General features: G+C 65.7%; 47 protein-coding genes (2 of these 47 cut by a window edge). 27 read left to right on the top strand and 20 right to left on the bottom strand.

Translation table 11 applies throughout. The annotated features are described in order from the left end of the window. On the top strand, nt 1-1,273 hold the 3' portion of the coding sequence (locus tag U5A67_RS02335) for a sensor domain-containing diguanylate cyclase (RefSeq protein WP_205981134.1). The gene continues 407 nt to the left of window position 1, outside the view; only the last 1,273 of its 1,680 coding nucleotides appear in the window; its start codon lies beyond the left edge, outside the window; the stop codon is at nt 1,271-1,273. Nucleotides 1,274-1,472: 199 nt separating this feature from the next. After that, nucleotides 1,473-1,739, top strand: a complete 267-nt coding sequence (locus U5A67_RS02330) for a hypothetical protein (RefSeq protein ID WP_027816578.1) — start codon at nt 1,473-1,475, stop codon at nt 1,737-1,739. Between the two features lie 150 nt (nt 1,740-1,889). Here U5A67_RS02330 and U5A67_RS02325 read toward each other — a convergent pair whose 3' ends face one another. Together U5A67_RS02325 and U5A67_RS02320 are read right to left on the bottom strand one after the other, a co-directional pair. Then, nucleotides 1,890-3,203, bottom strand: coding sequence for an ATP-binding protein (locus tag U5A67_RS02325; protein WP_205981135.1), 1,314 nt, complete (start codon nt 3,201-3,203; stop codon nt 1,890-1,892). Continuing rightward, on the bottom strand, nt 3,187-3,918 hold the full coding sequence (locus U5A67_RS02320) for a response regulator (protein WP_027816580.1): 732 nt from the start codon (nt 3,916-3,918) through the stop codon (nt 3,187-3,189). The genes U5A67_RS02325 and U5A67_RS02320 overlap by 17 nt, the downstream gene beginning before the upstream one ends. Before the next feature lie 236 nt (nt 3,919-4,154). Here U5A67_RS02320 and U5A67_RS02315 point away from each other — a divergent pair, with 236 nt between their 5' ends. Then, nucleotides 4,155-4,718 carry a periplasmic heavy metal sensor gene (locus tag U5A67_RS02315; protein ID WP_321814359.1) on the top strand — a complete coding sequence of 188 codons (564 nt, stop codon included), beginning with the start codon at nt 4,155-4,157 and terminating at the stop codon, nt 4,716-4,718. Between the two features lie 116 nt (nt 4,719-4,834). Here U5A67_RS02315 and U5A67_RS02310 read toward each other — a convergent pair whose 3' ends face one another. Beyond that, nucleotides 4,835-5,533, bottom strand: a complete 699-nt coding sequence (locus U5A67_RS02310) for a pirin family protein (RefSeq protein WP_321814358.1) — start codon at nt 5,531-5,533, stop codon at nt 4,835-4,837. 527 nt (nt 5,534-6,060) lie between these two features. Here U5A67_RS02310 and U5A67_RS02305 point away from each other — a divergent pair. From U5A67_RS02305 to U5A67_RS02285, 5 genes are all read left to right on the top strand, one after another. Further along, a complete protein-coding gene (locus U5A67_RS02305) occupies nt 6,061-6,837 on the top strand; it encodes an ABC transporter substrate-binding protein (RefSeq protein WP_205981138.1) in 777 nt (258 codons plus the stop codon). Nucleotides 6,838-7,099: 262 nt separating this feature from the next. Then, nucleotides 7,100-7,789: an ABC transporter permease gene (locus tag U5A67_RS02300; protein ID WP_205981139.1), complete on the top strand. Its 690-nt coding sequence runs from the start codon at nt 7,100-7,102 to the stop codon at nt 7,787-7,789. 41 nt (nt 7,790-7,830) lie between these two features. Then, nucleotides 7,831-8,544: an ABC transporter permease gene (locus tag U5A67_RS02295; protein WP_205981474.1), complete on the top strand. Its 714-nt coding sequence runs from the start codon at nt 7,831-7,833 to the stop codon at nt 8,542-8,544. Nucleotides 8,545-8,560: 16 nt separating this feature from the next. Continuing rightward, the gene (locus tag U5A67_RS02290; protein ID WP_321814357.1) at nt 8,561-9,343 is read left to right on the top strand and encodes an ABC transporter ATP-binding protein; all 783 of its coding nucleotides are present in this window, start codon (nt 8,561-8,563) and stop codon (nt 9,341-9,343) included. A gap of 613 nt (nt 9,344-9,956) precedes the next feature. Next, a complete protein-coding gene (locus tag U5A67_RS02285; RefSeq protein WP_321814356.1) occupies nt 9,957-11,111 on the top strand; it encodes a porin in 1,155 nt (384 codons plus the stop codon). A gap of 214 nt (nt 11,112-11,325) precedes the next feature. Here the strand turns inward: U5A67_RS02285 and glnK are convergent, their stop codons facing one another. Both glnK and U5A67_RS02275 read right to left on the bottom strand, forming a co-directional pair. Next, complete coding sequence (glnK, locus tag U5A67_RS02280; RefSeq protein ID WP_205981142.1) at nt 11,326-11,664, bottom strand: P-II family nitrogen regulator; 339 nt, start codon at nt 11,662-11,664, stop codon at nt 11,326-11,328. A 104-nt stretch (nt 11,665-11,768) separates the two neighbouring features. After that, nucleotides 11,769-13,850 (bottom strand): NAD(+) synthase, encoded by a 2,082-nt coding sequence (locus U5A67_RS02275; RefSeq protein WP_321814442.1) that lies wholly within the window; start codon nt 13,848-13,850, stop codon nt 11,769-11,771. 227 nt (nt 13,851-14,077) lie between these two features. Here U5A67_RS02275 and U5A67_RS02270 point away from each other — a divergent pair, with 227 nt between their 5' ends. Beyond that, nucleotides 14,078-15,250 carry a GNAT family N-acetyltransferase gene (locus U5A67_RS02270; RefSeq protein WP_321814355.1) on the top strand — a complete coding sequence of 391 codons (1,173 nt, stop codon included), beginning with the start codon at nt 14,078-14,080 and terminating at the stop codon, nt 15,248-15,250. 69 nt (nt 15,251-15,319) lie between these two features. Further along, nucleotides 15,320-15,664 (top strand): GIY-YIG nuclease family protein, encoded by a 345-nt coding sequence (locus U5A67_RS02265; RefSeq protein ID WP_321814354.1) that lies wholly within the window; start codon nt 15,320-15,322, stop codon nt 15,662-15,664. A 71-nt stretch (nt 15,665-15,735) separates the two neighbouring features. Here U5A67_RS02265 and ppa read toward each other — a convergent pair whose 3' ends face one another. Then, nucleotides 15,736-16,266, bottom strand: a complete 531-nt coding sequence (gene ppa / locus U5A67_RS02260) for an inorganic diphosphatase (RefSeq protein WP_205981145.1) — start codon at nt 16,264-16,266, stop codon at nt 15,736-15,738. Between the two features lie 296 nt (nt 16,267-16,562). Here ppa and U5A67_RS02255 point away from each other — a divergent pair, with 296 nt between their 5' ends. The 3 genes from U5A67_RS02255 (at nt 16,563) to U5A67_RS02245 (ending at nt 20,303) form a co-directional block, all read left to right on the top strand. Next, on the top strand, nt 16,563-18,017 hold the full coding sequence (locus U5A67_RS02255; RefSeq protein ID WP_321814353.1) for an aldehyde dehydrogenase family protein: 1,455 nt from the start codon (nt 16,563-16,565) through the stop codon (nt 18,015-18,017). A gap of 37 nt (nt 18,018-18,054) precedes the next feature. Beyond that, complete coding sequence (locus U5A67_RS02250) at nt 18,055-18,813, top strand: SDR family oxidoreductase (protein WP_205981147.1); 759 nt, start codon at nt 18,055-18,057, stop codon at nt 18,811-18,813. Nucleotides 18,814-18,983: 170 nt separating this feature from the next. Further along, nucleotides 18,984-20,303, top strand: coding sequence for an MFS transporter (locus U5A67_RS02245; protein ID WP_321814352.1), 1,320 nt, complete (start codon nt 18,984-18,986; stop codon nt 20,301-20,303). 105 nt (nt 20,304-20,408) lie between these two features. Here U5A67_RS02245 and U5A67_RS02240 read toward each other — a convergent pair whose 3' ends face one another. Genes U5A67_RS02240 through hemC form a run of 3 tightly spaced genes read right to left on the bottom strand, consistent with a single transcriptional unit; the run spans nt 20,409 to nt 24,883 of the window. After that, entirely contained in the window at nt 20,409-21,608 is a 1,200-nt protein-coding gene (locus tag U5A67_RS02240; RefSeq protein WP_205981149.1) for a heme biosynthesis protein HemY, read from the bottom strand. 3 nt (nt 21,609-21,611) lie between these two features. Continuing rightward, nucleotides 21,612-23,843 (bottom strand): fused uroporphyrinogen-III synthase HemD/membrane protein HemX, encoded by a 2,232-nt coding sequence (gene hemDX, locus U5A67_RS02235; protein ID WP_321814351.1) that lies wholly within the window; start codon nt 23,841-23,843, stop codon nt 21,612-21,614. Next, nucleotides 23,840-24,883 carry a hydroxymethylbilane synthase gene (hemC, locus tag U5A67_RS02230; protein ID WP_205981151.1) on the bottom strand — a complete coding sequence of 348 codons (1,044 nt, stop codon included), beginning with the start codon at nt 24,881-24,883 and terminating at the stop codon, nt 23,840-23,842. Before hemC ends, hemDX begins: the two co-directional genes overlap by 4 nt. A 572-nt stretch (nt 24,884-25,455) precedes the next feature. Here hemC and ppc point away from each other — a divergent pair. After that, on the top strand, nt 25,456-28,506 hold the full coding sequence (ppc, locus tag U5A67_RS02225; RefSeq protein ID WP_415767687.1) for a phosphoenolpyruvate carboxylase: 3,051 nt from the start codon (nt 25,456-25,458) through the stop codon (nt 28,504-28,506). Between the two features lie 133 nt (nt 28,507-28,639). Here the strand turns inward: ppc and U5A67_RS02220 are convergent, their stop codons facing one another. Next, nucleotides 28,640-29,404: a class I SAM-dependent methyltransferase gene (locus tag U5A67_RS02220; protein ID WP_321814349.1), complete on the bottom strand. Its 765-nt coding sequence runs from the start codon at nt 29,402-29,404 to the stop codon at nt 28,640-28,642. Nucleotides 29,405-29,520: 116 nt separating this feature from the next. Here U5A67_RS02220 and U5A67_RS02215 point away from each other — a divergent pair, with 116 nt between their 5' ends. Continuing rightward, nucleotides 29,521-30,351, top strand: coding sequence for a helix-turn-helix transcriptional regulator (locus U5A67_RS02215; RefSeq protein WP_205981154.1), 831 nt, complete (start codon nt 29,521-29,523; stop codon nt 30,349-30,351). A gap of 7 nt (nt 30,352-30,358) precedes the next feature. On the opposite strand, the gene U5A67_RS02210 is transcribed toward U5A67_RS02215, so the two are convergent. Next, complete coding sequence (locus U5A67_RS02210; protein ID WP_321814454.1) at nt 30,359-30,607, bottom strand: hypothetical protein; 249 nt, start codon at nt 30,605-30,607, stop codon at nt 30,359-30,361. Between U5A67_RS02210 and argH the strand changes: the two genes are divergently transcribed. Both argH and U5A67_RS02200 read left to right on the top strand, forming a co-directional pair. Next, the gene (argH, locus tag U5A67_RS02205; protein ID WP_205981155.1) at nt 30,534-31,940 is read left to right on the top strand and encodes an argininosuccinate lyase; all 1,407 of its coding nucleotides are present in this window, start codon (nt 30,534-30,536) and stop codon (nt 31,938-31,940) included. The genes U5A67_RS02210 and argH overlap by 74 nt on opposite strands. Before the next feature lie 220 nt (nt 31,941-32,160). Next, the gene (locus tag U5A67_RS02200) at nt 32,161-33,081 is read left to right on the top strand and encodes a bestrophin family protein (protein ID WP_205981156.1); all 921 of its coding nucleotides are present in this window, start codon (nt 32,161-32,163) and stop codon (nt 33,079-33,081) included. 100 nt (nt 33,082-33,181) lie between these two features. Here U5A67_RS02200 and U5A67_RS02195 read toward each other — a convergent pair whose 3' ends face one another. From U5A67_RS02195 to apbC, 5 genes are all read right to left on the bottom strand, one after another. Further along, complete coding sequence (locus tag U5A67_RS02195) at nt 33,182-33,907, bottom strand: lysozyme inhibitor LprI family protein (protein WP_321814348.1); 726 nt, start codon at nt 33,905-33,907, stop codon at nt 33,182-33,184. A gap of 15 nt (nt 33,908-33,922) precedes the next feature. Beyond that, on the bottom strand, nt 33,923-36,202 hold the full coding sequence (locus tag U5A67_RS02190; RefSeq protein ID WP_205981158.1) for an arginine/lysine/ornithine decarboxylase: 2,280 nt from the start codon (nt 36,200-36,202) through the stop codon (nt 33,923-33,925). A gap of 88 nt (nt 36,203-36,290) precedes the next feature. Continuing rightward, the gene (dcd, locus tag U5A67_RS02185) at nt 36,291-36,860 is read right to left on the bottom strand and encodes a dCTP deaminase (protein WP_103701669.1); all 570 of its coding nucleotides are present in this window, start codon (nt 36,858-36,860) and stop codon (nt 36,291-36,293) included. Between the two features lie 271 nt (nt 36,861-37,131). After that, complete coding sequence (locus U5A67_RS02180) at nt 37,132-37,668, bottom strand: superoxide dismutase family protein (RefSeq protein WP_205981159.1); 537 nt, start codon at nt 37,666-37,668, stop codon at nt 37,132-37,134. Between the two features lie 228 nt (nt 37,669-37,896). Beyond that, the gene (gene apbC / locus U5A67_RS02175) at nt 37,897-38,985 is read right to left on the bottom strand and encodes an iron-sulfur cluster carrier protein ApbC (RefSeq protein WP_321814347.1); all 1,089 of its coding nucleotides are present in this window, start codon (nt 38,983-38,985) and stop codon (nt 37,897-37,899) included. Between the two features lie 326 nt (nt 38,986-39,311). Here apbC and U5A67_RS02170 point away from each other — a divergent pair, with 326 nt between their 5' ends. After that, nucleotides 39,312-39,962: an OmpA family protein gene (locus tag U5A67_RS02170; RefSeq protein ID WP_205981161.1), complete on the top strand. Its 651-nt coding sequence runs from the start codon at nt 39,312-39,314 to the stop codon at nt 39,960-39,962. A 532-nt stretch (nt 39,963-40,494) separates the two neighbouring features. Further along, nucleotides 40,495-42,639: a methionine--tRNA ligase gene (gene metG / locus U5A67_RS02165; RefSeq protein ID WP_321814346.1), complete on the top strand. Its 2,145-nt coding sequence runs from the start codon at nt 40,495-40,497 to the stop codon at nt 42,637-42,639. A 75-nt stretch (nt 42,640-42,714) separates the two neighbouring features. Here metG and U5A67_RS02160 read toward each other — a convergent pair whose 3' ends face one another. Together U5A67_RS02160 and U5A67_RS02155 are read right to left on the bottom strand one after the other, a co-directional pair. Next, a complete protein-coding gene (locus U5A67_RS02160; RefSeq protein ID WP_415767612.1) occupies nt 42,715-47,232 on the bottom strand; it encodes a translocation/assembly module TamB domain-containing protein in 4,518 nt (1,505 codons plus the stop codon). Between the two features lie 58 nt (nt 47,233-47,290). Further along, nucleotides 47,291-49,096, bottom strand: coding sequence for an autotransporter assembly complex protein TamA (locus tag U5A67_RS02155; RefSeq protein ID WP_415767685.1), 1,806 nt, complete (start codon nt 49,094-49,096; stop codon nt 47,291-47,293). A gap of 469 nt (nt 49,097-49,565) precedes the next feature. Here U5A67_RS02155 and U5A67_RS02150 point away from each other — a divergent pair, with 469 nt between their 5' ends. The 4 genes from U5A67_RS02150 (at nt 49,566) to panD (ending at nt 52,284) form a co-directional block, all read left to right on the top strand. Continuing rightward, a complete protein-coding gene (locus U5A67_RS02150; RefSeq protein WP_167062554.1) occupies nt 49,566-49,751 on the top strand; it encodes a DUF3460 family protein in 186 nt (61 codons plus the stop codon). Nucleotides 49,752-49,783: 32 nt separating this feature from the next. Further along, nucleotides 49,784-50,662 carry a segregation and condensation protein A gene (locus U5A67_RS02145; RefSeq protein WP_415767684.1) on the top strand — a complete coding sequence of 293 codons (879 nt, stop codon included), beginning with the start codon at nt 49,784-49,786 and terminating at the stop codon, nt 50,660-50,662. Between the two features lie 301 nt (nt 50,663-50,963). Continuing rightward, nucleotides 50,964-51,806, top strand: coding sequence for a pantoate--beta-alanine ligase (gene panC, locus U5A67_RS02140; RefSeq protein ID WP_321814345.1), 843 nt, complete (start codon nt 50,964-50,966; stop codon nt 51,804-51,806). Nucleotides 51,807-51,897: 91 nt separating this feature from the next. Continuing rightward, nucleotides 51,898-52,284: an aspartate 1-decarboxylase gene (gene panD / locus U5A67_RS02135; RefSeq protein ID WP_103701684.1), complete on the top strand. Its 387-nt coding sequence runs from the start codon at nt 51,898-51,900 to the stop codon at nt 52,282-52,284. 61 nt (nt 52,285-52,345) lie between these two features. Here panD and U5A67_RS02130 read toward each other — a convergent pair whose 3' ends face one another. Then, nucleotides 52,346-52,972, bottom strand: a complete 627-nt coding sequence (locus U5A67_RS02130) for a ParA family protein (protein ID WP_205981164.1) — start codon at nt 52,970-52,972, stop codon at nt 52,346-52,348. A 319-nt stretch (nt 52,973-53,291) separates the two neighbouring features. Between U5A67_RS02130 and U5A67_RS02125 the strand changes: the two genes are divergently transcribed. Next, nucleotides 53,292-53,711 carry a PaaI family thioesterase gene (locus U5A67_RS02125; protein ID WP_205981165.1) on the top strand — a complete coding sequence of 140 codons (420 nt, stop codon included), beginning with the start codon at nt 53,292-53,294 and terminating at the stop codon, nt 53,709-53,711. 18 nt (nt 53,712-53,729) lie between these two features. On the opposite strand, the gene U5A67_RS02120 is transcribed toward U5A67_RS02125, so the two are convergent. Further along, a complete protein-coding gene (locus U5A67_RS02120) occupies nt 53,730-55,250 on the bottom strand; it encodes a cobyric acid synthase (protein ID WP_321814344.1) in 1,521 nt (506 codons plus the stop codon). A gap of 139 nt (nt 55,251-55,389) precedes the next feature. Here U5A67_RS02120 and cobU point away from each other — a divergent pair, with 139 nt between their 5' ends. The 3 genes in view from cobU to cobD are tightly spaced (each overlapping or abutting the next) and all read left to right on the top strand, a layout consistent with a single transcriptional unit that may run on beyond the window. Next, nucleotides 55,390-55,965, top strand: coding sequence for a bifunctional adenosylcobinamide kinase/adenosylcobinamide-phosphate guanylyltransferase (cobU, locus tag U5A67_RS02115; protein WP_205981479.1), 576 nt, complete (start codon nt 55,390-55,392; stop codon nt 55,963-55,965). Beyond that, entirely contained in the window at nt 55,959-56,894 is a 936-nt protein-coding gene (cbiB, locus tag U5A67_RS02110; RefSeq protein ID WP_321814343.1) for an adenosylcobinamide-phosphate synthase CbiB, read from the top strand. The genes cobU and cbiB overlap by 7 nt, the downstream gene beginning before the upstream one ends. Further along, nucleotides 56,887-57,671 carry the 5' portion of a threonine-phosphate decarboxylase CobD gene (gene cobD, locus U5A67_RS02105; protein WP_321814342.1) on the top strand. 241 nt of this gene lie beyond the right edge of the window, so the window shows 785 of its 1,026 coding nt (coding positions 1-785); it begins with the start codon at nt 56,887-56,889; the stop codon falls past the right edge of the window. Before cbiB ends, cobD begins: the two co-directional genes overlap by 8 nt.

Genomic DNA, 57,671 nt, shown 5'->3' with positions numbered 1-57,671 from the left:
TGGCATCTGCATCGCGTCGAGCAACGCGATGGAAAAAATCTCCTACGTGGGCGTGGATATGCGCCCGCGCGCGTATCTGAGCGACACGCTGCTGGGCGCGTTCTCCGAAACCTACGGCGTGGGCACCTCGAGCGGCGAACCGGGCATTTTCGTGGCCGCGCCCGCCTATAGCGACGGCTTGCTGGTGGGCGCCGTGGTCGCCAAGGTCAGCATCGCGCGGCTGCGGCACTGGGTCACGCATCCCGGCACCTTCGTCTCCGACAGCAACGGCGTGATCGTGATGGCGCACGACAGCTCGCTCGAAGGCCTGGCGATGCCGGGCTCGCACGTCGAGGAAATGAACGCCGTCGATCGCGTGAACACCTATCTGCGCGAGCGCTTCAGCGAGATTTCCCTGCAAAGCGCGGCGCGGGCCGCCAGTTCCCAGGCGCCGTGGATGCCCGAGGCCGACGCGCACGCGCTCGTCGATCTGCCCGGCCAGCACGCGCCTGCGCTCTATGAAGTGCGCGGCGGGCTCAATTCGGGGCTGTCGGCGCATCTGGTCGATCCGCTCAACGCGTGGAGCGAACTGCTCGCCAATCATCGGCGCGACCGGCTGCTGATTTTTCTGACGCTGGCAGGTTCGGCGGCGCTGGCGGCGGTGATTTCGATTTCGTGGGTGCGCGAGCGGCGCCTGCACCGCGCGAGCCGCGATCTCGCCGGGCAATTGCAAGCCGCCAATGCGCTGCTGGCCGCCGAGGCGCGCCACGACGCGCTCACGGGCGCGCTCTCGCGGCGCTATTTCCTCGACCTGCTGCGTCGCGAAATCGACGCCGCTTACGCGAACGGCCAGCCGCTGTGCATGGCGATCGCCGATCTCGACCACTTCAAGCAGATCAACGACCGCTTCGGCCATCCGGCCGGCGACCGCGCCTTGCAGCATTTCGTCGAAACCTGCCGCGCCGAGCTACGTTCGGACGATGCGGTCGGGCGGCTTGGCGGCGAAGAATTCGGCATCCTGCTGCCCGCCACCGCCTTGCAAACCGGTCATGACGTGATCGAGCGCCTGCGCCGCGAAGTGAAATCGAGCCATTGCGCGGGACTGCCGGACGAAGCCAACCTGAGCGTGAGTATCGGCATCACGGAACTTGCGCCGTCCCAGGATCAGCCCGAGCGCCTGATGAGCCGCGCCGATCTGGCGCTCTACATGGCCAAGGCGGGCGGGCGCGATCGCTGCGAAGCCATGACCGCCGACGGCGCCGTGCCGCCGCGCACGGCCGCCGAAACCTGGTAAAAAACGGCCGCCAATCCAGGCGTTTTCCGTAACAGACGGAAAGCCGCAACCATGGTGCACTGCAAGACTCGACCGGGGCCTGGCGGCTCAACGCGGTATCATCGGTTAATTCAGTCTTTCGGGGTGCGTGAATGCGCGCTGCGCCCGACATGGCGCAGGTCGCTACGCACCGTAGTCACCGCACATTGAGGAGGCATGCATGAAGGGAAATCTGGTCATCGTCTGTCGCGATCAGGATGCTCTCGCGTTCGACCAGTTGATGGTCGAATACGGAGCGTTTCAAACGCGCCTGTCATCGACCGCGTGGTACCTGAAGCTCGAAGCCGCGCCCGAGCTGGTACAGGAAGAGATTCTTGCCCGCCTGGGCAAGTACACGACGCACTACATCTTCGAAGCGGGCAGCGTGACTTACAACACGGTCGACAATGAGGCTGCCGCCGCACTCGACACGCTGTTTTCGGTTTGATTGAAGTTTGACCGACGCTCGATCCAGAGCGTCATACGCGCCTTGCAGGCGCAGAGCGGGCGACGTTAGAACCGCTACGCGCCCACATCCGCTCACCACCACCCTGCTTCCACGCCGAAGCACACCTTCCAGCACAGCGCCGCAAGGCGCTCACCAGATCTGCGCTGCCTCGGCGACGGTACGCTCGACCACCTCGTACGGGAACGTCATACGCACCGCGAGGCCGCCACTTTCCCCATTGCCGATGGCGATCTCGCCACCCGCACGCCGTACCAGACGCTCGACGATCGCGAGTCCCAGGCCGCTATGGCCGTTGCCGCCGCGCGCCGGATCGAGCCGCACGAACGGCCGGCTGGCCTGCGTGAGATCCTGATCGGCGATGCCCTTGCCGTGATCGCGCACGCACAGCGTAAAGCCTTCGGCGTCGCGCGACGTTTCGATCACCACGGGCGGCGCGCCATAAGCGTGCGCGTTATCGAGCAGATTCGACACCAGACGCTCGAGCGTCGCCGCAGGCAGACGGAAATCCGGCCCGGCCTTGAAGCGGCGCTCGATCAGGATCGATTCGCCGCCCACCGTGCGGTAATTGCGCGCGATGCGCTCGCACTGGTCGTCCACCACGAGCGGTTCGCTGCGGTCCGCGCCGTCGTGCGCGAACACCAGAAACTGATCGATGATGTGCGCCATCGAATCCACGTCGCGCACCACGCCGTCACGCACCTTCTGCTCGTCCATCATTTCGGCGCGCAGACGCAGACGCGCCAGCGGCGTCTTCAGATCGTGCGCGACGCCCGCGAGCATCACGGCGCGGTCTTTATCCGTTTGCTCGACTTCCTTGACCATCTGGTTGAAGCCGCGCGTGAGCTGACGCAACTCGCGCGGCCCGCGTTCGGGCAGCGGCGGCACCGGCTGGCCGCGGCCAAAACGCGCCACGGCATGCGCGAGCGCGCGCAACGGCTTTTGCACCATCCACGCCGCCACCAGCGCGGCCACCAGCGCCGCCGAGAAAATGATGATGAACCACGGCGCGCGGTCGATCGGCCGCATCACGCGCAGCGGCTGACCCGGCACGACAATCCATTTACTGTCCGTGGGCGCCTTCACCCATAGCGTAGGCGGACGGCCCGGCGTGCCCGCGCGCACCTCGGTGCCCGGCGGCATGCGCTCGCGCATATCGTCGATAAAGCGGCGCAGCGGCTCGGGATAGTCGTTGCGCACGGACGGCACGTCCGGGCTGTCGGGCGCGACGACCTGCACGCGCGACGGCAGCGGCTGGTCGGGCTCGCGCTCGACGTGCTGACGCACGGCATCGACGAGGAACATGGCCTCTTCGACTGCGTAGCGCGTCTGCATCTGGTCGCGCTCGAGACGCATGAGCGCAAACCACGCGACGTGCGAAAGAAGCAGAACGCCGATAAAGAGCAGCGCAAGCCGCCCGAACAGCGAATCAACCGGCTGGCGCATGACTGCCCTGTTCACCGTCCGGCACGAACACATAGCCGCGGCCGCGCACGGTCTGAATGAAACGCGGCGTGGACGGATCGGATTCGAGAATGCGGCGCAGACGCCACACCTGCACGTCGATACCGCGGTCGGTGCCGTCGTATTCGGGACCGTGCAGCAGTTCGAGCAGGCGCTCGCGCGTGAGCGTGCGCATGGGGTGGTTGACGAAAATCTTCAGGAGCGCGAATTCACTGCCCGACAGCATGATGGGCTTGCCTTCCTGCTGCAGCGTGCGCGACTGGAAATCGAGCGTGAAGCGGCCGAACGAGAACGGCTCGCGCTGTTCGGGCGCGGCCGCCGACGGCACCGTGCGACGGCGGCGCAGCACCGCCTGCACGCGCGCCAGCAGCTCGCGCGGGTTGAAGGGCTTGCCGAGGTAGTCGTCCGCGCCGAGTTCGAGACCGACGATGCGGTCCACGTCGTCCGCGCGCGCGGTCAGCATGATCACGGGGATGTCGTCGCCCGACGCGCGCAGCTTGCGCAGCGCCGTCAGGCCGTCGACGCCCGGCATCATCAGATCGAGCACGATCAGATCGGGACGCTCGCGCTCGAGGCGGCGCTCGAGCGAGCCCGCGTCGTGCAGCACCGACACTTCCATGCCTTGCCGAGCCAGATAGTCGCGCAGCAGATCGCGCAGTTCGACGTCGTCATCGACGACCAGAATTTGAGTAGCCATGGGACGAAGTTTAACGCGCGTAAGTGGCCCGTTTGCTTACACGGACCGGGTTTGGGTTACGAGAAGTTACCGCGAAAGGGCGCCGTAATGTCGCGTAATTTCCGCAGCCGGGACCGTAACACGGGGGGCGCAACCGCTCTATACGCTAGGGACACCGGTTGCGAACGCCCGCACCTTTTTGCGAAGCGACGTGCCATACCGGACCAAACCTTCAAGGATTTGTCAGGAGCTTCACCATGTACAAGACCCCTTCGCGCCTTCTCGCGATCGCCGCTGCCTCGCTCGCTCTCACGATCGGCGCTACCGCCGCTCACGCACAAACGCCGCCGCCGCCCCCGGGCGGCCCCGGCATGATGCACGGCCACCACGGCGGCCCGGGCATGCACGGCGATTTCATGATGGCCGCCAAAAAGCTGCACGACAAGCTGAACCTGAACGCTGCGCAGGAAAAGCAGTGGCAAACCGCCGTCGACACGATGAAGCAGAACGGCGAAGCGATGCACAAGAACCACGAGCAGCTCAAGCAGCAGTTCGACGCGCAGAAGAACCAGCCGATCCTCGATCTGAACGCGATGCACAGCACGCATCAGCAGATCGACCAGCAGGACTCGCAACTGCGCGAGCAGACCGCGCAAGCCTGGCTGGCGTTCTACAACGGCCTGAACGATCAGCAGAAGACCACCGTGAGCTCGGCGCTCAAGGAACGCTTCGCGAAGATGGAACAGCGCCACGAGAAGATGCGCGAGCACTGGGAGCATCGCAAGGGCGCGGCTTCGGCTTCGGCTCCGGCTGGGCAATAAGCGTCTGGGCGGCGGGCAGCGTCGGTACCTGACTGGTACCGATCTGCCCACCGGTATGCAAAACGCCGCGGGATTCGCATCCCGCGGCGTTTTTTCGTTCAGGCGTCTGGACGGAGTTACGCCACGTCGAACAACAGCACTTCCGCCTGCTCGCCGTGCGCGAGCGTGACTACCGCTTCGGCGTCGATCATCGCGGCGTCACCGGCGTCCAGCCGCTGGCCGTTGACCTCCACCGCGCCGCGCGCCACGTGCACGTAGGCGCGCCGGCCGGCCGCCAGCGTGTAATCCGCGCGTTCGTCGCCGTCGATCAGCGCCGCGTGGATCGAGGCGTCGCTTTGCACGCTCACCGATCCGTCGCGCCCATCGGGCGAGGCGATCACGCGCAGACGGCCGCGCTTGTCGGCGTCGTCGAAACGCTTTTCTTCGTAGCCGGGCGCCCCGCCGCGCAGGCTCGGCAGCAGCCAGATCTGCAGCAGATGCGCTTCCTCGTCGGGCGAGCCGTTGAACTCGCTGTGCATCACGCCCGTGCCCGCGCTCATGCGCTGCACGTCGCCAGGGCGGATGGTCGAGCCGTTGCCCATGCTGTCGCGGTGCGCGAGCGCGCCCGACAGCACATAGGTGACGATCTCCATATCGCGGTGGCCATGCGCGCCGAAACCCTTGCCGCCGGCGATGCGGTCGTCGTTGAGCACGCGCAGCGCGCCGTAGTGAACGTGTGCTTCGTCGAAATAGTCCGCGAACGAGAAGCTGTGATACGAGTCGAGCCAGCCGTGGTTGGCGTGGCCGCGTTCGTCGGCGCGTCGGATGGCGAGCATCGGAATCTCCTGTTGGTCGTGACGATCATGTCGATGTCCCAAGGTAAGGGCGAAAGCCCGCCAGGACAATCCGCAGCGGCGCACCGGATCGTTTCGCCAGCAACATCAATGCGTCGATGGCGGGCTTGTATTTGCTTCGCCTGTCAGACCAATGCGACAGGCATGAGTCAACAAACCGCGCGGGCGTGCGCTTCGGGTAAAATACCGCCCTTTTGCGACCGGCGGCGGTCGTGGGCGCCCTTGCGCGCCCGCTTTGCGGCCGGTTCCAGCAGGCGACAGCGGGAAATGCACTCGATGCGCGAATTCGATGCGCTGAAGCATCGCGTCCGACCCGTATTTTTGATCGCCTAAAATGGCGGCGCCCGGTCAAGAGCCGGCCCGAAACCAGCGCGCGCCGGCCGGACGTTTCCAGAACGCCGGCAAACCGGTCCGTTCGCGGCACCCTCGCGAACAACCGCGCCAGTATCAGCAATGCAAAGAACTGGGATGCGTGCTTACCGCACGTGCTCCGGCTCGACAGGAGAATGATGAAGAAGTTCGCAGTGTGCGTCGCACTCGCCCTCGTTGCCAGCGGCGTTGCAGCCAAGGATTGGAAAACCGTGCGCATCGGCGTCGATGCGAGTTATCCGCCGTTCGAGTCGAAGGCGGCCAACGGCCAGATCACCGGTTTCGACGTCGATCTGACCAAAGCGCTGTGCGCGCGCATGAACGTGAAGTGCGTCTGGGTCGAAAACGACCTCGACGGCATCATCCCCGCGCTCAAGGCCCGCAAGTTCGACGCGATCATTTCGTCGCTGACGATCACGCCGCAGCGCGCCCAGCAGATCGATTACTCCGACAAGATGTTCGACGCGCCCGCGCGCATGATCGCGCGCACCGGCTCGCCGCTGCTGCCGACGCCGGAGTCGCTCAAGGGCAAGAACGTCGGCGTCGAGCAGGGCTCGACCCAGGAAGCGTACGCCAAGGTTCACTGGTCGCCCAAGGGCGTGAACGTGATCTCGTACGCGAACCAGGACCAGGTTTATCAGGATCTGATGTCGGGTCGCCTTGACGCCACGCTGCAGGACGAAGTGCAAGCCGACTACGGCTTCCTGAAGACGCCGCGCGGCAAGGGTTTCGGCTGGGCCGGCCCGGAAGTGGAAGATCTGGCGACGATCGGTGACGGCACGGCCATCGGCCTGCGCAAGGACGATGCGGACCTGAAGGCGAAGTTCAACGCCGCGCTGGCTTCGATGCACAAGGACGGCACGTTCGACAAGATCGCGAAGCAATATTTCGACTTCGATATCTACAAAGGCAAGTAAGCTGCAGGGCCGCGCGGCCGGGGGCCCGCCCCGATAGACCGCGCGAGGCCTTCGTATACAGTGGCCACCACGCAGTTGCAACCGCGCAGGTTTCGAGGGTAGCAGCCCGGAACCGGCGCAGAACAACGAACCATCGCACCAACGGGAACGCGGCCAGCCACGCCGGCCGCGCATGAACGGCAATTGAACCGCGGCAGCGACTGCCGCGTCTTTCGCGGGACGCACTCCACGTTTTCGGGGTCGCCCCGTCAGGGACTCACCTATGTTTCTTCAAGGCTACGGCCCGCTGATCCTCGCCGGCACCTGGCAGACCGTCAAGCTCGCCGTGCTCTCGCTCGTGCTGTCGTTCGTGCTCGGCCTGCTGGGCGCGGCGGCGAAGCTGTCGAAAAACCGCGTCGTCAACGGCGCGGGCACGGCCTACACCACGATCATTCGCGGCGTACCCGATCTCGTGCTGATGCTGCTGCTGTTCTATAGCATCCAGATCTGGCTGAACATGGTCACCGATCACTTCGGCATGGATCAGATCGACATCGATCCGTTCCTCGCTGGCGTGATCGTGCTGGGCTTCATCTACGGCGCGTATTTCACCGAGACGTTCCGCGGCGCGTTTCTTTCGGTGCCGCGCGGCCAGCTCGAAGCGGGCCACGCCTACGGCATGACCAACTGGCAGGTGTTCACGCGCGTGATGTTCCCGCAGATGATGCGCTTCGCCCTGCCCGGCATCGGCAATAACTGGCAGGTGCTGGTGAAGTCCACCGCGCTGGTGTCGATCATCGGTCTCGCCGATGTCGTGAAGGCGAGCCAGGACGCCGGCAAGGGCACGCTGCGCTTCTTCTTCTTCACGCTGCTGGCGGGCGCGATCTATCTCGTCATCACGACCGTCTCGAACTTCGTGCTCATGTATCTCGACAAGCGCTACTCCACCGGCGTGCGCAAAGCGGATCTCTGAAGCGACTCAGGCACAGGACAAGGCCAACGACAATGCAAGACCTGATCGAGCTGATCCAGCAATACTGGCGCAATTACCTCTATACCGACGGCTATCACTTCACCGGCGTCGCCATTACGGCGTGGCTGCTGGTGGTGTCGATCGGCCTCGGCTTCTGTCTGTCGGTGCCGCTCGCCGTGGCGCGCGTCTCGAAGAAGAAGTGGCTGTCGGGCCTCGTGTGGCTCTACACGTATATCTTCCGCGGCACGCCGCTCTATGTGCAGCTGCTGCTGTGCTACACGGGCCTCTATAGCCTCGACATCATCCGCAATCACGAGCTGACGAGCGCGTTCTTCCGCAGCGGCATGAACTGCACGCTGCTCGCCTTCACGCTCAACACCTGCGCGTACACCACCGAGATCTTCGCGGGCGCCATCAAGGCCACGCCCTACGGCGAGATCGAGGCCGCGCGCGCCTATGGCATGTCGCCGTTCACGCTGTATCGGCGCGTGATCCTGCCGTCGGCGCTGCGCCGCGCGCTGCCCTACTACAGCAACGAAGTCATCCTGATGCTGCACGCAACGACCGTGGCATTCACGGCCACCGTGCCGGACATCCTGAAGATCGCCCGCGACGTCAATTCGGCCACCTATCAGTCGTTTGGCGCCTTCGGCATCGCCGCCATGCTCTACCTGATCATTTCTTTCACGCTCGTGTGGCTGTTCCGCCAGGCCGAGCGCCGCTGGCTCGCATACCTGCGACCGCAAGGCAAGTGAGCCATCGAGGTCATAGATGAATTCCCAGAAGCAGAAACTTTTCGTCGATTCCATCCACAAGCAATACGGCGACAACGAAGTCCTCAAGGGCGTCTCGCTCAAGGCGAACGCCGGCGACGTGATCAGCGTGATCGGCTCGTCCGGTTCGGGCAAGAGCACGATGCTGCGCTGTATCAACTTCCTCGAGCAGCCGAACTCGGGCCGCATCTTCGTCGATGGCGAAGAAGTGCGGACCAAGGCCGACAAGCGCACGGGCGCGCTCCAGTCCGCCGACGTCAAACAGCTCCAGCGCGTGCGCACCAAGCTGGCGATGGTGTTCCAGCACTTCAACCTGTGGTCGCACATGTCGGTGCTGGAGAACGTGATCGAAGCGCCGGTGCACGTGCTCGGTCTCTCGCGCAAGGAAGCCGAGGATCGCGCGCGCGTCTATCTGGAGAAAGTCGGCCTCGCGCCGCGCGTGGAGAAGCAGTATCCGTCGCATCTTTCGGGCGGCCAGCAGCAGCGCGTGGCGATCGCCCGCGCGCTGACCATGAACCCCGATGTGATGCTGTTCGACGAGCCGACTTCGGCGCTCGACCCGGAACTGGTGGGCGAAGTGCTCAAGGTGATGCAAAAGCTCGCCGAAGAAGGCCGCACCATGATCGTCGTGACGCACGAAATGGGTTTCGCGCGCAACGTCTCGAATCACGTGATGTTCCTGCATCAGGGCCGCGTGGAAGAGGAAGGCGTGCCGTCCGAGGTGTTCGCCAACCCCAGAAGCGACCGTCTGCGCCAGTTCCTTTCGGGCAGCCTCAAGTAATAGCCCGGATGGCCCGCTGAGCGGCTACGCCATGTAGTCCACGCCATCCGGCAATTTGCGATGTAGTAAAAGTAGTATTTCAAGGCGCCTTCAGCGCCTTTTCTTTTTGCTTTCCCGCCATGCGTCGGAAGCCGTCTTTTCGCGGAAAAATCGCCTTTTTCGCATTACTCCTGCCTGTTTCGCCCGTCAATAGTGGCAATCCTGAAGCTACCCCATGCTGATCCGTGTGTGCCTTGTCCTACAAGGATTTAGGCATACTTTTCAGATTGCCCTGACCACCATCCAGGAAGTGCATATGGCAATTTGACGACACCCCGCCCCCGAGGCGCGATTTCGTTCGCCAGCGCCAACCTTTTTTGCTAAATTAGTAACCAGAGTAGCAAAACAAAGAACATTAAAAGTAGTTTCACTTCAAATAAGAACGGGAGATGCCAGTCAACCAAGGGATCTGCATGACGACTCGAACAGGTTGTCCTGCTCGCATCGTTCCGTAACGCCGATCCCTCGGGTCACACTCCCTTTACGCGACTATTTCTGTCCGCAGCACCCCGAAGGCGCGCGGACGTCTTTCGCAGTACTAAGGTTGACTCTTTGACAGGGTATGGAGGAGAAGATGAAGAAAGCATTGCTCGCCGCGGCACTGATGTCCGCTGGCGTCCTCGCGCATGCGCAAAGCAGCGTGACGCTCTATGGCCGTCTTGACGCAGGTGTCGCGTACATGAGCGGCGTCGGCGTAGGTTCGGGTGCGAACGGTCAAGCTACCGGCAGCAAAAGCCAGGTCCAGCTCGAAAGCGGCTACTGGGGCACCAGCCTCTGGGGCATGAAGGGTGTTGAAGACCTCGGCGGCGGCAACAAGGCACTCTTCCAGTTGGAAGGCAGCTTCAGCACGACGACGGGTCAAGGCCCGGGCAACGGCGGTCTCTTCAATCGCTGGGCAACCGTCGGTATGTCGAACGACCAGTTCGGTACCCTGCTGCTGGGCCGCGAACTGTTCATCTCCAACGGCATTTGGGACTTCGACCCGTTCGGTCAATCGAACTGGTCGTCGGCGTCGCTGGTGCGTGGCCGCAACTGGCCGCAATCGAGCAACAACATTTCGTACCAGTCGCCGAAGTTCTACGGCTTCGACGTGTACGGCCAGTACTCGTTCTCGAACTCGACGAGCTGGAACGGCAACGGTACGACGGCGCAAGGTCGTGAAGACGGTATCCAACTGACTTACACGAACTCGCTGTTCCAGATCCGCGGCCTGTACGACGAAATCCGCAACCCGAACACCGGTACGCTCGGCGGCGCTTACGATCCGACCGGCGTGAACTCGGACAACGCGGGACAAGGCGTGTTCGCCTACTCGCGTGACTACATGGCGATGGTCAACGTGTTCCTCGGACCGTTCAAGGTCCAGGGCGGCTACGAAGCAATCCGTTCGTCGGGCATGACGGGTCTGGCAATCGGCCAGCCGAGCACGCTCGATCACGAATGGGGCGGTGTGACGTGGCAAATTACGCCGGCTGCTGCCCTGATCGGCGCGGTCTACCACGTCAACGCGAACAACGGCGGCGGCAACGCCACGTTGTACTCGATCGGTGGCTCGTACAACCTGTCCAAGCGCACGCTGCTCGACATCCAGGCAGCCACGGTGCAGAACAGCAAGTCGGCTAACTTCGGCCTGAACGCCAACAACTACGGCACGTCGGCAGCCACGGGCAACCCGCTCATCGGCCACAGCCAGAGCGGCGTGTACGCAGGCATCCAGCACTCGTTCTAAGCGTCTGGGCTAGCGCCTTCGCGGGCTAGCCCAAACCCTTCAAGACGAGTGCAGACAGAATAGCTACATCGACGTTTTCACGCTGCTGCGAGAGGCGCGTATCGGTGCGGTGTCCGAAAGGGTATCGCACCGTTTTTTATTGCGGGACGGGCCGGGTCTTGATGACTCGCGGCGCCGTCCCTTTTCTTTTTCTGGCTGGAGAATCCGGCGCGGCTTAGACCGCGGCTTCGTTCTCTTCGCCGGTGCGGATACGGATCACGCGCTCGACTTCGGTGACGAAAATCTTGCCGTCGCCGATCTTGCCCGTGCGCGCCGCGCCGATGATCGCGTCGATCACCTGATCGCACTGGTCGTTCGCGACCACGACTTCAATCTTCACCTTGGGCAGGAAGTCGACCACGTATTCGGCGCCACGGTACAGCTCCGTGTGGCCCTTCTGGCGGCCGAAGCCTTTGACTTCCGTGACGGTCAGGCCGGTGAGGCCCACTTCGGCGAGCGCCTCGCGCACTTCGTCGAGCTTGAACGGTTTGATGACGGCGGTAATGCGTTTCATGGCGAGCCTCGTCTGGTATCGGTTATCTGCGGGTTATGCGAATGAATCGGTGAATCTGCTTGTGCTTTGCGTCGATCTGGCAATTCTACGCTCTGCGCCCAGGCTCAAGCCGTCGGCTCCTGGTTCGGCACGCGATCGAGATCGGCGAGCCACACGGCGCTTTCCGAATCGCTCGGCGCGCGCCAGTCGCCGCGCGGCGACAGCGAGCCGCCCGAGCCCACCTTCGGCGCATTCGGAATACAGGTGCGCTTGAACTGGCTGGTGCGGAAAAAGCGGTCGAGGAAGATGCGCAGATTGCGCTTGATCGCCGCCAGGTCGTACGCGTTGCGCACGACCTTGGCGTTGTCGGGCCACGCGCCTGCTTCGCGATCGCCCCACGCATGCCGCGCGAGGAACGCCACCTTGGTGGGCGCAAAGCCGAAGCGCAGCGTGTAGTAGAGGTTGAAGTCCTGCAGCTCGTATGGGCCGATGGTGCTTTCGGTCTTCTGCTCGGGCGCGCCGTCGGTCTTGCCGGGGATCAGTTCCGGGCTGATATCGGTGGCGAGAATTGCTTCGAGCACGTCCGCGCCGCTTTCGCCGTTCTGGCCGATCTGCCCGGTTTCCGCGACCCAGCGCACCAGATGCGTGATGAGCGTCTTGGGCACGCTGGCGTTCACGTTGTAGTGCGACATGTGATCGCCCACGCCGTAAGTACACCAGCCCAGCGCCAGCTCGGAAAGATCGCCGGTGCCGATCACGATCGCGTGATTGAAATTGGCGAGGCGGAACAGGTGATTCGTGCGCTCGCCGGCCTGCACGTTCTCGAAGGTGATGTCGTAGGCTTCCTTGCCTTCCGAATACGGATGGCCGAGGTCTTCGAGCATCTGCATGCAGCTCTGGCGGATGTCGATTTCGCGCGCCGTGCAGCCGACCAGATTCATCAGCTCGCGCGCCTGGCGCAGCGTGCGTTCGCTGGTCGCGAAGCCCGGCATGGTGTACGCCAGAATATTCGCGCGCGGCAGGCCGAGACGGTCCATCGCCTTCGCGCAGACCAGCAGCGCGTGCGTCGAATCCAGCCCGCCCGACACGCCGATCACCACCTTCTTGATGCCCGCCTGTTGCAGACGCTGCACGAGCGCCTGCACCTGAATGCTGTAGACCTCGTTGCAGCGCTCGTCGCGGCGCTTCGGGTCGGCCGGCACATACGGGAAACGCTCGACGCGGCGCTCGAGCGCGAGCGTCTCGCGCGTCCATGCGCCCTGACCCGCCAGCTCGCAGCGAATCACGCGGAATTTCGCGACTTCGTCGGCGTAACGGCGGATCGAATCGCCGAAGGTGGTCTGGCGGATGCGTTCCTGCTGCAATCGCTCAAGATCGACATCGGCGAAGATCAGATGCGAATCGGCGAGAAAACGTTCGGACTGCGCGAGCACTTCGCCGTTTTCGCAGACCAGCGCCTGGCCGTCCCAGGCCATGTCGGTGGTCGATTCGCCCTGACCCGCCGAGGTATAGAGATAGGCCGCCAGGCACCGCGCCGATTGCTGCGACACCAGTTGCTGACGATAACCGGCCTTGCCCACCACCACGTTCGACGCCGACAGATTCACCAGCACCGATGCGCCCGCGAGCGCCGCGAACGACGACGGCGGAATCGGCACCCAGACGTCTTCGCAGATCTCGACGTGAAAACGCAGCCCGCGAATCTGCGCCGCTTCGAACAGCAGCCCGGCGCCGAACGGCACGTCCGCGCCCGCGATGCGCACGGTGTCCGTGCTCGCCGTATCGGCCGCGCTGAACTGGCGCGGCTCGTAGAACTCGCCGTAATTCGGCAGGAAGCTCTTCGGCACGATGCCCGCGATGCGCCCGCCCGACACCACCGCCGCGCAGTTGAAGAGCGCATGGCCCACGCGCACCGGCAAGCCGACGATCATCGCCAGCGGCAGTTCGGCCGAGGCTTCCACGATCTGCGCGAGCGCACGTTCGCAGGCATCGAGCAGCGCCTGCTGATGGAAGAGATCGTCGCAGCTATAGGCGGACAGACCGAGTTCCGGGAACGCGACCAGCGCCGCGCCTTTGGCGGCGGCTTCGCGGGCAAGCGTCAGCGTCTGCGCGGCGTTGAAGGCCGGATCGGCCACGCGGCAGCGCGGCACGCCCACGGCCACGCGTGCGAAACCGTGCGAGTAGAGATTGAAGAAGCGCTCTTTCATTTCGATAACCGATAAGCGATAGCTCGAAGGCGTGGCGGGAGGTGACTGGCTGGGCGACGGGCAACCGGCGGCGCGCACGTTGTTGCGGCCCTCACCCGTTCGGGTCGTTTGCTTTACCATGACCGCTTGCCGCAGTGCCGCGAATCGCTGCAAATCGCTACGAATGACTGCGATCAGGACAGACACGGCACGCGAACCAGACATCCAGGCAAGCACGGGCACGCCAGTTGGACAAGAAACATTTCGATTATCGCACGGGCATTATCGGCTCACCGTCCGAGCTCGACGCCGCCGAATGGAACGCCCTGCTCGCGCGCCAGGCGCAGCCGACGCCGTTTCTGCGCCACGAATTCCTCACGGCGCTCGACGCCACCGGTTGCGCCGCGCCCGACGCGGGCTGGGCGCCGCAGTTCGTCACGCTCACGGACGCCCACACGGGCCGCCTCGCCGCCGCCGCGCCGGTCTACGCCAAGGGCCACTCTTACGGCGAATACGTGTTCGACTGGGCCTGGGCGGACGCCTACAAGCGCAACGGCCTCGACTATTACCCGAAGCTGCTGTGCGCCGTGCCGTTCACGCCGGTGCAGGGCACGCGCCTGATGGCCGAGGACGACACCGCGCGACGCCATCTGGCCGCCACGCTGCTCGCCTTCGCCGAACAGGCCGATGTTTCCTCGCTGCATGTGCTGTTTCCCACCGGCGAAGACGCCGCCGCCCTCACCGATCTGGGCATGATGCAGCGCGAAGGCGTGCAGTTTCACTGGCTCAACGACGGCTATCGCGACTTCGACGATTTTCTCTCCACGCTCGAACAGAAGAAGCGCAAGAACATCCGCGCCGAGCGCCGCAAGGTGCACGACGCGGGCGTGACGCTGCGGCGCATTCGCGGCGAAGACATCCGCGACGAAGACTGGCGCTTTTTCAGCCGCTGCTACCGGCAGACGTATCGCGAGCATTTTTCGTCGCCGTATCTGAATCTGGACTTCTTCCGCATGATCGGCGCGAGCATGCCGGAGAACCTGCTGCTGGTGATTGCCGAATACGAAGGCAAGCCCATCGCCAGTTCGCTCGTGGTGTATCAGCGTGACGCCGATGGCACCGGCGGCACGCTCTACGGCCGCTACTGGGGCGCGCTCGAACATGTGCCTTGCCTGCACTTCGAGACGGCCTACTACCAGCCGCTGGAGTTCTGCATCGAGGAAAAACTCGCGGTGTTCGAAGGCGGCGCGCAGGGCGAGCACAAGATGGCGCGCGGCTTCATGCCGACCGTGACGCGCTCGGCGCACTGGCTCGCGCACCCTGCTTTCGCCGATGCGGTGGCGAGTTTCCTGCAAAGCGAGACCAACCAGATCCACGCCTACATGCACGAACTCAACGAGCACAATCCCTTCCGAAGCTGACGCGCGCGGCCGATAATTCACGCCCCGCGCACTGCGACTCACGCCAACCCGATCATCGCCACCCGAAACATGCCGTGGTTTCTCTATCTGCTCGAATGCGCCGACGGCAGCGTCTACACGGGCATCGCCATCGACGTTCAGGCGCGCTTCGCGCAGCACGCGAGCGGCACCGGCGCGCGCTACACGCGTGCGCGCAAACCGGTGCAGGTGCTCGCGCAGTTCGAATTCGCCAACCGCTCCAGCGCATCGAGCGCCGAGTACTGGGTCAAACGTCTGCGTCCGCACGAAAAGCGCGAGCTTGCTGCGGGCGGTCGAACGCTCGAATCGGTGCTGCCACCGCCGCCTGAACCTGAAGCGCCTGAAACGCCGGAAGCGCCCGAAACTCCCGAAAAAAGCGCGGCACCCAGCGCATAAAAAAACCGCACGGCCTTGACGGCACGTGCGGTTTTTTTATCGGCAAAACTCGCGCTGAAACTCGCGGCAGCTTACTGCTTCTGCGCGTTTGCGAAGCCTTCCGTGATTTCCTTGTGAGCGGCTTCGATGCCTGCCCAGCCGTCGACCTTGACCCACTTGCCCTTTTCGAGCGCCTTGTATTGCTCGAAGAAGTGCTTGATCTGGTCCTTCAGGTACTCGGGCACGTCGTCCAGCGACTTGATGTTGGCCGTCATCGGGCAAACCTTGTCGTGCGGCACGGCGATCAGCTTGGCGTCGACGCCCGATTCATCCGTCATCTGCAGCATGCCGAGCGCGCGCGAACGCACGACCGAGCCAGCCAGCAGCGGGAACGGCGTGATCACGAGCACGTCGACGGGGTCGCCGTCGCCCGACAGCGTCTGCGGAATGAAACCGTAGTTGACCGGGTAGCGCATGCCGGTGCCGACGAAACGGTCGACGACGAGCACGCCCATTTCCTTGTCGGCTTCGTACTTGACCGGATCGCTTTGCGCCGGAATCTCGATGATGACGTTGAAATCTTGCGGCAGATCCTTGCCGGCGGGCACGTTTGCGAAGCTCATGAGCGCTCTCTGTTGAAAAGGGAAATAAGCGACAGTTGCACGGCGCGGCGGCACACGCGAGGCAAGCCACGCACTGCGCGCCGGCACGCAACCGGACGTTCGAGGTTGTCGGCCATTATAGCCAATCGGCCAGGGTGATTCCTGGTGCGGTCTGCAGTTACGATGAAGCGTCTCCTGAATTCGCGCGCGGCCCGGCCGCAAGTGGCGCGATAATGGGCCGGTCGGCGTTCGCCCGGCGCTCATCGCTCTCTGGCTTTCCCTTCAGGCGTTGTCCTCAACCTCAACGAGGCGCATGCATGGAAGAAGCAAGGCATTTCATCGGCGGCGCGTGGTGTGCGCCCGCCAGCGGCGAAACCCTCGCCGCGCTCGATCCCTCCACCGGCCAACCCTTCGCCCGGCTCGCACGCGGCAATGCCGCCGACATCGACGCCGCCGTTCGCTGCGCGCGCGCCGCCTATGAAGGCGCGTGGGGCGCGCTGTCTGCGGCGGAACGCGGCCGCCTGCTATTCGCGCTGGCGGCGCTGGTCACCCGCGACTCGCACATACTCGCGCAGCGCGAAGCGCAGGACACCGGCAAACCGCTCAAACAGGCCCGCGCCGATGCCGCCGCGCTCGCGCGCTACTTCGAGTTCTACGCGGGCGCCGCCGACAAGCTGCACGGCGAAACCCTGCCCTACCAGAACGGCTACACGGTGTTGACGATCCGCGAGCCGCATGGCGTGACCGGCCATATCGTGCCGTGGAACTACCCGATGCAGATTTTCGGCCGCAGCGTGGGCGCGGCGCTCGCGGCGGGCAACGCCTGCGTGGTCAAGCCCGCCGAAGACGCCTGCGTGTCGCTGCTGCACGTCGCCGCGCTCGCGCGCGAGGCGGGCTTGCCGCCGGGCGCGCTGAACATCGTCACGGGCTTCGGCCACGAAGCCGGCGCGGCGCTCGCGGCGCATGCGGGCATCGACCATATCTCGTTCACCGGCTCGCCGCAGACCGGCAAGCTGGTCGCCCAACTGGCCGCCGAACATCACGTGCCCGTCACGCTCGAACTGGGCGGCAAGTCGCCGCAAATCGTGTTCGCCGATGCCGTTTTCGACGCCGCCCTGCCCGTGCTGGTCGCCGCGATCGTGCAGAACGCCGGGCAAACCTGCTCGGCGGGCAGCCGCGTGCTGATCGAGCGCAGTGCGTACGCGCCGCTGCTCGACCGGCTCGCGGGCGCGTTCGAGCAACTGCGCGTCGGGCCGTCGGGCGCCGATCTCGACTGCGGCCCGCTCATCAGCGAGAAGCAGCGGCGGCGCGTGCGCGATTTCCTCGACGAAGCGCAGCGCGACGGCATTGCCGTGGCCGCGCGCGGCCGTCTGGACGCGAGCGCGCCCGATGGCGGCTTCTACGAAGTCCCCACGCTGTTGCGCGACGTGCCGCCGCAAAGCCGTCTCGCGCAGGAAGAAGTGTTCGGGCCGGTGCTCGCCGCCATGCCTTTCGACGATGAAGCGCAGGCGCTCGCGCTCGCCAACGGCACGCCCTACGGCCTGGTCGCAGGCGTCTGGACCCGCGACGGCGCGCGCCAGATGCGCATGGCGCGGCGCGTGCGCGCGGGCCAGGTCTTTGTGAACAACTATGGCGCGGGCGGCGGCGTCGAGTTGCCGTTTGGCGGTGCGCCCTCGGGCGGTGCGCGACAGTCAGGCCACGGCCGCGAAAAAGGCTTCGAAGCGCTCTACGGTTTCACCGTGCTCAAGACAATTGCGATCCGCCACGGCTGAAAGCACGTTTATCCGCCATCACAAAAACGGAGACACCATGCGACTCAAAGGCAAAACCGCCGTGGTCACGGGCGCCGGTTCGGGCTTCGGCGAAGGCATCGCCAAAACCTTCGCGCGCGAGGGCGCGAACGTCGTCATCAACGATCTGAACGTCGAATCCGCGCAGCGCGTGGCCAGTGAAATCGCGCTCGCGGGCGGCAAGGCCATCGCCGTGCAGGGCGACATCACGCGCGAGGCCGACTGGCATGCGCTGCGCGAAGCCGCCATCGACGACTTCGGCAGCGTCGACATCGTCGTCAACAACGCGGGCACGACGCATCGCAACAAACCGGTGATGGAGGTGAGCGAAGCCGAATTCGACCGCGTCTACGCCGTCAACGTGAAAGGCCTCTACTGGAGCGTGCGCGCCTTCGTGCCGCATTTCCGCGAGCGCGGCGGCGGCGCGTTCGTCAACATCGCCTCGACGGCGGGCATCCGGCCGCGGCCCGGACTGGTCTGGTACAACGGCAGCAAAGGCGCGATGATCGTCGCCAGCAAGGCGCTCGCCGCCGAACTCGGGCCGGACAACATCCGCGTGAACTGCGTGAATCCGGTGATCGGCGATACGGGTTTGACGGCGGAATTCATGGGCGTGCCCGACACGCCCGAGAATCGCCAGCGCTTTATCGCGACGATCCCGCTCGGGCGCTTTTCCACGCCGCAGGACGTGGCCAACGCCTGCCTTTATCTGGCTTCCGACGACGCCGCCTTCATCACCGGCACCTGTGTCGAAGTCGATGGAGGGCGCTGCGTGTAACCGCTCGCCAGCGCGCGTAAGTCCTTGACGTATTGGTGTTTTCCCGCGCCGCCCCGGCCTGGCGGCGCGTATAGAATGGTCGTGCTTGTCCACGTGATTTGTCCACGCACAGCCGCGATAACAAGACGGCAATACACGCAGGCCGAACCCGCGGCCCGCACGGAGACACCATGGCCAGTCCAGCGAATCACCTGCCGCACGCGGGCGCAGGCGCGCCCCTTCCCGCCTTCGAAGAAGCCACTTACCGCAAGGTCGCGTGGCGCCTGATCCCGCTCCTCATGCTCTGTTACGTGGTCGCCTATCTCGACCGCGTCAATGTCGGCTTCGCCAAACTGCAGATGAGCACCGCGCTCAATCTCTCCGACGCCGTTTATGGCTTCGGCGCAGGCATTTTCTTCATCGGCTACTTTTTGTTCGAAGTGCCAAGCAATGTGATCCTGCATCGCGTGGGCGCACGCGTCTGGATCGCGCGCATCATGGTCACCTGGGGACTCGTCTCGATCCTGACGATGTTCGTCACCACGCCAACGATGTTCTACGTGATGCGTTTCCTGCTCGGCCTGTGCGAAGCGGGCTTTTTCCCCGGCATCATTCTCTATCTGACGTACTGGTATCCGGCGCACCGGCGCGGGCGCATGACCACGTGGTTCATGACGGCCATCGCCTTGTCCGGGGTGATCGGCGGGCCGGTGTCGGGCTGGATTCTCAAGTCCTTCGATGGCGCGAACGGCTGGCAAGGCTGGCAGTGGCTGTTTCTGCTCGAAGGGCTGCCTTCGGTGATCGTTGGCGTGCTGGTGTTTTTCGTGCTGGACGACCGCATCGGCAACGCCAAATGGCTGACGCCCGAAGAGCGCGCGCTGCTCGAACGCAATATCGCCGCCGAGGACGCCACCAAGGAAGACCCGCCCCTGCGCACCGTGCTCACGAGCCCGCGCGTGCTGCTGATGAGCCTCACGTACTTTGCCTTCGTGATGGGGCTTTACGGCGTGAGTTTCTGGCTGCCGACCATCATCAAGGCGACGGGCGTGAAGGACGCCTTGTCGATCGGGCTGCTTTCGGCGATTCCGTTCGCGGCGGCGGTGATCGGCATGGTGCTGGTTGCGCGCAGCGCCGACCGCCGGCGCGAGCGGCGCTGGCATATCGCGATTCCGGCCGCATTTGGCGCGCTCGGTCTCGTGCTGTCGGTGACGTGGGCGCACGATACGGTGCTGGCGATGGCCGCGCTCACGCTCGCGACCATCGGCATTCTCACCACGCTGCCGCTGTTCTGGAGCCTGCCGACGGCCTGGCTCGCGGGCACCGGCGCGGCAGCAGGCATCGCGCTGATCAATTCGATCGGCAATCTTGCGGGCTTTTTGAGCCCGTATGCAGTGGGCTGGCTCAAGCAGGCCACGTCGGCCAACGACTCGGGCATGTATCTGCTCGCAGCGTGCATGATCGTCGGCGGTCTGCTGGCGCTGTGCGCGCCCGCGAAACTGGTGAACCGCTAACGCATACCGGTTTGCGCAGCCAAAGAATATGGCCGCTTTTCAGCGGCCATTTTTTATTGCGGCGGTTCATTGCAGCAGTTCATTGCGGCAACAGCGAACCAGGCATCAGACGATGTTCATCGCCAGCGCGCTTTCGCGGTAGTGCGTGGCCGCTTTGCCCGCGTCGCCCAGTTCCTCGTGCAGACGCGCGAGCGCGCGGTGCGAGCGGATCTTGAGCGGTTCGTTGCCGCTGGCGTTGGCCGACTTGAGCGCCGCTTCGAGGAAGGACTGCGCCTTGCCCCAAAGCTGCTGCTTCAGACACAGACGGCCGAGCGCGAACAGCAGATCGCCGTCTTCCGGGCGCTCCTTGCGCCACGCTTCCGCTTTTTGAATCAGCGGCAGCGCATCGTTGCCTGCGGTGTCCGGGTAACGGCGCAGCAGACGCGCATCCCAGTTCTGCGCCAGCGCTTCCTCGACGATCTTGCGCGCGTCGTTCTGGCGATCGAGCGCGATCAGCAGTTCGGCGGCGCAATCGGCCAGACGCGGCGAATGACGCTCGACCGGCGTGAGCGCATGCCAGAGTTCGAGCAGCGCATCGGCGTTATGACGACGCTCGCGCAGCAGGTTTTCCGCCGCCAGCTGACGCAGACGCACGGCCACGGCCGGATGCAGCGCCTCGCGCTTTTCCAGCGTCTTCACCAGCTTGAGCACTTCGCTCCAGTTCTTGAGCTGCTGCTGCGCGCGCAGCGCGATCTGCTGCGCGTGAATGCGGCGGCCGCCCTGGGTGCGCATTTCGGTGAGTGCGGCGAGTGCGCCGTCCGCGTCGCGGCCATCGGCGCGCATATCGGCGGTGGCCATCAGACGCGCTTCCTGCAGCTCGGGGTCTTCGACCTGGGTGAGCCATTCGTCGCGGCGCGCATATTCGTGCAGACGATGCGCGGCGTTCGCAGCGATCAGCCCGGCCGCGCCCTTGTTGTTTTCATCGGCGAGCGAATCGCGGGCGGCTTTTTCGGCGCGCGAGAAACGGCCCGCATAGAGATTGCCCACGGCGTCACGCAGCGCCGAATGCGCCTTTTCCTTGCGCGCACGCGCACGATAGGCGGCAACGCGGCGCGGCATCGTGACGATATTGCGCACGAAACGCAGGATCGCGTAGAGCAGCAAAAACGCCACGACGATGCCGACCACGAACAGGTTCAGCGAAACATCGACGCGATACGGCGGATAGACGAGCAGCACCTGCCCCGCGTCGAAGCGCCCCACGGTTGCGAGCGCCACGGCGACCGCGAAGAGGAGCGCGAGCCAGAGAAGTCCACGGATCGCCATGTCTTACCCCCGGCTCTTGTATTGCTGGATCGCCTTCAGGCTCTCGTCGAGCGTGGGCAGCGCGACCGCAGCCGAACCCGCGTCCACCTGCTTGAGCAGGTCGCGCACGTTCTGCGTTTCCTTCGACGCGCTGTCGAAGTAATGCGCGAGCGCGGCGTCGGCGGCGGCGAGGTCGGACTTGAGCGTGGCTTCGTTGCGCGAGAGCAGCGACAGGCGCGCGGACAGCAGCCGCAGCTTCACGTTCTCACGCACGAAATAGCCTTGATCGGGCGAGGCGAGCATGGCGTCGGCGTTATCGATGCGACGCACCTGCACGAGGCTGGCGATCTGCTGGCCGATGCCGGAAACGAAGGTGTCGAGCCAGGCCTTCCAGCGCGGCTCGCCGGTAGCGGCCGCGGTTTTCGCAACGTCGGTCGGCGTGGCGGCTTCCGGTTTGGTATGCGCGACGATCGCTTCGCCCGCGAGCGGCAGCTTGTCGATGGCGGCGAGCGCCGTGTCGAGCTTGATCGCCAGACCCGCGAGGTCGGTGGACGGCGCGGCCTTGAGCTTGTCGGTGTCCTGCGCGATGGCCTTGCGCACGGCGAGCGCCTGCGGGCTGTCCGAAGCGGCGAGGCGCGTGTCGGCGCTTTGCAGCGCGAACAGCGCGAGTTGCGTGTTGCCGGTCATTTGCAGCTGTTCGCTGGCGCTGGAGAGCATCTGGCCGACTTCGGCGAGGGTCCAGTCATCGCGGTTCTTCGCGAGATCGGCGTATTGCTGGGCGAGCGCCTGCTGCGAATTTTGCGCATCGGCGATCTTGCCTTCGAGCTGCGCCATCTGCTTGTCGATCTGCTGGGCGCTGGTGACGGCCTGATCGGCACGCGCGCGCAGCGCGGAAGTCTGCTGATCGGCAGCCTGCTGGCGCTGCGCGAGCGCCGCGTCCATGCGGTCGAGCTTGCGGTTGAGCGCGTAACCGCCCGCACCCGCACCGCCCGCGACCAGCACGATCACGAGCCAGAGGATCGCGGAACCTGCACCGCCGCGGCGCGCGTTCGCGCTCGCAGGCGGCGCCGATGCATACGACGATGCCGGGCGCGCATTCGAAGACGACGCTGACGAAGCACCAGACGAAGCACTGGAAGAAGAAGCGGCCGCCGCCGTCACAGCGGACGACGAAGCGGGCGTGGCGCCTGAGTTGGGAACGTGGCTGGAATCGTTCTGATCAGTCATGCGTGGTTGTGCCGGCGGCGAGGCCGGGATGTTCTGAACTGGTTGAGCCGCGGACTGCGCGGCTGAAGAACCATCGGAAGAAACCGAGGATGCCGACTGGGACGATGCGAGCCCGAGCAGCGTATCGACAATGCGTTCGTCGCCCGCGCCGGACACCGTAATCCTATCAAAACCCAATGAGCGCGCCGTCTCGGCGATCCGCGGATGGGGCGCGACCAGATGGGCATGGCGCAGCTCGACGATTTCGCCCGCCGTGAGGTGCTCGCGCGCGAGTTCGTCGAGATTGCGCACGCCTTCGGAGCTGGTCACGAGCCACGCGTGCGGCGCGCCTTCGAGCAGCGTGTGGATCGACGCCCACGCGCCGATCGGCGGCTCCGGCACGATGCGCCGGTAGGCGGCCACGGCTTCGACTTCGGCGCCCGCTTCGCGCAGGCGGTCGGCGAGCCATTCGCGCCCGCCGTCGCCGCGCACGATCAGCACGCGCTGGCCCGCGAAGGCGTTCTCGCCGAGCGTCTTTTCGAGCGCGGCGTAAAGCGATTCGGAGTCGAAGCGCGCGGGTTCTTCGTCGGCGGCTCCGGCCGGGCTGATGACGCGATGCGTGGGTGCGGCGACGCCGTGACGCGCGAGCGCCGCAACGCTGGCCGGACCGACGACCGCGACAGGCAGCGCGTGCGGCCAGATCGACGAGATCTCGCGATAGCAATCGAACGCGCGATCGACGGCATTCGGTGAAACGAACACCACCAGCGCGTAACGGTCGAGCGCGCCGAGCGCTTCGCGCAGCGGCGCGTCGTCGCGCACGGGCGCGATGGCGATGAGGGGAAAATCGAGCGGCTTCAGGCCGCGTGCGGCGAGCTGGGTCGCGAGCGTATCCGACTGACCGGCCGGCCGGGTTATGACGACCGAAAACGGTGCGCCGGTGTGAGCCTGGCGTGGTTCGGAATGCGCACCATCGGCGGGCCCGCGCCATTCATCGGGCTGGGCCGAACCGGGCGTGCCGTCGCGGCGCGGCTGCCAGGGGCTCGTCATTGTCCGCCCGTGCCGCTGTCTGTACCGCGCGACGACGGAGGCGCATTCGGCACGCGCTGCTCGTGCGCACCGGCTTCGGCCAGTGCGCGCACGATGTCGAGCGCGCCTTGTGCGATCAGATCGTCGGCGACCTTGCGGCCGAGCGCGACCGCTTCCGCTACCGTGGCGGGCGCGGCGGCTTCCTCGGCGGCCAGCACCTGGCTGGCGTTGGGCGTGGCGATCGTGCCGCGCAGCGCGAGCTTGCCGTCCTGCCACTGCGCGTAGGCCGCGAGCGGCACCGAACAGCTGCCGCCCAGGGCGCGCGAGACCATGCGTTCGGCCTCGACGGCCTTGGCGGTGGCGTCGTCGTGCAGCGGTGCGAGCCAGGCGGCGACATCGGCGCGATCGGCGCGAATTTCGATACCGAGCGCGCCCTGCCCCGCGGCCGGCAGACTATCTTCAGGCGAAAGCAGCGCACGGATGCGCGCGCCCAGACCCAGACGCTTGAGACCCGCGGCCGCCAGAATGATCGCCGCGTAGTCGCCGCGATCGAGCTTCGACAGACGGGTATCCAGATTGCCACGCAGCGGCTTCACATCCAGATGCGGATAACGCGCTCGGATCATCGACTCGCGGCGCAGACTGGAGGTGCCGACCACCGCGCCCGGCGGCAGCGCCGCGAGCGAGTCGTAGTCGTTCGACACGAAGGCGTCGCGCGGATCTTCGCGCTCCATGATGGCCGTGAGCGCGAAGCCTTCGGGCAATTCCATCGGCACATCCTTGAGCGAATGCACCGCCAGATCGGCGTGACCATCGGCCAGCGCCTGCTCCAGTTCCTTGACGAAAAGACCCTTACCGCCGACTTTCGACAGCGTACGATCGAGAATTTGATCGCCTCGGGTCGTCATTCCCAGGATTTTCACGTCGCAGGATGGATATAATTTGTGCAGCGCAGCTTGCACATGTTCGGCCTGCCACATTGCGAGGCGGCTCTCCCGCGAAGCGATGACCAGCGTACGCGGTGTGGCCGACATGGGCGTAGATAACGTCTCGGAATTCATGGCAAGCACATCGAATGACGGGTTCGAAAAAAACAGAATCGGATAACAGGCAATGTTAGCACGCGCCCCTTTTTCCGCCTGCCCGATGGGCGATATGAGGCGGCAGAAGCGGTGGTAAAACCGCGGTCGTAGAACCGGCGTGTGCGGCGGCAAGGAAGAGACCGGGCTTCGAGCAGAAGCCGTGTGCCCCATTCACGTCCTCGCACTGCGTGCGGCGACGCCGTCCAGCAAAGCCTGCGCCCGGCGCCTCGTTCGATGTCGCGCATTCAGGATGGCTTGCCCATCCGCTCCAGGTTGCACCGAAGTAGCGTCGAAGTACCTGAGTCGCGGTCCCGGCCGCGTCCATGCAGTTGGCAGTCCCGCACCACCTGTCCATCCCCTGATGTTGGTTCGAGTTGGGACGTTCGTGCCCGATTTTGGCCCATGCAGGGCAATTGCTGGCTAGTCTTGAGGAAAACATCGTGAAGTCTTCCGGATCGGCGCGCGCACAGCGCCGCAACAACGCATCGCAGAACGCATCTTCCGCAGCACAGGCGCAGGCGGAACAATCCACTGGCACGAAGACCACGACCATCACACAAGCCTCGACCGCCTCGAAAACCGCAACGCGCAGCGTGAGCGAATCCGCTGCGCCGAAGGCCGCGAAGGCAGCCAAGGCGCTGAAGGCCGCGAAAGCCGATAAGACCGATAAGGCCGTGAAAGCGCCGAAGGCCGAAAAAGCCGCCAAGGCCGACAAGCCCGCGAAGGCGCTCAAGCCCGCCAAGGCACCGAAGGCCGCCGCCGCGGTGCGCAATGGCCGCGCACGCGACGACAAGGACCAGCCGCTGTTCGAAGACATCCGCTATCTGGGCCGCTTGCTCGGCGAAGTGGTGCGCGAACAGGAAGGCGACGAAGTGTTCGACGTGGTGGAAACGATCCGCCAGACCGCCGTGCGTTTTCGCCGCGAAGACGACAGCGCCGACGCGCTCGCCCTGGAAAAGCAGCTGCGCGCGCTCTCGCCCGAGCAGACCGTGAGCGTCGTGCGCGCCTTCAGCTACTTCTCGCATCTCGCGAATATCGCCGAAGACCGCCATCGCAATCGCCGCCGCCGGATTCACGATCTGGCGGGTTCGGCGCCGCAGGCCGGCACCATCGCGCATTCGCTCGAACGCCTGGCGCAAGCCGGCGCGGCCGCCACGCCCGTGCTCCAGCAGTTCTTCAACGACGCGCTGATCGTGCCCGTGCTCACCGCCCACCCGACCGAAGTGCAGCGCAAGAGCACGCTCGATTCGCAGCACGATGTCGCGCGCCTGCTGGCCGAACGCGACCAGCCGCTCACGCATCGCGAACTTGAGCAGAACGAAGCATTGCTGCGCGCACGCGTCACCTCGCTGTGGCAGACGCGCATGCTGCGCGACGCGCGCCTGACTGTCGGCGACGAAATCGAGAACGCGCTCTCGTACTACCACACGACCTTTCTCACCGAGATCCCCGCGCTGTACGGCGAGATCGAAACGCAACTGAAGGAACACGGTCTGTCGGCGCGTCTGCCCGCGTTCTTCCAGATGGGTAGCTGGATCGGCGGCGACCGCGACGGCAATCCGAACGTCACCTCGGCCACGCTCGAAGAAGCCAGCGAGCGTCAGGCGCAGGTGATCCTGCAGCACTACCTCGACGAAGTGCACAAGCTGGGCGCGGAGCTGTCCGTGTCGAATCTGCTGGCCGGCGCGAGCGACGAACTCAAGGCGCTGGCCGAAGCCTCGCCCGACCAGTCGCCGCATCGTGTGGACGAGCCGTATCGCCGTGCGCTGATCGGCGTGTACACGCGTCTGGCCGCCAGCGCCCGCGTGCGTCTGGGCGAAGGCGTGGTGGCCGTGCGCAGCGCAGGCCGCGGCGTGACGCCCGTGCGTGCGACGCCTTACGCCGATGCCGCCGAATTCTCGCGCGATCTGCGCGTGCTGATGGATTCGCTCGCCGAACATCACGGCGCGTCGCTTGCCACGCCGCGTCTCGCGCCGCTGTTGCGCGCGGTCGAAGTGTTCGGCTTCCATCTGGCGTCGATCGACCTGCGCCAAAGCTCGGACATCCACGAAGCCGTAATCACCGAACTGCTTGCGCGCGCAGGCGTTCAGGCCGATTACGCCGCGCTCTCCGAAGAAGACAAGCAGATCGTCCTGCTCGCGCAACTGGCCGATCCGCGCACGCTGCGCTCGCCGTATCTCGACTATTCCGATCTCGTGAAGAGCGAGCTGGGCGTGCTGGAAATGGCGCGCGTGACGCGCGAGAAGTTCGGCGCGCGTGCGGTGCGCAACTACATCATCTCGCACACCGAAACGGTTTCCGACCTGCTGGAAGTGATGCTGCTGCAAAAGGAAACCGGCCTGCTGCACGGCCGCCTCGGGCACGCGGAAGATCCCGCCAAGGCCGCGCTGATGGTGATTCCGCTGTTCGAAACGATTCCCGACTTGCGCCACGCGTCGGGCATCATGCGCGATCTGCTGGCGCTGCCGGGCATCGACGGTATCGTCGAGCATTGGGGCAACGAGCAGGAAATCATGCTCGGCTATTCGGACAGCAACAAGGACGGCGGCTTCCTCACCTCGAACTGGGAACTGTATCGCTCCGAACTCGCGCTGGTCGCGCTCTACAAGGAACGCGGCATCACGCTGCGGCTGTTCCATGGACGTGGAGGCACGGTCGGTCGCGGAGGCGGCCCGACCTATAACGCGATTCTTTCGCAGCCGCCGGGCACGGTCGACGGCCAGATCCGCCTGACCGAGCAAGGCGAAGTGATCGCCTCGAAGTTCGGCAATCCCGAGATCGGCCGCCGCAATCTGGAAACGGTGATCGCCGCGACGCTCGAAGCGACGCTGCTGCCGATGGGCAAGGACGGCGGCAGCAACGAGCCGGATCAATTGCCCGCGTTCGAAGAGACGATGCAAAAGCTCTCCGACGATGCGATGGCCGCGTACCGTTCGCTGGTCTACGAGACGCCGGGCTTCACCGACTACTTCTTCGCCTCGACGCCGATCACGGAAATCGCCGAACTCAACATCGGCAGCCGTCCGGCTTCGCGCAAGCTGCAGGACCCGAAGAATCGCAAGATCGACGATCTGCGCGCGATTCCCTGGGGCTTCTCGTGGGGCCAGTGCCGCCTGCTGCTCACGGGCTGGTATGGCTTTGGCAGCGCGGTGTCGGCGTATCTCGACGAAGCGGGCAGCGAGGCCGAGCGCACGCGCCGTCTGGCCATGTTCAAGAAGATGTACAAGAGCTGGCCGTTCTTCGCGAACCTGCTCTCGAACATGGACATGACGCTGGCGAAAACCGACCTCGCCGTGGCGTCGCGCTACGCGCAACTCGTGACCGACAAGAAACTGCGCAAGCACGTGTTCGAGCGCATCGTGGCCGAGTGGGACCGCACGACGAAGGTGCTCGACGAGATCACCGGTTCGAACGGCCGTCTCGCCGATAACCCGCTGCTCGCGCGTTCGATCAAGAACCGCTTCCCGTATCTCGATCCGCTCAATCACTTGCAGGTCGAGCTGATCAAGCGCTACCGCGCCGGCGACCCGAGCCCGCGCGTGCGCCGCGGCATTCACCTCACGATCAACGGGATCGCGGCTGGGTTGCGGAATACGGGTTAAGTTGGCGTCTTGCCCGGAAAGCCTCGCAGATCAACGATCTGCGGGGCTTTTTTGTTTTCAGGGCAATGCCGAGATTCACGAGATGCCGAAATCTGATGCTGAATCGCCTCAGATCAGTCATCACGGCGTACCCTCACCCCCGCCGCGCCGCCTCGATCATCAACGCATCGAGCTTGAAAGACCCATCGGCTTTCACGTCGAAATACTGCTTCACCTCGTCGGGCGCGCTCGTCCACATCGAGCGGATCGCCGTCACACGCTCCGCTGGCGTGCGCATGCGCGCCACCCACGTATCGAAGTCGATATCGATGCGCCAGCGCTCGCTCACCTTCGCATCGAAACCCGCGCGATCGAGCATCGCGACCCACTCGTCGGCGCGATAGTCGCGGATATGCGAGGCATCGCGCAGCACTTCCACGGCCTGGATATGCGTGTCGAAAAGCGGATCGTCGATGCCCGCGATATCGATGAACTTGAGCCGGCCGCCCGGCTTGAGCACGCGATGCACTTCGGCCAGCGCGCGCGGCACGTCGCGCCAGTGATGCGCGCTCATGCGGCTGATCGCCCAGTTGAACGAAGCATCGGCGAACGGCAAGGCTTCGGCCGCGCCCTGCTGCGTGCGGATGCTGGCAAGGCCGCGCTCTTTCGCGGCGGCTTCGACGGTCGCGAGCATCTGCGGGGCGATGTCGTAGGCCACCACGTCCTTCACATGCGGCGCGACGGCGAAACTCGCGTGCCCGGCGCCGCAGCCCATGTCCAGCACCGTCGCATTGCCGCAGGTCGCCGCGAAGGTCGCGGCGAGGTTGTCCAGATCGGCGCCGCTCGCGTGGACCTGGCTCGTGAGGTAGGCGGCGGCGGTCGAACCGAAGGCGTCGGCAACCTGATCGTGATGTTTCATCGCATGCTCCTGTTTGTGGGGACGATTTCGAAGGGGACGCCGCTACAATAGAGCCCCATCTGTACCAGTACAAGTTAAGCAGTTATTCTGGTATCAACAGCACCCGCCCCCGTTACATGAGCACCGATACCCCCGCACCGGCCCACGACGCCGGTTCCGCGAAGACCCTCGACGCCACGCCCGCACGCGCGCTCGGCGAATTTATCCGCGCCCACCGCGAGCGGCTTTCGCCCGAAGAAGTCGGCCTGCCGCCGGGCCCGCGCCGCCGCACGCCCGGCCTGCGCCGCGAGGAAGTCGCGCAGCTGTGCGGCGTCAGCCCCACCTGGTACACGTGGATCGAGCAAGGGCGTCCGGTTTCGGCATCGGCGGACGCGCTCGCGCGCATTGCCGTCGCGCTGCGCCTGTCGCGCGCCGAACGCGCCTATCTGTTCGAGCTGGCCGCCCAGCGCGACCCGGCCGAACCCGATGCGCCCGGCGCCGGCGCCGCGCCCGAAACGCTGCTGCAAACCGTGCAACTCGTGGATGCGCCCGCCTACGTGCTCGATCGCCAGTGGACGGCGCTCGCCTGGAATGCCCACGCCGCCGATCTCTTCACCGGCTGGCTCGACGGCGATCACGACCGCAATCTGCTGCGTTTCACCTTCACCGAGCCGCTCGGGCGCGAGTTGATCGTCGATTGGGAAACGCGTGCGCGCCGTCTGGCCGCCGAATTCCGCGCCGATTCGATCCGCCATTCGAGCGACGCGCCCACGCGCGCGCTGGTCGATTCGCTGCTGGCCACGAGCGACGAATTCGCCCGCTACTGGGGCTCGCAGGACGTGTTCGAGCGCGAAGGCGGACGGCGCGAATTCAATCATCCGCGCCACGGCCGCATCGCCTACGACCAGATCACGTTCAAGCCCGCGCACCGCGAAGACCTCAAGTTGGTCGTGCTGGTGCGGCTTTAAGCGCCCTTCAGGCACGTTCCGGCAATAACGCGCGCGCCAGGCGCCCCAGGGTACGGCGCGCGCCGATGGTAAAATCGTCAACTTTCCCGCTGCGCGCGGCGCTCAGGCGGCCTTTCCGGCTGCGTTTGAAGCGCCCTGCTGCGCGGCACGCTTTTTCACCTGCTCGCTCAAGCCCCATCACCATGACGTCCCAACTGCACAAAAAAGGCGAAGCCTGGTCGGCTCGCTTCTCCGAACCCATGTCGGAGCTGGTCAAGCGCTACACGTCGTCGGTCTTCTTCGACAAGCGTCTGGCGCTCGTCGACATCGAGGGCTCGCTCGCGCACGCGTCGATGCTGGCCGCGCAGAAGATCATCTCCGCCGACGACCTCGCCGCAATCCAGGGCGGCATGGCACAGATCAAGGGCGAGATCGAGCGCGGCGAATTCGAGTGGAAGCTCGACCTCGAAGACGTGCACCTGAACATCGAAGCGCGCCTGACCGCGCTGATCGGCGACGCCGGCAAGCGCCTGCACACCGGCCGCTCGCGTAACGACCAGGTCGCGACCGATATCCGCCTGTGGCTGCGCGGCGAAATCGACCGCATCGGCGGACTGCTGGGCGATCTGCGCGGCGCGCTGCTGGACCTCGCCGAGCAGCACGCCGGCACCATCATGCCGGGCTTCACCCACCTGCAGGTGGCGCAGCCGGTCACCTTCGGCCATCACCTGCTCGCCTACGTCGAAATGTTCTCGCGCGACGCCGAACGCATGGTCGACTGCCGCAAGCGCGTGAACCGTCTGCCGCTGGGCGCGGCCGCACTCGCCGGCACGAGCTATCCGATCGACCGCTTCGCCGTGGCGAAAACGCTGGGCTTCGACGGCATCTGCGCGAACTCGCTCGACGCCGTCTCCGACCGCGACTTCGCGATCGAATTCACGGCTGCGGCGGCGCTCGTCATGACGCACGTGTCGCGCTTCTCGGAAGAACTGGTGCTGTGGGTGAGCCCGCGCGTCGGTTTCATCGATATCGCCGATCGTTTCTGCACCGGCTCGTCGATCATGCCGCAGAAGAAGAACCCGGACGTGCCCGAACTCGCGCGCGGCAAGACCGGCCGCGTGAACGGCCATCTGATCGGCCTGCTCACGCTGATGAAAGGCCAGCCGCTCGCGTACAACAAGGACAACCAGGAAGACAAGGAGCCGCTGTTCGATACCGTCGATACGGTCGCGGACACGCTGCGCATCTTCGCGGAAATGGTCGCGGGCATCACGGTCAAGGCCGATGCGATGCGCGCCGCCGCCCTGCAAGGCTTCTCGACGGCCACCGATCTGGCCGATTACCTCGTGAAGAAGGGGCTGCCGTTCCGCGACGCGCACGAAGCCGTCGCGCATGCCGTGCGTATCTGCGTGGACCGCAACTGCGATCTGGCCGACCTCACGCTCGACGAAATGCGCAGCGAACTGCCGGCCGTGGCGCATCTGCTGGCCGAAGACGTATTCGAAGTGCTGACGCTGGAAGGTTCGGTGTCGGCGCGTAACCATCCGGGCGGCACCGCGCCGGAACAGGTTCGTGCAGCAATCGTGGCGGCACGCGCAGCGCTGAAGTAAGCCACTTACCCGCTCAACGCTCTGCAACGGGGCGCGCGACGATCACCGTCGCGCGCCCCGTTTTTTTGTGCGGACGCGAAACGGCGGGCTGTACCCGCCCCAAAATGTGGGAAGTGTGCGCCTGCAGCAAACCGACGCGCGGCTATGATTTTTTGCAGAAGCAACCCGCGGCATCGTATCGTTGCAGGGTTGCCCGTCCGGCCCAGACCAGCACGCACACATGATCGTCCGACCTCATCTCAACTGGTTCCGCATGCTGCTCGCGTGGCGCGGTTCCGTCCTGCCGCAACTGCTGCCGCGCCTCTTTATCGTCCTGTGCCTGTCGTTCGTCGCGGTCGCCGCGCACGATCACATCCTGCGCGTGACGGTCAATCTGAGCACCGTGCCGTTTTCGCTGATCGGCATTGCGCTGGCTGTGTTTCTCGGCTTTCGCAATAACGCGAGCTACGACCGCTACTGGGAAGGCCGCAAGCTCTGGGGGCAAATGCTCAACGAAACGCGCTCGCTCGCGCGCCAATCGCTGGCGCTGGTGCAAGGCGACGACGCCGTCGAGCGCGCGCGCCCATTCGTCGCCCTGCTCTGCGCATTGCCGCATGCGCTGCGCCATCAGTTACGCCACACCGACCCGCGCGCCGATCTCGAATCGCGTCTGCCGCGCGACGTGTTCGAGCGCGTCATGGCCTCGCGCTACCGGCCGATGACGCTCGTGCTTTGCGCTTCGGAATGGCTGCGCGCCGAAGTGCGTGCAGGCCGCGTGGACAGCTACGCCGTGCTCGCTTTCGAGCGCAATCTGAACGGGCTGTCCGATGTGATCGGCGGCTGCGAGCGGATCGTCTCCACGCCGCTGCCGTTCGCCTATACGGTGATGATTCACCGCACCGTGTACTTCTTCTGCGCGCTGCTGCCGTTCGGTCTGGTGGACAGCATCGGCGCGCTTACGCCGGTTTTCGCGGTGTTCGTCGCCTATGCGTTCATGGCGCACGAAGCGATCGCTTCGCAGATTGAAGATCCGTTCGGCACCGAGGACAACGATCTCGCGCTCAACAACATGTCGATCGGCATCGAAGCGGCGCTGCACGATCTGCTCGGCGATCCCACCACGCTGCCGGAAGCCGTGCCGGGCCAGTGCGTGCTCGATTGATCGAAGCCTGGCCTGCCGACTGGCACGTCTGGCACCCCAAATGAAACAGGCGTGATCCGCAAGGATTCACGCCTGTTTTTTTATCGATGCACGCAACGCATCAACGGTTGTTGACGGTCTCCGACAAACGCTTGAGCGTCGCCAGTCGCGCGCCCAGCAGATCGAGCCGCGCACGTTCGTCGATGAGCGGCGTCGTCGCGTCGCGATACGCCCGCCACGCCGACTGCGCGCGCGCCACGGCCGACCGCGCATGCTTCGGCATACGCGCGTACAGCTGACGGTAGTAGCGGTTCAGGTCGTAGCTCACGTGCTCGCAGCGCGCATCGGCGCTACAGGCGCGTGCGCGCACGGGCTTGTCGGCCGCCGTGGCGAGCGAGCCGCGCAGCGCCTGCGCACGGTCGCGCACGGGCTGCAGACGCATATCCGCTTCGTAAAGCTGATACGACGAACCGCTCGACGTCGCGAACGCGGCGCCGAGCATGGTGTCCTCGGCATCGCGCCACGCCACCCACTTCTGCTGGCTCGCGCGCCAGCGCCGCTGCTGCGCGGGCGGCGTCTTCGCCACGAGTTGCGCGAGCGCCGCGTCGGCGGCGGCGCGCCAGGCCGTGCGGGCGTCGTCCATACACTGGACCTGGCCCGCCGTCGAGGAACGGTCCGCGCGCGCGAGACACGCACGCATACCCGCGTCGATTGGATCGGCCGCCGAAACTTCGGCGTGTGCCAGCCCCGGCGCCAGCGCGGTTGCCAGCCCCGTTACCAGCACCGCAGCCAGCGACCACGCCGACACCAGAGAACGCACCGACCTGCGCAAAAGCCGCACCGTCATGCCGCGTGTCCTCGCTTACACCCGCACGCAATCCACGAAGTACTCGATGCGGCCGTTGATGGTCTCGCCCACGAGTCCGTGGATATCGGTGTGGAAGCCCGGGAAGCGCTCGTTGAATTCGCGCGCGAACTTCAGGTAGTTCACGATCGTCTTGTTGAAGCGCTCGCCCGGAATCAGCAGCGGAATGCCCGGCGGATAAGGCGTGAGCAGGATCGACGTCACGCGGCCTTCGAGTTCGTCGACCGGCACGCGATCGATCTCGCGGTGCGCGAGCTTGGCGAACGCGTCGGACGGCTTCATCGCCGGTTCCATCGTCGACAGATACATCTCGGTCGTCAGACGCGCGATGTCGTTGGCGCGGTAGACGCTGTGGATCTGCTGGCACAGATCGCGCAGGCCCACGCGCTCGTACATCGGATGCTGCGCGACGAATTCCGGCAGCACGCGCCACAGCGGCTGGTTGGCGTCGTAGTCGTCCTTGAACTGCTGGAGTTCGGTGACCATCGAGTTCCAGCGGCCCTTGGTGATGCCGATCGTGAACATGATGAAGAACGAGTACAGACCGGTCTTCTCGACGATGATGCCGTGCTCGGCCAGATACTTCGTGACGATGGCGGCCGGAATACCGGTTTCGCCGAACTCGCCGTCCACGTCCAGACCCGGCGTGACGATGGTCGCCTTGATCGGGTCGAGCATGTTGAAGCCTTCCGCCAGCGCGCCGAAGCCGTGCCAGTGGTCGTTCGGACGCAGGACCCAGTCGTCGCGCGAGCCGATGCCTTCTTCGGCCAGCTCGTCCGGGCCCCAGACCTGGAAGAACCAGTCGTCGCCGTATTCGGCGTCGACCTTGCGCATCGCGCGGCGGAAGTCGAGCGCTTCGGCGATCGATTCTTCGACCAGCGCCGGGCCGCCCGGCGCTTCCATCATCGCCGCGGCCACGTCGCACGAGGCGATGATCGCGTATTGCGGCGAGGTGGACGTGTGCATCAGATACGCTTCATTGAAGCGGTGACGGTCGAACGCGCTGTCTTCCGAATCCTGCACGACGATCTGCGAAGCCTGCGAGATGCCGGCCAGCAGCTTGTGCGTCGAGTGCGTCGCGAACACCAGCGCCTTGGTACGCGGACGGCCCGCGCCGATCGCGTGCATGTCCTGGTAGAACGCGTGGAATTCGGCGTGCGGCAGCCAGGCTTCGTCGAAGTGCAACGTGTCGAGCATGTCGCCGAGCAGATCCTTGATCATTTCGACGTTGTAGATCACGCCGTCATACGTGCTTTGCGTGATCGTCAGAATGCGCGGCTTGAGGTTCGGGTTCTTCTCGAGCGCTTCGCGCGCGAACGGATTCGCCTCGATCTTCTTGCGGATGTTTTCCGGCTTGAACTCGTCGCGCGGAATCGGGCCGATGATGCCGAAGTTGTTGCGCGTCGGCGTGAGGAACACGGGGATCGCGCCCGTCATCGTGATCGCGTGCAGGATCGACTTGTGGCAGTTGCGGTCCACCAGCACGATGTCGCCCGGCGCCACCGTGGCGTGCCAGACGATCTTGTTCGACGTGGACGTGCCGTTGGTCACGAAGAACACGTGGTCGGCGCTGAAAATGCGCGCGGCGTTGCGCTCCGAAGCCGCCACCGGGCCGGTGTGGTCGAGCAGCTGGCCGAGCTCTTCCACGGCGTTGCAGACGTCGGCGCGCAGCATGTTTTCGCCGAAGAACTGGTGGAACATCTGGCCAAGCGGGTTCTTCAGGAACGCGACGCCGCCCGAGTGACCCGGGCAGTGCCACGAGTAGGAACCTTCGTCGGCGTACTGCACCAGTTCCTTGAAGAACGGCGGCGCGAGCGCGTCCAGATACACCTTCGCTTCGCGAATCACGTGACGCGCGACGAATTCCGGCGTGTCCTCGAACATGTGAATGAAGCCGTGCAGCTCACGCAGGATGTCGTTGGGCAGATGGCGCGAGGTGCGCGTTTCGCCGTACAGGAAGATGGGGATGTCGGCGTTGCGCTTGCGCACCGCTTCCATGAACGCGCGCAGCGCGACGATCGCGGGCGCGTGTTCGGGCGCTTCGCCATCCGCACCTTCGACGTAGGGCAGCAGTTCATCGTCGTCGATCGACAGGATGAAACACGCGGCGCGGCTCGACTGCTGCGCGAACGAGGTGAGGTCGCCGTAGCTCGTCAGCCCGAGGACTTCCGCGCCCTCTTTCTCGATGGCTTCGGCGAGTGCCCGGATGCCGGAACCCGAGATGTTCTCGGAGCGAAAGTCTTCGTCGATGATGACGACGGGAAAGCGAAACTTCATGGGCGAATCTCCAAAAGAAACGACCGCTGCATGTAACGCGCAGCGGTCCCCGTATGTCGTAAATCCAGTGGGTTAAGTGCGCTCGAACTCAGGTCTTGGGCAGCGTGACGCCGTGCTGGCCTTGATACTTGCCGCCGCGATCGGCGTAAGACACTTCGCAGACCTCGTCGCTCTCGAAGAAGAGCACCTGGGCCACGCCTTCGTTCGCGTAGATTTTGGCAGGCAAAGGTGTCGTATTCGAGAATTCGAGCGTGACGTAGCCTTCCCACTCGGGTTCGAACGGCGTGACGTTCACGATGATGCCGCAGCGCGCGTAGGTGGACTTGCCCAGACACACCGTCAGGACGCTGCGCGGAATGCGGAAATACTCGACCGTGCGGGCCAGCGCGAACGAATTCGGCGGAATGATGCAGACGTCGCCCTTGAAGTCCACGAACGACTTTTCGTCGAAGTTCTTCGGATCGACGATGGTCGAGTTGATGTTCGTGAAGATCTTGAATTCGTCGGCGCAGCGAATGTCGTAGCCGTAGCTGGAGGTGCCGTAGCTGACGATCTTGCGGCCGTCTTCCGACGTACGGATCTGGTCGCGCGCGAACGGCTCGATCATGTTCTGCTCTTCGGCCATGCGCCGGATCCACTTGTCGGATTTGATTGCCATGTTGCTCGCTGCGGTCCAGTAAAAAAACGGGGAACGAAAAGGTAAATGCAAGAAAAACGCGTGCAGGGCCGGCCTGCGCCCGCTCAGGGCCGTCGGGCCGTGGCGGTGCCTTGCGAACTTGCGAAAGGCGCCTATTTTACGCGATGTGAGTCGGTGTGCCTGGAAGTGCGCTTCAGTGGCGCACCAGCGGTTTCCACAGGACGGCTCGCGGCCGCTCCAGCGCGCGCCGCAGCGGCCAATGACGGCCGCCTGCTCGCAACGTATTCGCCGCTTATTGCGCCTTGATCACGCCACAGGCCATGGCCGCGCCGGTGCCGCGCTGCGGGTAGGCGTACGGGTCGATGGCTTCGTGATGCACGATCACGGCGCGTTGCAGCACCGAGCGCACGCCGTCGAGCGACACGTCCGTCGCGACGATAAAGCCGCTCGCGACGCCGTTGGAATCCGCGTGAATATTGCCGAGGTCGCCCGCCACGCGCGCGCCGGACTTCAGGCGTTCGGCGGCTGGCGCGAACACCGCGCCCGCGCTGGTGGCATCGGCGGCGTTGCAGTCGCCGCGCTCGTGCACCTGCAGCGCATGGTCGGAATCGGGCGGCAGGCCGGCCAGGTTGTAGCTCACCTGCACGCCGTCCGAATGCTCGACGAACGACACGGTGCCGCGCACCTGATTGCCGACGGTGGGCTGAAGCTGCGCGCCCGCACGCTTGTCCTGCTGGCCCATGAAGCTCGTGCAGCCGCCTAGCAGCGCACATGCAACCACGGCCAGCACGACTGCGTTCCCCGCCTGCCTGTCGTTTCCTTTACCCATGCGATCCTCTTGCCGGCGCACGGCCGCCCCTTGCGGCCGTCGATCCGGACCCATGAATCCCACATGATACCGCGCAGGCGCCCCGCCGCGAGCCCTGTGTGCCCCTCGAACGCCCCTAAATGCGCGCAAAAACACACGCCGCGGGCCCGGTGATGCAAGGCGCACGCGGCGTGCCTTCAAAGTTGACGCAAAAGTGTCGCAAAAGCGCCGTAAAAACGGCGCAAGCGATCAGGTGTTCTGCACGACGATGGTCGGGAATTTCGAGCTCATGTCGCGCGAACGCTCGGCGATCTGGATCGCCACGCGGCGCGCGATTGCCTTGTACGTCGCGGCGACGGCGCTGTCCGGCGCGGCCGCAACGGTGGGCGCGCCCGAATCGGCCTGTTCGCGGATCGACATATCGAGCGGCAGGCTGCCCAGCACCTCGACGCCGTACTCCTTGCCCATGCGCTCGCCGCCGCCCGCGCCGAAGATATGCTCGGCGTGACCGCAGTTCGTGCACACGTGCACGGCCATGTTTTCGACGATGCCGAGAATCGGAATGCCCACCTTCTCGAACATCTTGAGGCCCTTCTTGGCGTCCAGCAGCGCGATGTCCTGCGGCGTCGTCACGATCACGGCGCCCGTGACCGGCACGCGCTGCGACAGCGTCAACTGGATGTCGCCGGTGCCCGGCGGCATGTCGACCACGAGATAGTCGAGTTCGCGCCAGTTCGTCTGCCGCAGCAGCTGTTCGAGCGCGGAGGTGGCCATCGGGCCGCGCCAGACCATCGGATTGTCCTGATCGACGAGAAAGCCGATCGAATTGGCCTGCACACCATGGCCTTCGAGCGGGTTCATCGACTGGCCGTCCGGCGATTCGGGGCGACCGCTGATACCCAGCATCATCGGCAGCGACGGGCCGTAGATGTCCGCATCGAGCACGCCCACCGATGCGCCTTCGGCCGCCAGCGCCAGCGCCAGATTCACGGCGGTCGTGCTCTTGCCGACCCCGCCCTTGCCCGACGCCACGGCGACAATATTCTTCACATTGGGCAGCAGCTTCACACCGCGCTGCACCGTATGCGCGGTCACCTCGAAGCCCACCGTCACGCGGCTCGCCTTCACGCCCGGCACCGCCGCGAGCGCGTTCGCCACCTGCGTGCGGATCGCTTCGTAGCGGCTCTTCGCCGGATAGCCGAGCACGATCTCGACGTCAACCGTTTCGCCGTCGATCGCGACGTTGCGCACGCCCTTGGCCACCGTGTAAGGACGGCCCGTGTCCGGGTCCTTGAGGGCCGCCAGGGCCGCGTCGACCAATGCCCGATCAATGCTCATTGAAACTCCGTGGGGATAAACGATCCGGCGCGCCGCACGCCCCGTGGGGTGCCGCTCTGACGCCGTAAATCGAAAGAAATTGTTAAGCTGGATTGCGCAAATACCCGCGGCAAGGCACGCTTCGCGGCAGCAGCGTTTTCGCGCCAGGCCAGTGCTTGTCAAGCGGTCGTCGAGCAACTATCAACTAGATGCGCGACGTCTCGCCACAGCGCTCAAGCCGCCATTGTAGTAGCTGCTGCCGCACGCCGTCCGATGACCCTGAAGCCTGTCGGGGACGGTCGTTGTCACATTGCAGCCTTTCCGTTCACTCAAGAGAGGATTGAAAAATGAACACAAAAACCTTGACCCGTCTGTCCGTCTTCGCTGTCGTCGGCGCGCTCGTCGCCGGCTGCGCAACCCAGCAGGGCACCAACACGGCCGTCGGCACGGGCGTCGGCGCGGGTACGGGCGCCGCGATCGGCGCGATCTTCGGCGGCGGCAAGGGCGCGGCGATCGGCGCGGGTGCAGGCGCGCTGGTCGGCGGCATCACCGGCTACAACTGGCAGGCCATCCACAACAAGCTGTCGGGCGCCACCAAGGGCACCGGCACGCAGATCACCGAGCAGCCGGACGGCTCGCTCAAGCTCAACATTCCGAGCAACGTGACCTTCGACACCAACAGCTACGCGATCAAGCCGTCGTTCGCGCCGGTGCTCGACCAGGTCGCGCAGACGCTGCAGCAGAACCCGGAAGTCGTCGCGCAGGTGGTGGGCCATACGGATAACACCGGCCAGCCGGCGTACAACCAGACGCTGTCGGTCAACCGCGCGCAGAGCGTGGTCAACTACCTGGCAGGTCGCGGCATCCCGATGCAGCGCATGGCAGCCGAAGGCCGCGGCGACACCCAGCCGATCGCCGACAACAGCACGGAAGCCGGCCGCACCGCCAATCGTCGCGTGGAAATCTATCTGCGTGCGACGGCGCAGCATCAGCAGTAATGGCTTGATGTCGTGATGCCGGCGCCGCAACGCTCGATCGGGCGACGCCGGTAAAACAGCGACAGGACAAACGGGACGGCCGCACAGCCGTCCCGTTTGCATTGGCGATGCCCATGTGGCGCGCAGGCGCTGCTGCCGCAAAGGCTCGCCGCACGGCCTTCGCGGACAATTTCAGACAATCGAAAAAAATTTCGAACTCTCGCGAAATAGCGCGGTCTGTCTTTACGGTACGTGTGCGGTCATGCCGCCGCGTCACCATTCTCCTCTTGTCGTTGTTGCTCCGGGGCCAATCTGCCCCGGTTTTTTTTGCCCGCATTTTCGATGCGTTGTGCGCCCTGCCTGCGCCCTGCCTGCGCCCTGCCTGCGCGCAGGCCGCCCTCGCCGATCCAGCCCGCATCGCTGCAGAACACACTGCACCGCACACAGCACAACGCGCGACGCCACGCGAGCGCCCCGCCGGAGCCCGAACGCGCCGTGCGCCCGCCCTGCTAAAATCGCGGTTTCCCCCGCAACATCGGACGTCCAACCACTTATGTCAGCATCCGCCACCGACCTCGCCGCCGGCGCATCCAGCGTCCAGAGCGGCCGCCAGATTCTCGTCACGTCTGCTCTGCCGTATGCGAACGGCCAGATCCACATCGGCCATCTGGTCGAGTACATCCAGACGGACATCTGGGTCCGTGCGCTGCGAATGCATGGCCACGAGGTCTATTACGTCGGTGCCGACGACACCCACGGCACGCCCGTCATGCTGCGCGCCGAAAAAGAAGGCCTCACGCCGCAGCAGCTGATCGCGCGCGTCTGGCAGGAACACAAGCGCGACTTCGACAGCTTCGGCATTTCCTTCGACAACTACTACTCGACCGATTCGGACGAAAACCGCGTCCTGTCGGAATCGGTGTATCTGGCGCTCAAGGAAGCGGGTCTGATCGAGACGCGCGATATCGAGCAGGCCTACGATCCGGTCAAGAACATGTTCCTGCCGGACCGCTTCATCAAGGGCGAGTGCCCGAAGTGCGGCGCGAAGGATCAATACGGCGATAGCTGCGAAGTGTGCGGCTCGACCTACGCACCGACCGATCTGAAGAATCCGTACTCGGTGGTCTCGGGCGCTACGCCCATCCGCAAGACCTCGACGCACTACTTCTTCCGTCTTTCCGACCCGCGCTGCGAGCAGTTCCTGCGCGGCTGGGTGGCGGGTCTGGCGCAGCCGGAAGCGACCAACAAGATGCGCGAGTGGCTGGGCGACGCGGGCGAATCGAAGCTCGCCGACTGGGACATCTCGCGCGATGCGCCCTACTTCGGCTTCGAAATTCCGGGCGCGCCGGGCAAGTACTTCTACGTGTGGCTGGACGCGCCGGTCGGCTACTACGCGAGCTTCAAGAATCTGTGCGAGCAGCGCGGCCTGAACTTCCAGGACTGGGTCAAGCCGGGCACGAAGACCGAGCAGTACCACTTCATCGGCAAGGACATCCTGTATTTCCACACGCTGTTCTGGCCGGCGATGCTCGAATTCTCGGGTCACCGCACGCCCACCAACGTGTTCGCGCACGGCTTCCTGACGGTGGACGGCGCGAAGATGTCGAAGTCGCGCGGCACCTTCATCACGGCCGAAAGCTACATCACCACGGGCCTGAACCCCGAGTGGCTGCGCTACTACTTCGCCGCGAAGCTCAACAGCACGATGGAAGACCTCGACCTGAACCTCGAAGACTTCCAGGCGCGCGTGAACAGCGATCTGGTGGGCAAGTACATCAATATCGCCAGCCGCGCCGCGGGCTTCCTGATCAAGCGCTTCGAAGGCCGCGTGCAGGACAGCGCGATGAAGCATCCGCTGCTCGAACAGTTGCGCGCCGCGATCCCGCAGATTGCTGCGCACTACGAAGCACGCGAGTACAGCCGCGCGCTGCGTCAGACGATGGAACTGGCCGACGCAGTCAACGGTTACGTCGATACGGCCAAGCCGTGGGAACAGGCGAAGGACCCGGCCAACGCCGTGGCGCTGCACGAGTCGTGCAGCGTGAGCCTCGAAGCGTTCCGCCTGCTGTCGCTCGCGCTCAAGCCGGTGCTGCCGCAACTCGCGCAAGGCGTCGAGCAGTTCCTCGCGATCGAGCCGCTCACGTGGGCCGATGCCGGCCGCGCGCTGTCGTCGCAGCAGCCGATCAACGCGTACAAGCATCTGATGACGCGCGTCGATCCGAAGCAACTGGAAGCGCTGCTGGCCGCCAACCGCGATTCGCTGCAGGCGACCGACGCACCCGCCGCTGCCGCCGACGCGAACAAGAAGTCGAAGGCATCGAAGGAAGCGAAAAAGCCCGCTGCCGATGAAACGCCGGAAGTCATCTCCATCGACGATTTCGCGAAGATCGATCTGCGCGTGGCGCTGATCGTCGACTGCAATATCGTCGAGGGTTCGGACAAGCTGCTGCAACTCACGCTCGACGTGGGCGAAGAGAAGACGCGCAACGTGTTCTCGGGCATCCGTTCGGCCTACAAGCCGGAAGACCTCAAGGGCAAGCTCACGGTGATGGTCGCGAACCTCGCGCCGCGCAAGATGAAGTTCGGCATGTCCGAAGGCATGGTGCTCGCCGCTTCCGCCGCCGACGAGAAGGCCGAACCGGGCCTCTACATCCTCGAACCGCATAGCGGCGCCAAGCCGGGCATGCGCGTGCGTTAAGCGCCCGCTCGCTGGCCTGACGTAAAAAAGCACACCCTCGGGTGTGCTTTTTTTTCGCCTGCGTTCCGCCGCGCGCTACCAGCGAATCCGGTCGAAGCGCCGCGTATATTGAATGTCCGCGCCGTAGAAGGTGCCGCCGTAAGCCGTCACCGACCAGTAGCGCGTCAGGTTCAACGTCGCCTTGATCGCGTTCGACGCCGATTGCAGCCCCTGCTCGTAGCCGAGCACGAGCCATTCGTTGATCGCCTTGGCGAGCATCACCACCTGCGGATCGGTCAGGCCCACTTCGCTGCGGCCGATCGAGAATTCGTCGAGCCCCACCTCCTGCGCAATGCGCTTGCCGCTCGCACTGCCGAGCAGCGCCAGCGCCGTCGTCATCGCGCTTTGCTGGCCGACGTTATTGCCCTGATCCGTGCCGTGACCGAACAGCAGCCACGAGAGCTTTTCGTTATCGGGCACGTTCGGCTCGGAGATCAGCTTGGCCACCGGCGCCTGCACCGTGCCGGTCACCTGCACGCCCGCTTCCACCTGCTGGTTGCGGCGCATCGCGAGGATATTGATGCCCGGGTTCGCCACCGGCCCGTTGAAGGTGAAGAAGCCGTTTTCGATGTTGAGCTTGCGGCCGAACGCCGTGTACGTGGAACCCTCGGTTACGCGCACATTGCCCACCGCGCGCAACGGCACATCGGGCGCGCTCATCGCCGTGATGGTGCCGGCCAGACCGAGATCGGCGCCCATGCCGTGGAAGCGGAAACTGCGGCCCAGATTGATGTCGATATTGGCGCGCGGCGCGAAACGCGGCGCGGGCTTGTCCGACGCTTCCTGCGCCTGCACGGCGGGCGGCGGCGTGCCGCCGCGCGTGGTGCCGTCCGGGCGCACAATCACGACGTCGTCGCCCAGTTCCGGCGCGGCCGACTCGGGCATGTCGAACAGCGCGCGATCGACGGTGAACTTGCCGTCGATCTGCATGCCGCCCAGATGCCCGCCGTTCGCGATGCTCGCACTGCCCGAGAGCGACAAATGGCGATCGGGCGCGGCGAACAGTTCGAGCTTGTCGGCGACGATGCTCGCGGTGAGATCGGGTTCGGCGTTATCGAGACGCACGCGCCCGGTCGCGCGCAGCGTGCCGTCGCCGCCGTGGAACTCCACTTGCTGGAAATCGACCAGATTCTTCGACAGCATCACGCGCACCACGCCGTCCTTCAACTGGATGCCCTGATCGACGAGCGTGGCCGAAAGCCCGTCGCCGATCAGCGAACCCGACACGTTCGGCTTCGCGACCGTGCCGCCCAGCGCAAGCTGCAACGCGATATGACCGTCGAGCAGATAACTCGGCCCGAGCAGCCCGCCCGTGGTCTTGAGCGAAGGAATATTGGCCTTGATCGTGCCGCCGAGCGGCGCTTCGTCGCCGAGCGCGAGCATGCCGTCGCGCGGCGTGAGCGCCGTATTCGCGTCGATGTCGAGCACGCCCACGCGGCTCGCCTGCGCGTGCGCCGTGAGATTCAGGTGATTGCCGCCGCTGAATGCCGCGCGCGCACTCAGATCGCCGATACCGACCGAGGCGAGCCCACGGCCGATTTCGGCGGTGATATCGCCCGAGCGGCGCTTGATCTGGATATATCCGCTTGCGCTCGGGCCGACCGAGAAGTCCCAATCGCCGTCGAACACGAGATCGGTTTTCAGGCTCGATGGCTGGCCCGTGAGCTGCTGCTGGAACTGCATGATGCGCGCAAGCGACACGGTCGTGAGCGAACCCGCCGAGCGGATGCGGCCGTGATCGAGATCGAAGGATTTGAGGTCGAGCGTCGCGCCCAACGCGGTCAGACGTGTGGCGCCGAGCGTCACCTTGCCCGGCCCGGCGCTGATCGTGAGCGGCGACTTCAGATCGATATCAGGCGCGCCGCGGTTCTGCAACTGCGTGACGGTGCCGTCCCAGCGCGTGCCTTCGCGCGTATCGGAGAGCTTGCCGTTGGCGGCGACCTGCACGTCGATCGGCTGGCCTTGCACCTTGCCCTTCGCGCTCGCAGTCAGCTGGTGTTTCGCGCGCGTGCCGGTGAGACGCGCGGTGAGCGTCGAGATTTCCGCGCCGCCGGCGGCGATGCCGCTCGCGTCCGCGCTGAAGGCGAGCGCGCCGTTCGCGCCGTCGTGCAGTTCGGCGTGACCTTCGGCGTGACCGAGGCGGTTATCGCCGAACGCGACGTGATCGGCCTTGTAGTCGAGCGACACGTCGGGATGCGCGAAGGTGCCGGTCAGATCGCCGTTCGCCGCTACCTGCCCCGCCACGCCGAAACCCAGATGGTCGAGTTGCGGCGCATCGATCTTGAAGCGCAGACGATCGCCGCGCGCACCGAAACTGCCTTGCAGATCGACGGTATTGCCGGCCACCGACAGATTCGCGCGGCTGGGCAGGATGCGCGTGCCGGCCAGCTGGATCAGCCCTTGCCCGGTGAGCGGCAGATTGTCGTAGACGCTCGGGCCGAGCTTGAATTCGGCCTTGGTGGTGAGTTCGGGCGCGAGCGTGCCGCTGGCGGTGAGCGTGCCGGTGATGCGCGCTTCGATACGGCGCGCGGGTGCTTTTGCGGGCGTCTTTGCGGGTGCTTTTGCAGCGGGTTTGCGCGCGGGCTTTGCTGTCGCCTGTGTTGCAGGTTGCGATGCGGACGGCTGCGTCTGCACCGTATTGCGCGCGACGTTCTGAGCGGCGGCCTGCTCGCTCGATTGCGCCGGATTCAGCGCGGGATTCGCGGCAGGATTCAGCGCCAGGCTGCGCTTGGGATCGAGCGCGTTCTTTTCGGCGTTGCGCTGCGCTTCGGTGCGCGCGCCAGGCTGCTGCGCGGGACTCGGCGGCGTATGTTCCGGGCCTTTGCCCGGCGCCTGCGACAGCAGCGAGAGCGGATCGAAATCGGTCAGCGAAGCCTTGAGCGTGTAGCTGGAATGCGCGTCGTGCTTGAGCGCGCCCGACAGGTCGATGCGGCCCGTGCCCGAACTCACGCGCACGTCGTTGAACGAGATGCGCGCCGGGTCCAGCGTCACCTTGCCCTGCGCGCGCAGCGCGGCCTTCGGATCGGCGAGATCGAGCGTGAGGCTCTGCACATCGTCGGCCAGACGCACGGTGATCGGGCCAGCCAGCTGCGTGGGGCGCACGCTCGCCTGGATCGCGTTGAGATCGAGATTCGCCACCTTGAGATCGAAGCGGCCATTGCGCCCGCTGATCGCGCCGCCGCCCGTTACCGTCGCGTTCTTCACGAGCCGCACGTTGAGGTTCGAGAGCCGTTGCGTGTGGGCGTCGAGCACGACATCGGTGCGCGCGTCGATCAGCGGCAGCAGTTGCGCGTCGATCGCGCCGGGCTTCGCGTTGACGATCGACACGCTGCCCGCGACCGTGAAGCCTGCGGCATTGGGATTGTCGTGCGCGGTGGACGACGACGGTGCGCTGGCCGCGCTCGCGGCGGATGCACCCGGCGCGAGTTGATCCGCGCGAGCGCCGGCGGAAGCGCCACGCGCCTTCGCCGCCGAAACCGCCGAAACCGCCGATGCCGCCGACGCAGCCGATCCACGCGGCTCCGGCACGAACGGCTTGACGCCGTGTTGCGCAGGCTGCAGATCCGCCCGCACCGCGAGATCGGCGAATGGCGCACCCGGCGAAAATGCCTGCGGATTGACGTGATCGAACGCCAGCGTCGCGCGCTTGAGCGGCACGGCCGCGAACGGCGCGGCCTCCAGATGTGCGCGGCCGGTGAGCTTCATGCCGCTCGCCGTCACATCCGCGCCCAGCGCTTCGAGCGAACCGTCGAGGTTCGCGTTCACCTGCACGTCTTCGTTATTGACCTTGCCCGCGTAACCGAGCGTGCCGGCGAGCGCGAACGGCTGCACGCCGTCGAGCTTCGCTTCGGCGCTGACCGCGCCAAACGGCGTATCGAGCTGCTCGACGGCGGCTTCGTGATGGCGGCCATCGCTGCTGCCATGGAAAGCGAAATGCGAGAACTCGGTGGCGCTCGCGCCCTGATGCAGCGTGAGCTTCGCCACCTGCACATCGCGGATATCGAGCGCCATCGGCAGGCGCAAATCCTTGGGCAGCGACATCGGCGTAGTCGACGTTTCGCCCGACGGCACGATGCGCAGATCGATATCGCCGATGTGCAGATAACTCAGCACGAAGCGCCACGGGCGATTCTTGTTGATCTCCAGCTTCCATTCGCCGCTGGCGCGATCGACCGTGGCGGTCGTGCCGTCGGCGCCATGCCAACTGACGTTGCGCAGCCGCACGCCCGTGGCGAGCGTGCCGCCGTCGAGCGTGCCCGCCAGTTGCCCGCCCAGCACCTTGACCGCTGCGCGCCAGGCCCATGCGGTGCCGCGCTCGGTCGTGAGTGCGCCGTAAAGCGCACCCGCCAGCAGCGCGACGATCAGCAGCAGCACCACGAACAGCCACGCGAAATCCTTCAGCAGCTTGCGGCCGCGCCGCTTCGGCGCGGGCGGTTGCGCGTCGGGCGCGGCGCCGTTTTCGGCAGGCGCGTCGGACGCCGCGCCTTCGCCCGGCGGCATTGCGAACAGCGTCGCCGCCCACACGCACCGGCGCAGCCCTTCACGCGCGCTCATGCCGCCTCCCTGACAGTGGGCGCCCGCATGCAGCGTGGGAAAGTGGCGTAGGTCGTCATCAGAAAGCGATTCCCAGCGTCAGATAGGGCCGCACTCTGCGTTCGCGAAAGCCATAGGCCAGATCGAGGTTGACCGGGCCGACAGGGCTGCGCCAGCGCGCGCCCAGGCCCGCGCCCGGATAGAAGACTTTTTCGCCCCAGGTATCGGTGGCGGTGCCCACATCGAAGAAGGCCGCGCCGCCCCAGTCGTGGCTGAACCAGTGCTGATATTCCGCCGATCCCGTCACCAGGTACTTGGCCGGCAGGATCGAGCCATCGACATCGTTACCGATGCTCTGGAAACCGTAGCCGCGCACCAAGTTCGAACCGCCCGCGCGGAACAGCAGCGAAGCGGGCACGTCGGACGAACTGCTCGACGTGAATACGCCGCCCAGTTCCGCGCGGAACAGCACGATGTCGCTGTGGCCGATCGGCAGATATTGCTGGCCGCGCATATAGCCGCGCACGAAGGTGGCGTCGGACGCCGCGCCCTTCACGGCGAAGCCCGCTTCCACGCGAATCAGGTTGCCCGAGCGCGGGAACAGTTGATCGTCCACGTTACGGCGCGTCCACGACCACGACGGCACCAGCGCGCGGCTCGTGGTCGGCCCGGCGGCGTTCTGCGTGAGCCGGTCCTGGTAGTAGAGCAGCGAGTACGCGTAGTCGATGTTCTGCGAGGTGCGCGTGCGCTGCACGCCCATGCGCAGGCTGTAGATGTTGGTGTCGGAGACGTCCGTGGTCGTGTAGGACACGAGCGCGCTATTGGTCCACGCGCGCGGCCCCGGCGGCATCGAAAGCTGGATCTGCCCGTACTGCTGGATCTGATCGAGACGCCCGGAGACCTGGAACGGCCACGCCGCGCCGAAGGTATCGAGATACGTGTACGAGCCCTGCACGTGCGCGCCGGTATCGGTCGAATAGCCCACACCGCCGCGGAAGTTGTTGTACGGATACTCGCTGACCTTCACGTGCACCGGCGTTTGCAGCGGCTTCTGCGGGTTATCGTCGACGTCGATCGCCACGCTCGCGTAATACGGCGTGTTCTGGACCTGGCGCTGCAGTTCGGTGACGCGGTTGACGTCGTAGATCTCGTCCGGCGAAAGCGGGTTCACATTGGAGACGATATTTTCCGGGTAGCGCCGCGGCCCGGAAATGTCGACCTGACCCATCGTGAAAGTCGGGCCGCTGTCGAAAGTCACGGAGAGTTTCGCGTCGTGCCGCTGCGGATCGACGCGCGCCTCCGAATGCGAGATCTTCGCGGCCAGATAGCGGCGCGATTGCAGCGCACGCAGCGCGGCGTTCTTGGCGCCGTCCCAGTCGGATTGCGTGAAGGCGTCGCCCTCGTGCAGCGAGAACGCGAAGCGCGTGGCGTTTTCCTGCGCGTGATCTTCGGTGAGCACAGGGCCGGTGAAGTTCAGACTGACCGAGGAAATCTTCGTGCGCGGGCCGGGATCGACCATCACGCGCACGATCCGGCGGCCGTTTTCGTCGGTATGGACGTCGGTGCGCACGACCGGCGTGAAATAGCCGTCGGTCGAGGCCAGATCGCGCACCTGCTGCGGCGTGGCCGTGACGAGGAATTCGAACTGGTCGTCGCTGACGTCTTCGCGTTTGGCGAAGCGCGCGATATCCAGATGCGCCTCGAGCAGTTTGCGCAGATCGCGCGGCGTGGCCTGAATATCGACGTCGTAGTAGGTTTTGGCGTGCGACCAGGGCAGCAGGTCGGTGAGCGCGGCGCAGGCGGGCGTCGCGCCGATCAGGCTCGCGCCCAGTCCGGCGACCAGCCACACAGACAGCCTGGCCGCCAGCCTGGCACCGGCGTGCACCGAAACGAAGGCGGAAATACCGGCGAGCAGGCGCGCGGCGTGGCCCGGCGGCGTCGCGAGGACATCGCGCCGGCAACGCTCGGGGCACGGCCGTGCGCGTGATGCTTCAATCACCCTTCCCGCCAAACAGGACCTCCGGCTGTTGTTTTCCGATGCGCGCGCCGCCCTGGCCGCGCTCCGCTTGCGGGCCGCACGGGCGCAAACGCGTTATTTCACCACAACAGCGCGTGAAAACCCCAGGATGCGGCGCAAACGTGTGCAACTCATTGCAACAGCGCACAACCGCCCTATGCGCGGCAAGGCGCGGATGTGGCCCCGCGCAAGGCCGTCGCGCGGGTTCGACGCATCGCCCGGGCGGATGTTCCGCTCGCATCGCTTGCTGTAAAATTGCGGCCAATCCGGAACACCGGAATCATCGGCGGCCGCCAGACACTGACAGGAAGGCCGCCTCACTCGACGGACGTCAGCCATGTATCAGTCGGACATCACCCAGTTTCTGAACCAGCTCAAAGAGCAAAAGCCGCAACTCGAAGAGCAGCAGCGCAAGGGCCGCTCGCTCCTGTGGGACAAGCAGCCGATCGACCTCGACGAGCGCGAGCGCCAGCAGGCTTCGCGCGTCAAGCAGACGTCCTACGTCTACTACCAGAACTTCTGATGGCCGAAGCCGACGGCGCCGAACGGCCTGACATGGCCAGCCTGCCCGTAGACGGGTCCACGGGAGCCTCGCCTCCCGCGCCCGTGCATGCGGATGCCAGCGCCACGGATTCGACGCCCGACACGGTCGACGGCGTTGCGTTCGCGCGCCTGTACGGCGAGCCGCTCTTCAAGCTTCCGCAAGATCTCTACATTCCGCCCGACGCGCTCGAGGTGTTTCTCGAAACGTTCGAAGGTCCGCTCGATCTGTTGCTGTACCTGATCCGCAAGCAGAACTTCAACGTGCTCGACATTCCGATGGCGGATGTGACCACGCAGTACCTCGGCTACGTCGAACAACTGCGCAAGACCAATCTCGAACTCGCCGCCGAATATCTGCTGATGGCGGCCATGCTGATCGAGATCAAGTCGCGCATGCTGCTGCCGGTCAAGAAGGCCGACACCGGCGAAGAAGCCGAAGACCCGCGCGCCGAACTCGTGCGCCGCCTGCTCGAATACGAGCAGATGAAGCTGGCCGCGCAGCGTCTGGACAAGCTGCCGCAACTGGGCCGCGACTTCCTGCGCGCCGAGGTCTATATCGAGCAGAGCATCACGCCGCGCTTTCCCGATGTGGACAGCAACGACCTGCGCGCCGCGTGGGCCGACGTCATCAAGCGCGCGAAGCTGGTGCAGCACCACAAGATTTCGCGCGAGGAACTGTCGGTGCGCGAGCATATGAGCGTGATCCTGCGCAAGCTGCAGGGCGCGCGCTTCATGGAATTTTCCGAGCTGTTCGATACGACGCGCGGCGTGCCCGTGGTCGTGGTCAACTTCATCGCCATGCTCGAACTCGCGCGCGAATCGCTGCTCGAAATCACCCAGGCCGAGCCGTTCGCGCCGATCTACGTGCGCCTCGCCTACCTGCCGGTCTGACGCCTGGTGCGGCGGCTTAAGACAGGCGCCCCAGCACTATTTCCGGCGCCCGAGCGCCATCCTGCCGTCACACTGAACGTCACGTGAAAGTAACTTGAAAGCATCGCGCGGCATCCCGCCCCATCACGCCGAGCCAGGATAATCCCGTATCCGAAGCGGCTGCGCAGCACGCTCAAATCCTCTACAATCGCCCGCGCCTGCCCCTGACCGGGCCCGGGCACGCCATCCGGCCGGCCGCCCTGCGGGCCCGCCGTGTGCTGCAACCCCGTCTTGCCCCGCGCGAGGCATAACGCATCCGATCATGAAAGTCATCAGCTCGATTCAGGAACTGCGCGACCAGTTGCGCGGCCAAAACCGCACCGCGTTCGTTCCGACCATGGGCAATCTGCACGAAGGTCACCTCTCGCTGATGCGCCTCGCGCGCCAGCACGGCGACCCGGTCGTCGCGAGCATCTTCGTCAACCGTCTGCAGTTCGGCCCGAACGAGGATTTCGACAAGTATCCGCGCACGCTCGAAGCCGATATCGAGAAGCTGCAGAAGGAAAACGTCTACGTGCTGTTCGCGCCGACCGAGCGTGACCTCTACCCGCAGCCGCAGGAATACCGCGTGCGCCCGCCGCACGATCTGGGCGATATCCTCGAAGGCGAGTTCCGTCCGGGCTTCTTCGAAGGCGTCTGCACGGTCGTCATGAAGCTGATGTCGTGCGTGCAGCCGCGCGTGGCCGTGTTCGGCAAAAAGGATTACCAGCAGCTGATGATCGTGCGCGCGATGTGCCAGCAGTTCGCGCTGCCGACCGAAGTGATCGCCGCCGAAACCGTGCGCGACCAGGACGGCCTCGCGCTGAGCTCGCGCAACCGTTATCTGTCGGATGCCGAGCGCGCCGAAGCGCCGCAACTGGCAGTCGCGCTGCAGGCGATCCGCGCCGCGGTGCTGGCCGGCCGCCGCGACTTCCCGCAACTCGAACTCGAAGCCATGGCGGCGCTCGCCGCGCGCGGCTGGAAGCCCGATTACATCGCCATCCGCAAGCGCTCGAACCTGCTGCCGCCGACGCCCGTCGTCGCGGCCGATGCGGAAGCGCCGCTCGTGGTGGTGGCCGCCGCCAAGCTCGGCGCCACGCGCCTGATCGACAATCTCGAGATCTGAGCGCGGTTTCCGGACCGCTCCCGCTCAAGCTCACGCCTTTACCGAATCTGCTGCGACGGGCCGCGCGCCCGTCCGCCCGAGGAGACATTCCATGCAACGCAACATGCTTAAGTCGAAGATCCATCGCGTGGCCGTCACGCACTGCGAGCTGCACTACGAAGGCTCGTGCGCGATCGACGAAAACCTGCTCGAAGCGGCGAATATCGTCGAAAACGAGCGCATCGACATCTGGAACATCAATAACGGCGAGCGTTTCTCGACCTACGCAATCAAGGGCGAGCGCGGCAGCGGCATGATTTCGCTGAACGGTTCGGCAGCGCGCCGCGCGCAACTGGGCGATCTGGTGATCATCGCCGCCTTCGCGAACGTCGATGAAGCCGAACTCAAGGCCGGCTGGAAGCCCGACCTCGTGTTCGTCGACGAAAACAACCGCATCAAGGGCAGCCGCGACCACGTGCCGACCCAGAACTGGACCTGAGCGTTCCAGTCGTCAAAACGGGAGCCCGATGGCTCCCGTTTTTCATTGCTCGCGTGGCGGCTTACTTCGCATTCACCCACGTGAGAATCGACTGCCACTGGTCGATGTCCTTCTCCACGCGGCTTTTCGCGACATCCCAGATCGTGAGCCCGTGCGCCGCCATCTGCACGTAATTCTGCGTATCGCGCAGATAACCGAGCACCGGCAGATCCAGCCCTTCCACGAAACGCTGCAACTGCTCGGCCGAACGCGTGCGCGCGTCCACCCGCATGCCGACCACGCCCACCTGGATCGCGCCCTTGCGCACCGCTTTTTCCTTCGCCAGCCGGTCGAGGAAGTCCTTGGTGGCGAGGATGTCGAACATCGACGGCTGCAGCGGCACGATCACCTTGTCCGCCAGCTCGACGATCGTGTTCAGGCGGTTGCCGTGCAGGCCCGCCGGCGTATCGATCACGGCATGCTCCAGCCCCTTGGGCGGCTTGGCCGGATGGTCCAGGTCGATCTGCCAGCTTTCGATGGCCGGCAGCGAGGCCGGGCGCAGGTCGAGCCAGGCGTGCGCCGACTGTTGCCGGTCGAGGTCGGCGAGCGCGACCCACTCGCCTTGCGCCGCGAAATAGCCGGCCAGATTGGTGGACAGCGTGCTCTTGCCGACGCCGCCCTTGGGGTTCGCCACCACAATCACCGTCATGAATGCTCCCGTCAGGATGGCTGGCGCGAAGCCAGCCGGTTTGCCGATTCTGTCTTTCCGTATGCGTCTCGCGCGCTGTGGCCGCTGGGGCCGCGCGCTGTTGTTGCGTATTGTGGTGTGCCCGTGCATGAAGCCTGAAGACGCGCCCCAGCGACCCATGCCGCCTGCGAAACCGGCCGATGCCGATCACGCAACCGTCCGATAATATCGGCAAATGCTGCGGGGTCGAAGCCCCCAAAAGGCTAACCCGGCGCCACCCGAGGCGCCAAAGCAGCGCGAAAAACCCTATTCAGCCCCATCCAACGGAGACTTTCGCCTCATGAGCACGCTGCGCACCGACGTCACCCTCGATTCCCTGCACGAACGCCAGCGCGGCCGCCTGCCCGAACTGATCGGCTTTCGCGCCGTTTCGATCGAACAGGGCATCCTGCGCGCGGAACTCGATATCCGCAGCGAACTGCTCGCGCCCAACGGCTTTCTGCACGCGGCCACCGTGATCTGTCTCGCCGATACGGCCTGCGGCTACGGCTGCTTCGCCCATCTGCCGGCCACGGCGAAGAATTTCACGACCATCGAACTCAAGAGCAACTTCCTCGGCACCGCGCGCGAAGGGCGTCTGAGCGTCGTCGCGACGGGCGTGCATCTGGGACGCAGCACGCAGATCTGGGACGCCACCGTGACCGGCCCGGACGGCAAAACCACCGCCCTGTTCCGTTGCACGCAGATGGTGCTGTACTGAAGCGACCTTAACGACGCCTCAGCCCATCGCCGCATACAGGCGCGGCAAGTCGAGGCTGGCCGCGAGCGTATCGGCCAGCCGTTCGAGCGACGCTTCGCGCAGCGCCGGATAGTCCACCTGCTGCGCCGTTGCGAGCCCCGCCCAGCGCAGCAGCGCGGCGCATGCCTCGGGCGTGTCGAACAGCCCGTGCACGTAGGTCGCGAGAATCTGTCCATCGGCCGATTGCGCGCCGTCCGCGAGCATTGCGTCCGCTTCGCTATCCACTTCGCCGTCCCGCGCCATCGCGCGCAGCGCGGGCACATCCAGCGCCGGGCCGCGCGTTACGCCCATATGGATTTCGTAGCCGCGCACCGGGGCCGCGCCGTCCAGCGCAAGTGTCGCCGACACGTTCTTGAGCGTCTTCTCGCGCGTGAGTTCCGTTTCGTAGTCGAGCCAGCCGAAGCCTTCCACCGCGCCCGGCTCGCCTTCCACGCCATGCGGATCGGCGATCGCGCGGCCCAGCATCTGCATGCCGCCGCAAATACCGATCACGCGGCCGCCATAGCGCAGATGCCGCTCCAGCGCCTTGTCCCAGCCCTGCGCGCGCAGCCACGCGAGATCGTCGCGCACGTTTTTCGAGCCCGGCAGGATCACCAGATCGGCGGGCGGCGGCGCGTTGCCCGCGCGCACATAGCTGAATTCGACCTGCGGATGCACGCGCAGCGCGTCGAAATCCGTGTGATTGCTGATGTGCGGCAGCGCCGGCACGACCACGCGCAGCGCCTCGCCGCCCGCCTGGGCGTGTGTGTGTGCGGCGCCCGGCAGCATGTCCTCGGCGTCGAGCGTCAAGCCGTGCAGATACGGCACCACGCCCAGCACCGGCTTGCCGGTCTGCGCCTCCAGCCAGTCGAGGCCGGGCTTGAGCAGCGTCGGATCGCCGCGAAACCGGTTGATGATGAAGCCCTTCACACGCGCGCGCTCGCTTTCCGATAAACACGCGAGCGTGCCGATCAGATGCGCGAACACGCCGCCGCGGTCGATATCGGCGACCAGCACGACCGGGCAATCGACGGCCTCGGCAAAGCCCATATTGGCGATGTCGTTGGCGCGCAGATTGATCTCGGCGGGACTGCCCGCGCCTTCCACGAACACGGTGTCGTAGCCCGCGCGCAGCCGCCCGTACGATTCGAGTACCGCTTCGCGCGCGAGCGGCTTGTAGCTCTGGTAGGCGCGCGCATTCAGATTCATGCGCGCCTTGCCGTGGATGATGACCTGCGAACCCAGATCGCTATTGGGCTTGAGCAGCACGGGGTTGAGGTCGGTATGCGCCTCGATGCCCGCGGCGATGGCCTGCAGCGCCTGGGCGCGGCCGATCTCGCCGCCATCGGCCGTCACCGCGCTGTTCAGCGCCATGTTCTGCGGCTTGAACGGCGCCACGCGCACGCCCGCGCGCCGCGCGAGGCGGCACAGACCGGCCACCAGCGTGCTTTTGCCGGCATCGGACGTGGTGCCCTGGATCATGAGCGTGCCGCGCGGCACGGAGGAATCGGAAGCAGACATGTTGGCGTAGTGCGTCGTTCAGGCGAACGCGCATTATCCCATCGCCCGTACGCGCACTACGGCTGCGCCCTGCAGCGCGCGGGGCTTCTTCTGACGTGGCGGCCACGAACTCGCGCAGTCCAGCCGCTACAATCACGCGATGATTTCGCGCGATCTCACCTTTATCGTCGGCGGCGCGCGCTCGGGTAAGAGCGCCTACGCCGAACGCCTCGCCGCCGACAGCGGCCTGCCCGTCACCTATCTCGCCACCGCGGCCGTGCCCGCGGGCGCGCATGCCGATGCCGAATTCGCCGGCCGGATCGGCCATCATCGGGCGCGGCGGCCCGCGCACTGGGGGCTCGTCGAAGAGTCGCTCGATCTGGCCGGCGCGCTGGACGCCACTGCCGCGCCTGGCCGCTGCGTGCTGATCGACTGCCTGACGCTCTGGCTCGCCAGCCTGCTCTGCCCGCCCGACTCCGAAAGCCCGCGCCCGGACTGGCGCGAGCGCATCGATGCCTTTGCCGCCGCCTGCGAGCGCGCACGCGGCACGGTGCTGGTGGTGAGCAACGAAATCGGCATGGGCGTCGTGCCGATGGGCGCGGCGACGCGTCTTTACGTCGATGAACTCGGCCGTTTGAACCAGCGCATCGCCGCGATTGCCGATCGTGCGACGCTCGTCGCCGCCGGCCTGCCGCTCGTGCTGAAAGCGCCAAACCCGGCGAGCGCCTCATGCTGAGCCTGCCCGTTACCGCCGCGCTCGCCGTGGCGGGCGTCGCCGTCGACCGCTGGCTCGGCGAGCCGCGCCGCGCCCATCCGCTGATCGCCTTCGGCACGCTGGCCTCGCGCATCGAAAAACGTCTGAACACGGGACGGCGCGGCCGTCCGCTCGGCCTGCTGGCATGGCTGCTGGCGGTTGCGCCGCCGGTCGCCGTCGCGGCCTTGTTCTGCGCCGCGCTGCCCTGGCCGCTCGCGTGGGCGCTGCACGTCGCGCTGCTGTGGTTCGCGCTGGGCGCGCGCAGTCTCGAAGAACATATCGCGCCGATTGCCCAGGCGCTCGCCGAACGCGATCTCGCCGCGGCGCGCTCGCTGACCGCGCGCATCGTCTCGCGCGACACCGCCAACGCCGACGCCACCGCGCTCTCGCGCGCGGCCTGCGAATCGGCGCTCGAAAACGGCAACGATGCGATCTTCGGCGCGCTGTTCTGGTTCGCGATTGCGGGCGGGCCAGGCGCGCTGGCGTTTCGCCTCGCCAATACGCTCGACGCGATGTGGGGCTACCGCACGCCGCGTTTCCTGCGCTTCGGCTGGGCGGCCGCGCGCATCGACGATGTGCTCAACTGGATTCCCGCGCGCCTCACGGCCACGAGTTACGCGCTGCTCGGCGATACGCGCGTGGCGCTGCGCTGCTGGCGCGAGCAGGCCCGCCGCTGGGAAAGCCCGAACGCCGGGCCGGTGATGGCCGCGGGCGCGGGCAGCCTGAACGTGCTGCTGGGCGGCGCGGCGGTTTATCACGGCGCGGTGGAGGAACGTCCGCCGCTCGGCGCCGGTTCGCCGCCGCGCGCGCAAGACGTGGAAGCCGCGCTGCGTCTGGTCGAACGCACGACGATCCTGTGGCTCGCCGCGCTCATCGCGATGGCTTTTGTGAGCGTGGCCACACATGTCTGACGCTCCCCGCATGGTCGCGCACGGCGGCAATCTGCACGAAGCCGCGCAACGTTTCGGCATTCCCTGGGAGTCGTGGATCGATCTGTCGACCGGCATCAATCCGCACGGCTATCCGGTGCCGCCCGTCCCGGCTTCGGCATGGCGGCGTCTGCCCGAGGACGGCGACGGTTTCGCAGCCTGCGCCGCACGCTATTACGGCGCGCCGGATGCGCAGCACGTCCTGCCCGTGGCCGGCAGCCAGGCGGCGATCCGCGCCCTGCCCGCGCTCCTGCCGCCCGCGCGCGTGGCCATCGCGCCGCTCACCTACGGCGAGTACGCGCCCGCTTTCGCGCAGGCCGGTCATACGGTCGTGCCGTTCGACATCGACGCGGCGCTTTTGCCCGCTGACGTGACGCACGCCGTCGTCGTCAATCCGAACAACCCGACCGCCACGCTCGTCGGCCGCGACACGCTGCTGCGCTGGCACGCGCAACTGGCGGCGCGCGGCGGCACGCTGATCGTCGACGAAGCGTTCGCCGATGCCTTCGCGCCCGCGCGCGCCGCATCGCTGGCGAATGACGTCGATCGTGCGGGGCTCGTCGTGTTGCGCTCGCCGGGCAAGTTCTTCGGCCTCGCGGGCGCGCGCTGCGGCTTCGCGCTCGCGCAGCCTGCGCTGCTGGCAGGCTTGCGCGCCCGGCTGGGCGCGTGGACCGTGAGCGGGCCTGCGCGCCACGCCGTCACGCACGCGTTTGAAGACGCCGGCTGGCAAACCGCGATGCGCGCGCAACTGGCCGCCGA

This window comes from Paraburkholderia sp. J69-1 (assembly GCF_905220255.1).
Classification (GTDB): Bacteria; Pseudomonadota; Gammaproteobacteria; order Burkholderiales; family Burkholderiaceae; genus Paraburkholderia.
The sequence above is the reverse complement of the archived record's forward strand: the minus strand, read 5'-3'. Positions and strand labels throughout refer to the sequence as shown.

What these genes read in the sequence shown, in the direction of transcription:
- U5A67_RS02330 (WP_027816578.1), top strand. Translation starts at nt 1,473, where the DNA reads ATGAAGGGAAATCTGGTCATCGTCTGTCGCGATCAGGATGCTCTCGCG.
- U5A67_RS02325 (WP_205981135.1), bottom strand. Translation starts at nt 3,203, where the DNA reads ATGCGCCAGCCGGTTGATTCGCTGTTCGGGCGGCTTGCGCTGCTCTTT.
- U5A67_RS02320 (WP_027816580.1), bottom strand. Translation starts at nt 3,918, where the DNA reads ATGGCTACTCAAATTCTGGTCGTCGATGACGACGTCGAACTGCGCGAT.
- U5A67_RS02315 (WP_321814359.1), top strand. Translation starts at nt 4,155, where the DNA reads ATGTACAAGACCCCTTCGCGCCTTCTCGCGATCGCCGCTGCCTCGCTC.
- U5A67_RS02310 (WP_321814358.1), bottom strand. Translation starts at nt 5,533, where the DNA reads ATGCTCGCCATCCGACGCGCCGACGAACGCGGCCACGCCAACCACGGC.
- U5A67_RS02305 (WP_205981138.1), top strand. Translation starts at nt 6,061, where the DNA reads ATGAAGAAGTTCGCAGTGTGCGTCGCACTCGCCCTCGTTGCCAGCGGC.
- U5A67_RS02300 (WP_205981139.1), top strand. Translation starts at nt 7,100, where the DNA reads ATGTTTCTTCAAGGCTACGGCCCGCTGATCCTCGCCGGCACCTGGCAG.
- U5A67_RS02290 (WP_321814357.1), top strand. Translation starts at nt 8,561, where the DNA reads ATGAATTCCCAGAAGCAGAAACTTTTCGTCGATTCCATCCACAAGCAA.
- U5A67_RS02285 (WP_321814356.1), top strand. Translation starts at nt 9,957, where the DNA reads ATGAAGAAAGCATTGCTCGCCGCGGCACTGATGTCCGCTGGCGTCCTC.
- glnK (WP_205981142.1), bottom strand. Translation starts at nt 11,664, where the DNA reads ATGAAACGCATTACCGCCGTCATCAAACCGTTCAAGCTCGACGAAGTG.
- U5A67_RS02275 (WP_321814442.1), bottom strand. Translation starts at nt 13,850, where the DNA reads ATGAAAGAGCGCTTCTTCAATCTCTACTCGCACGGTTTCGCACGCGTG.
- U5A67_RS02265 (WP_321814354.1), top strand. Translation starts at nt 15,320, where the DNA reads ATGCCGTGGTTTCTCTATCTGCTCGAATGCGCCGACGGCAGCGTCTAC.
- ppa (WP_205981145.1), bottom strand. Translation starts at nt 16,266, where the DNA reads ATGAGCTTCGCAAACGTGCCCGCCGGCAAGGATCTGCCGCAAGATTTC.
- U5A67_RS02255 (WP_321814353.1), top strand. Translation starts at nt 16,563, where the DNA reads ATGGAAGAAGCAAGGCATTTCATCGGCGGCGCGTGGTGTGCGCCCGCC.
- U5A67_RS02250 (WP_205981147.1), top strand. Translation starts at nt 18,055, where the DNA reads ATGCGACTCAAAGGCAAAACCGCCGTGGTCACGGGCGCCGGTTCGGGC.
- U5A67_RS02245 (WP_321814352.1), top strand. Translation starts at nt 18,984, where the DNA reads ATGGCCAGTCCAGCGAATCACCTGCCGCACGCGGGCGCAGGCGCGCCC.
- U5A67_RS02240 (WP_205981149.1), bottom strand. Translation starts at nt 21,608, where the DNA reads ATGGCGATCCGTGGACTTCTCTGGCTCGCGCTCCTCTTCGCGGTCGCC.
- hemDX (WP_321814351.1), bottom strand. Translation starts at nt 23,843, where the DNA reads ATGACGAGCCCCTGGCAGCCGCGCCGCGACGGCACGCCCGGTTCGGCC.
- hemC (WP_205981151.1), bottom strand. Translation starts at nt 24,883, where the DNA reads ATGAATTCCGAGACGTTATCTACGCCCATGTCGGCCACACCGCGTACG.
- U5A67_RS02220 (WP_321814349.1), bottom strand. Translation starts at nt 29,404, where the DNA reads ATGAAACATCACGATCAGGTTGCCGACGCCTTCGGTTCGACCGCCGCC.
- U5A67_RS02215 (WP_205981154.1), top strand. Translation starts at nt 29,521, where the DNA reads ATGAGCACCGATACCCCCGCACCGGCCCACGACGCCGGTTCCGCGAAG.
- argH (WP_205981155.1), top strand. Translation starts at nt 30,534, where the DNA reads ATGACGTCCCAACTGCACAAAAAAGGCGAAGCCTGGTCGGCTCGCTTC.
- U5A67_RS02200 (WP_205981156.1), top strand. Translation starts at nt 32,161, where the DNA reads ATGATCGTCCGACCTCATCTCAACTGGTTCCGCATGCTGCTCGCGTGG.
- U5A67_RS02195 (WP_321814348.1), bottom strand. Translation starts at nt 33,907, where the DNA reads ATGACGGTGCGGCTTTTGCGCAGGTCGGTGCGTTCTCTGGTGTCGGCG.
- U5A67_RS02190 (WP_205981158.1), bottom strand. Translation starts at nt 36,202, where the DNA reads ATGAAGTTTCGCTTTCCCGTCGTCATCATCGACGAAGACTTTCGCTCC.
- dcd (WP_103701669.1), bottom strand. Translation starts at nt 36,860, where the DNA reads ATGGCAATCAAATCCGACAAGTGGATCCGGCGCATGGCCGAAGAGCAG.
- U5A67_RS02180 (WP_205981159.1), bottom strand. Translation starts at nt 37,668, where the DNA reads ATGGGTAAAGGAAACGACAGGCAGGCGGGGAACGCAGTCGTGCTGGCC.
- apbC (WP_321814347.1), bottom strand. Translation starts at nt 38,985, where the DNA reads ATGAGCATTGATCGGGCATTGGTCGACGCGGCCCTGGCGGCCCTCAAG.
- U5A67_RS02170 (WP_205981161.1), top strand. Translation starts at nt 39,312, where the DNA reads ATGAACACAAAAACCTTGACCCGTCTGTCCGTCTTCGCTGTCGTCGGC.
- metG (WP_321814346.1), top strand. Translation starts at nt 40,495, where the DNA reads ATGTCAGCATCCGCCACCGACCTCGCCGCCGGCGCATCCAGCGTCCAG.
- U5A67_RS02160 (WP_415767612.1), bottom strand. Translation starts at nt 47,232, where the DNA reads ATGAGCGCGCGTGAAGGGCTGCGCCGGTGCGTGTGGGCGGCGACGCTG.
- U5A67_RS02150 (WP_167062554.1), top strand. Translation starts at nt 49,566, where the DNA reads ATGTATCAGTCGGACATCACCCAGTTTCTGAACCAGCTCAAAGAGCAA.
- U5A67_RS02145 (WP_415767684.1), top strand. Translation starts at nt 49,784, where the DNA reads ATGGCCAGCCTGCCCGTAGACGGGTCCACGGGAGCCTCGCCTCCCGCG.
- panC (WP_321814345.1), top strand. Translation starts at nt 50,964, where the DNA reads ATGAAAGTCATCAGCTCGATTCAGGAACTGCGCGACCAGTTGCGCGGC.
- panD (WP_103701684.1), top strand. Translation starts at nt 51,898, where the DNA reads ATGCAACGCAACATGCTTAAGTCGAAGATCCATCGCGTGGCCGTCACG.
- U5A67_RS02130 (WP_205981164.1), bottom strand. Translation starts at nt 52,972, where the DNA reads ATGACGGTGATTGTGGTGGCGAACCCCAAGGGCGGCGTCGGCAAGAGC.
- U5A67_RS02125 (WP_205981165.1), top strand. Translation starts at nt 53,292, where the DNA reads ATGAGCACGCTGCGCACCGACGTCACCCTCGATTCCCTGCACGAACGC.
- U5A67_RS02120 (WP_321814344.1), bottom strand. Translation starts at nt 55,250, where the DNA reads ATGTCTGCTTCCGATTCCTCCGTGCCGCGCGGCACGCTCATGATCCAG.
- cobU (WP_205981479.1), top strand. Translation starts at nt 55,390, where the DNA reads ATGATTTCGCGCGATCTCACCTTTATCGTCGGCGGCGCGCGCTCGGGT.
- cbiB (WP_321814343.1), top strand. Translation starts at nt 55,959, where the DNA reads ATGCTGAGCCTGCCCGTTACCGCCGCGCTCGCCGTGGCGGGCGTCGCC.